Origin of the sequence: Oceanimonas baumannii (assembly GCF_002245495.1) — a bacterium.
In the GTDB taxonomy this organism is placed as follows: domain Bacteria; phylum Pseudomonadota; class Gammaproteobacteria; order Enterobacterales; family Aeromonadaceae; genus Oceanimonas; species Oceanimonas baumannii.
This window is the reverse complement of record NZ_NQJF01000006.1, coordinates 1-57,671: the sequence shown is the minus strand read 5'-3', so window position 1 is coordinate 57,671 and position 57,671 is coordinate 1. Positions and strand designations below refer to the sequence as shown.

Below are 57,671 nucleotides of genomic sequence, written 5' to 3'. Positions count from 1 at the left end.
CGCCACCATGGGGGCCGATCGCACCGTCGAGCTGGGAGTATTCCGCGACGGTAAAGAGAAAACCATGGAAGTGACCCTTGATAAAGCCAGCGAGCAGAAAGTCGCCGCCAATACCCTGCATCAGGCACTTGAAGGGGCATCCCTTGCCAATAGCGAGCGCAACGCCAGTGTGCGTGGCGTCACCGTGACCGAAGTCACTCCTCGCTCTCCTGCCGCCATGGCTGGTCTGGAAGAAGGTGACATTATCATTGGCGTTAACCGTAAAAGGATCAAAGAGCTGGGTGAGCTGCGCAAAATTATCGAGGCCAAACCCGATGTACTGGCCCTGAACATTCAGCGCGGTAACTCCTCCATTTACCTCGTCCTGCGGTAAGCTACTGAACATAAAGGGAGTCTGCCCGCGGCAGCACTCCCTTCCCGCTTCTTTTATGTTATGCTTGGCGGATTCTGCAGCCACCGGCTTATTCCATGCGGCCAGCCACTATTCTCAAGTACTGTCTTCAGGGCACCCTTTATGGAGTGCTGCTAGCTGCATTGCTGTTACTGCTGTTTCCCCAATTACGCACCCAGTCCCTTGAACACTGGTGGCGCAGTCCTCAGGCCGGTATCACCAGTTTTTCTTATGCAGCCGCTCAGGCCGGGCCTGCCGTGGTCAATATTTATACCCGCAGTTTTCAGCACAGCAGCACTAATCCGGGCCTGGCCGCCTCTGGACTGGGCTCCGGCGTGATCATGTCTGCCGCCGGCTTTGTGCTGACCAACTATCATGTCATTGCCGAGGCAGATCAGGTCATCGTGGCCTTGCAGGACGGACGCATTATCGCCGGCAAGGTCATCGGCTTTGATGTGCCTACCGATCTGGCGGTACTTAAAATTGATGCCGATCGGTTACCGGAAATACCCCAGAGCGAAGATCTGAATCCACAGGTAGGTGATATTGTACTGGCCATCGGCAACCCCTATAACGTGGGCCAGACCATCACGCAGGGCATTATCAGCGCCACCGGTCGCTCCGGCTTATCAAGCATGGGTCCGGACAGTAACGGCCGTCAGGATCTGCTGCAGACTGATGCCGCCATTAACTCCGGTAACTCCGGCGGTGCCCTGGTAAATGTCTATGGTGAGCTGGTGGGCATTAACACCGCCTCTTTTCAGAGTGTGGCGCATCAGGAAAGCTACGGTATCAGCTTTGCCATTCCCTACGCACTGGCCACCCGGATTATGCAGGAGCTTATCACCAACGGCCGGGTCATTCGCGGCTATCTTGGTATCGGCGGAGCCGATATTCCGCCGGTCATGGCCCGTTTGCTAAATATGGAAGAACGTGCCGGCATTTACGTCGACAGTGTCAGCGCCGGAGCACCGGCCGATAAGGCAGGCATTGTCAGCGGTGATGTGATCCTGGCGCTGAACGGTGAAGAAATTCTCAATACCCGTCAGGCCATGGATAAAGTGGCAGAGACCCGTCCGGGCACCGAGATTCGCGTGACCCTGCTGCGCGAAGGAAAAATGCTGACTGTGCCAGTAAAAATCGAGGAAGATCGCCGCTTTCAGTGACTGCTCTGAGGCCGGAATAAACCTGGCTTGATAGCAAAAAAGGGAAGACACCTGGTGTCTTCCCTTTTCATGGTGGTTTCAGCCGGTTAGCATGATTGATCACTTCCGGCTGATGACCTTGAACATCAGTTTTCCTTGATCCGCTCTATTTTTCCGCCCAGGGCGGAAAGCTTGTCTTCAATCACTTCGTAACCGCGATCAATATGGTAGATACGATCCACAATGGTCGTGCCCTGAGCCACAAAGCCGGCCAGTACCAAGCTGGCCGAGGCGCGCAGATCGGTAGCCATCACGGTGGCTCCGGAGAGCTGCTCTGTATCGCCGCAAATGGCCATATTGCCATTTAGCTCAATACTGGCACCCATCCGGTTCAGCTCGGGGACATGCATAAAGCGGTTTTCGAAAATAGTCTCGGTCACCTGCCCTATCCCTTTGGCCACCGCATTCAGCACAGTAAACTGGGCTTGCATATCTGTGGGAAACGCCGGATAAGGTGCAGTCTTGATATCAACCGGTTTGAGGGTGCGGCCGGTCATATCGAGACGAATCCAGTCTTCACCGGTTTCCACAGAAGCACCGGCTTCCCGCAGTTTTACCAGTACCGCTTCCAGCAAGTGCGGATCGGTATTGCGGCAGGTGATGTCCCCGCCGGTCACAGCGGCTCCTACCAGAAAAGTACCGGTTTCTATCCGGTCGGGCTGTACGCTGTAGCTGCCACCATGCAGTGACTCAACGCCATCGATGATCAGGGTATCCTGGCCAATGCCCTGAATATTGGCACCCAGGCCATTCAGGAAGTTGGCCAGGTCCACCACCTCCGGTTCCCGGGCGGCATTCTCGATAATGGTACGACCTTCTGCCAGTACCGCCGCCATCAGTAGATTTTCGGTGCCGGTCACGCTCACGACATCCATCAGAATATGAGCACCCTTGAGGCGACCGTCGACCCGGGCCTTGATATAACCGTCTTCAACCCGGATCTTGGCTCCCATCTGCTCCAGGCCGTGAATATGCAGGTTGACCGGACGTGCTCCGATAGCACAGCCACCGGGCAAAGATACATCAGCCTTGCCAAACTTCGCCACCAAAGGCCCCAGCGCCAGAATGGAGGCGCGCATGGTACGCACCAGCTCATAAGGAGCAATGTGGCTGTTCACAGCACCGGCAAGCACGGTTACATCCCCGTTAACCTCAACATTAACCCCCATGGAAGCCAGCAATTTCAGCGTGGTGTCCACGTCTTTCAGCTGAGGCACATTGGAAAGATGGATGGCCTCATCACACAGCAGGGTACCGAAAAGGATGGGCAGTGCCGCATTTTTGGCACCAGAAATGGTCACCTCGCCGGCCAGCCGGCACGGCCCCTGAATACTGAACTTATCCATTCGCGCTCCTGTCAGGACGGCATCATAAATTTACGTTCCCGGGCCCACTGCTCGGGAGTAAAAGTTTTAACACTGAGGGCATGAATGGCATTCTGCGCGATCAGATCCATCAGGGGACCGTTAATGGCCTGCTGGCGCTTGACCCGGCTCATTTCGGCAAATACTTCAGAAACCGCGATAACCTGAAAGTGGTCACCTTCACTTTTCACATACAGCTCGTCAAGCTCAAGGGCTTCACGCAGCCGACGCTCTACTTCGTTATTCAGATCCATGTTGGCTCCGGGAGTCATTGTCAGGCAGGTCGAACAACGAACCTACCCCGTATAAATCGGCAAGGGGATAAAACCCCTCGGGTGGAGAACAGAGAACCAGCCGCTGCTCTCGGGATGCCAGATGCTGGCTCCACTGTACCAGCAAGGCCAGGCCTGTTGAGTCAATGCGTTCAACGCCGCTTAAATCTGCCTTGGCCACAGCAAACAGGGTATCACGTTCAGCCCACCAGGCAGGCAGTTGCTCGCGGGTAAGCGGGCGGCTCAGTTTCATTGAGCGGTTTCCAGCGGCGTAACCGGTTTGTTTGTCAGTTCCTGCAACTGACGGCTGACGGCATCAATCCCTTTCTGACGGATCAGGCCACTCAGCTCCGACTGCTTGGCAGACAACAGGCTGATTCCTTCCGCGATCATGTCAAACACTTTCCATTCGCCGGTCCGGCTGTTTTTACGCAGTTTAAACTCGAGCTTGATTTCCGGCTTGTTCGGCTCAAACACAGTCACTGGCACCGTGGCCAGTTTATCTTCTGCTGTCACACTGCCAGTACCAATTTTCACCGTCTGCTCCTTATAGGCAGCCAGCGCATCAGCATAAGTGACCACAAGGTAGTCACTGAATGCCTTCACAAATTCTTCCCGCTGCTCTGCGGTGGTTTTATTCAGCTGGTTACCAATCACCCGGAAAGCGGAAAAGCGTACATCCACCGCCGGTAACATTTCTTCCCGCACCAAAATACGCAGATGTTCGGGATTGGAGGAGATTTCACCCTGCTCCTGCTTAAGCCGATCAAAGGTTCGCTGAGCCACCTGATCCACCAGCTGATAAGGGTCTTCTGCCGCCATGGCCGGCAGTGCAAACAGGCCGCTGAATACCAACAGCCAGGACATCAATACTTTTTTCATGTCTCATTCCTCAAACAATGCGTCAGTTCAGTCTTTACCGATGGAATAAATAAACTTACCAATCAGCTCTTCGAGTACCAGAGCCGACTGCGTGTCACTGATGGTGTCACCATCGGCCAGCATGCCAATCCCCATGTCTTCATCGGCAAAGCCCGGCGTAATACCAAGGTATTGCTCACCCAGCAGGCCCGAAGTAAGAATGGCGGCGGTACTGCTCTCGGAGAAGGTTCCCGCCTCCTTATTGATAGCCAGGGTTACAACAGGAACCTGGCTGTCGGCATCAAGCCGGATAGCAGCCACGCGGCCTACTACCACGCCGCCAACCTTAATGGGAGAGCGTACTTTCAGGCCGCCAATATTGTCAAAATGAGCATAAAGCGTATACGTTTCACTCTGGCCGTTAACGCTAACCCCCGCCACCTTGAACGCCAGCAGCAGCAAGGCACCGATGCCAGCCAGCATAAAGCAGCCGACGCTGAATTCCAGTTTGCTGTATTTCATTATGAGTTATCCGAACATGATGGCGGTCAGCACGAAATCGAGCCCCAATACCGCCAGAGATGAATGAACCACGGTACGAGTGGTCGCCTGACTGATCCCCGCCGCCGTAGGCTTGGCATCAAAGCCGTTAAACAGAGCAATCCAGGTGACCACCAGGGCAAACACCAGGCTTTTGATAAAGCCCTGCATAATATCTTCCTGCCAGTCGACCGTTGCCTGCATGGTAGACCAGAAGCCCCCTTCATCCACACCCAGCCAGTCAACTCCCACCAGCTTGGCGCCCCAGATACCGACGATATTAAACAGAAATGCCAGCAGCGGCATGCTGATAAAACCAGCCCAGAAACGGGGGGCCACTACCCGCCGCAACGGATCCACCCCCATCATTTCCAGGCTGGATAATTGCTCGGTCGCTTTCATCAGCCCCAGCTCGGCAGTCAGTGCCGAGCCGGCTCGCCCGGCAAACAGCAAAGCGGTCACTACCGGCCCCAGCTCCCGCAGCAATGATAGCGACACCAGCTGACCTAAGCTGCCTTCGGCACCAAAGTCCACCAGCACGTTATACCCTTGCAAAGCCAGCACCATGCCGATAAACAAGCCGGATACCAGGATGATCAGCACCGACTGCACACCCACAACATGCAGCTGCTGAACCAGCAGTGGAAAATGCTTCTTCGGCTCGGGCTTGCCCAGCAAGGCATGTACCAGCATTACACCGCTGCGCCCAAGTGAAGTCAGCGCCGACACGCCGTTACGGCCCAGCCGGCCGATAATATCAGTCAACATAGGACAGTGACTCCCTGTAGTCCGGGGCCGGATAATGGAATGCCACCGGGCCGTCTGCCTCTCCCTGCAGAAACTGAATAACCTGCGGGTCCTGATGGGCTCTGAGCTGTTCTGGGGTACCGGCCGCAATCACCTTTTTATTGGCAATAATGTAGGCGTAGTCGGCAATGGTCATCACTTCATCCACATCGTGCGTCACCACAATGGAAGTCAGCTGCTGCGCCCGGTTCAGCGTCGAGATAAGACGCACCAATACCCCCATACTAATGGGATCCTGTCCGGCAAAGGGCTCGTCGTACATGATCAGTTCGGGATCCAGGGCGATACTGCGGGCCAGCGCCGCCCGTCGAGCCATGCCCCCGGATAACTCCGACGGCAACAGCTGAGCCGCACCGCGCAGCCCTACCGCTTCCAGCTTCATCATCACCAGGGTATGAATAATGGCTTCCGGCAGGCCACTGTGCTCGCGCAACGGAAAGGCCACATTGTCAAACACCGACATGCCGGTAAATAACGCGCCACTCTGAAACAGCATTCCCATACGCCGGCGAACATCATAGAGCCGCTTACGTCCCAGGGAAGGTATCGACTCACCATCAAACAGCACATCACCGCTGTCAGGCTTTATCTGACCACCGATCAGGCGTAGCAAGGTGGTCTTGCCGATGCCACTGGGTCCCATAATGGCAGTGATTTTTCCGCGCGGAATCTGCATGCTGATGCCCTCATAAAGAGTGCGCTCACCATGGCTGAAGCAAAGATCCCTTATTTCAACAAGGCTTTGGCTCACACTGTGCTCCCGCAAAAAGGAAGGATTGTATGGGTTCACTCCCATATCGGCAACTGCAGGGCAACGATTTGCGCCATTCCCTGACCAGCATTCCTTAGAGGCAAATACATTATCCCGGTCGCTTCTCAGGCCCGGCTTTTCTATAATGGCCCCGCCTTAGTGTGGAGAAAACCATGTCAGCAGAATTTGATTATCGCACCACCGCCCAACGCGTTCTCGATATTGAAAAGGCAGCCCTAGAGGGCCTTTCTCAATATCTGGATGAGTCTTTTAACAAGGCCTGCCGGTTAATGTTTGAATGCCATGGCAAGGTGATTGTAACCGGCATGGGAAAATCCGGTCATATCGCCAACAAAATTGCCGCCACGCTGGCCAGCACCGGTACCCCTGCATTTTATGTCCACCCGGGTGAAGCCAGCCATGGAGACCTGGGCATGATCGACGGCAAGGACGTCGTACTGGCGTTGTCCAACTCCGGAGAAAGCGAAGAAATCATTTCCCTGCTGCCGGTATTGCGCCGCCGCGGTCTGAAACTGATTTGCATGACCGGCAAGCCCGAGTCCACCATGGCCCGAGAAGCCGATGTACATCTGTGCACCCGGGTGGAGCAGGAAGCCTGCCCGCTTGGCCTGGCACCAACGGCCAGCACCACTGCCACTCTGGCCATGGGAGATGCTCTGGCCGTTGCGCTGCTGGAAGCCCGCGGATTTACTGCCGATGATTTTGCCCTCAGCCATCCCGGCGGAGCCCTGGGCAAACGCTTGTTACTACGGGTAGCGGATATTATGCACAAGGAAGAGAAGGTTCCCAGAGTGGGGCTGAATACCCTGATTATTGAAGCTCTGATGGAAATCGGCCGCAGCGGCATGGGGTTTACTGCCGTCGTCGATGACGAGGGCCGCCTGGCAGGTATCTATACTGATGGAGATCTGCGTCGTACTCTGGATCAAAAAATTGATGTGCATAACACCACGATTGCTCAGGTGATGACCCGGGGCTGCACCACGGTAGCCGCCGGCATGCTGGCCGCAGAAGCAGTCAAGCTGATGGAAGAAAAGAAAATCAGCGGCCTGCTGGTACTGGACGACAAGCAGCGTCCTGTCGGGGCCTTCAATATGCACGACTTACTACGCGCGGGAGTGATCTGATGACAGTACAGACCCTGTACGGTGCCGTCAGCAAAGAGGTCTGGCACCGGCTGAAAAATATTCGTTTGCTGATTTGCGATGTGGACGGCGTGCTGTCCGATGGCATGATCTACCTCGGCAACGAAGGCGAAGAATACAAGAGCTTTTCCACCCGGGACGGGTTTGGCATCAGGGCCCTGCTCAATGCCGGCATTGAGGTCGCGGTGATCACCGGCCGTAGTTCACGCATCGTCAGTGATCGCATGAGCGCACTGGGTGTACGCCATATTTACCAGGGGCAAAGCAATAAGCTGCATAGCTACGGTGAGCTGCTCGCAAACCTTGACCTGACTCCCGCCCAGGTGGCCTATATCGGCGATGATGTGGTGGATTTACCGGTCATGCAAGACTGTGGTCTGGGGGTTGCAGTGGCGGATGCCCATCCGCTGGTACTGCAGCGGGCACGGTATACCACCCGCACCCCCGGTGGGCGGGGCGCAGTACGTGAGTTATGTGATCTGCTGCTGGATGCCGAAGGTGTACTGGAACAAGCCGAGGGCATGAGTATATGACTCGCCAGACCTGGCTGTTTGGCGGGCTGTTTGTTGTCGGACTGATCACCTGGCAGTGGTTTCGCAATGATGAGCTCGTCGGGGTGAATGAGCAGGACTTTCAGCCCGATTTTGTGGCGACCAACCTCTCCAGTGTGCAGTATAACCGGCAGGGTCTGCCCTATCGGGGCATGAATGCGCAGCATGCCGAGTACTACGATTCCCTCTCCATGACCCTGATGAAAAAACCTGTTATCTTGCTCTACTCTCCCGATGGCCAGCCCCAGTGGCGGCTGAGCGGCGATAACGGCACAATTAATACCGGCGATAATGCCGTGCTTACCGGTAACGTGGTGGGCAGAGGGCTGCAACCGGATGCCCTGGTGGAAACCCTGACCACCGAATATCTGGAAATGGACTTTATTCACAACAAGCTGCAGTCCAACCAGAAGGTGACACTGCAAAGTCCGCAATACCAGGCAGAAGGCATTGGCCTGCGAGGCGGGCTGGATCAACAAACGGTGGAATTACTGAATGAAACCCGGGCAACTTATTTTAACCCTTAGTCTTGGCGGCCTGCTCGGCCTGGGTCAGGCACAGGCCAAAGACAGTGATTTTCGCCAGCCGGTCACCATCGATGCCGGTCGGCAACTGGTTGAGCTGGCTGAAAACAAGGTCACCTTTATCGATAATGTCGTGGTCAAACAAGGCAGCATTGATGTACGTGCCAGCGAGCTGGTCGTAATCCGTAATGAACGGGGACTGCAGTCCATGACCGCCAAAGGCAGCCCGGCCACTTATAAACAAACCCTTAACAATGGCAAACCGGTACAGGCCAAGGCCCGGGAAATCCACTACGACATGGGAGCGCGCACCATTACGCTTATCCGTGATGCCGAGCTCAAGCAGGACGACAATATCGTCACCGGTTACCGCATTCGCTACTTTATCGACAAAGAACAGATGGAAGCCGAAAGTCAGGGCGGCAAAGACAGGGTCACCACCATCTTCTTGCCCGAGCAGGTACAGAATTTTGACAAACAGGATAATAACTGAGCATGGCCAGACTGAAAGCACGTGGTCTGCAAAAAAGCTATAAAGGCCGCAAGGTAGTGGCCGATGTCAGCCTGACCGTCAACACCGGCCAGATTGTGGGCCTGCTGGGCCCTAACGGTGCCGGCAAGACCACGTCGTTTTACATGATCGTAGGTCTGGTACAGCGTGATGCTGGCAGCATCACCATCGACGATAGAGACATCAGCCACGAGCCCATGCATGTGCGCGCCCGCGCCGGCATCGGCTACCTGCCTCAGGAAGCATCCATCTTTCGGCGCCTGAGCGTGGCCGACAACCTGATGGCTGTCTTACAGACCCGCAAGGAGCTGAGCACCGAGCAGCGCAACGAAAAAATGGAGCAGTTGCTGGAAGAGTTCAATATCACTCACATTCGGGACAGCCTGGGGATGAGCCTGTCCGGTGGCGAGCGCCGTCGGGTGGAGATCGCCCGGGCGTTGGCAGCGGACCCCCGCTTTATCTTGCTGGATGAGCCGTTTGCCGGCGTGGACCCGATTTCAGTGATAGATATTAAAAAGATTATTTTGCATTTACGGGATCGGGGCCTGGGTGTGCTGATTACCGATCATAACGTACGCGAGACCCTGGATGTGTGCGAGAAGGCCTATATTGTCAGTCATGGCCACCGCATCGCTGCCGGCACCCCGGCAGAAATTCTGGCCAATGAGCAGGTCAAAAAGGTCTATCTCGGCGAACAATTCAGCCTTTGACGGCACCGCCATAATGCGGTTTATCAGAAAGGACGTTGCAACGAATGAAGCCCTCTCTTCAGTTACGCCTCGGCCAGCAGCTGACCATGACCCCTCAGCTGCAGCAGGCTATTCGTCTGCTGCAGCTGTCCAGCATGGAGCTGCAGCAGGAAATTCAGCAGGCGCTCGACAGCAACCCGTTGCTTGAGCAGGAAGAGCCAGAGAGCATTCGGGTCGATGACAACCGTAACGAAGATCAAATAGCATCCGACACCGCCATGGAACGCAACCAGCTGTCGGAAGAGCTGCCCATGGACACCAGCTGGGAGGAAGTTTACACCGCTTCCCCGGTCAGTGGTGGTGCTGGCCTGCCGGAAGGTCTGGAAGATACCGTCTACCAGGGTGAAACCACCGAGACACTGCAGGATTACCTGATCTGGCAGATGAACCTGACTCCCTTCAGTGAAACCGATCAGGCCATTGCCATGGCCATTATCGATGCCGTTGACGATGCCGGTTACCTGACTGCTGATATCGATGATTTGCTGGCTGCGGTCTCTGCTGAAGAGCTGGGCATAGAAGCCGACGAAGTGGAAGCCGTGCTGAAACGTGTGCAGCATTTTGATCCCATTGGCGTAGCCGCCCGGAGTGTACAGGAATGCCTGTGCATTCAGCTGGAGCAGTTTCCGTCCGACACCCCCTGGCTAACCGAGGCACGTATGCTGCTGGAACAGCATATGGATCTGCTTGGTAATCGTGATTACCGCACACTGCAACGCAAGACCCGGCTCAGGGAAGAAGAGCTCCGGGAAGTCCTCTCCCTGATTCAGCAACTGGAGCCCCGTCCGGGCAGCCATATTCTTCAGGGCAGCTCCGAATACGTGATTCCGGACGTGGTCGTCACCAAACGCAGCGGTGTCTGGGTAGTTGAACTCAACCCGGAAGCCATGCCCAAAATACGCCTTAACCAGACCTACGCCGCCCTGGCCAGTAAACCCCGCAGCAATGAAGACGGGCAGTTTATTCGCAATCACCTGCAGGATGCGAAGTGGTTTATCAAAAGTCTGGACAGCCGAAATGAGACCCTGCTCAAGGTTGCCAATTGTATTGTTGAGCAACAACAGGCATTCTTTGAGTATGGAGAAGAGGCCATGAAGCCGATGGTGCTGAACCATGTGGCAGAAGCGGTGGAAATGCATGAATCAACCATCTCACGGGTGACCACGCAGAAGTTCATGCACTCTCCGAGAGGGGTGTTTGAGCTTAAGTATTTCTTCTCCAGCCATGTGGGGACCGATGATGGTGGAGAATGTTCGTCCACGGCAATTCGTGCTCTGATCAAAAAGCTGGTCGGAGCAGAAAGCCCGGCCAAACCGCTGAGCGACAGTAAAATCGCTCAGCTGCTGGCCGAACAGGGGATTAAGGTGGCCAGGCGAACTATCGCCAAGTACAGGGAGTCACTGGCCATCCCTCCCTCCAATCAGCGCAAACGCCTGGTTTAAAGGCAACGACAAAAGGAAGACGTTATGCAAATTAATCTGACCGGACACCATGTGGAAATCACCGATGCACTGCGTGATTATGTAAACAGCAAGTTCACCCGGCTGGAACGCCATTTCGATCACATCACCAATGCGCACGTCATCCTCAATGTGGAAAAAATGCAGCAGATTGCTGAAGCCAAGCTGCATGTCAGCGGCGGAGAACTGTTTGCCAATTCTCAGCATGAAAATATGTATGCGGCCATTGATGGCCTTATCGACAAACTGGATCGCCAGATCATCAAACATAAAGAGAAGCTCAAGCAAAAATAACCATGGAAGTCGCCGACATACTAAGCAGGGACTGCACGCGCAGTGCAGTCCCCTGCACGAGCAAGAAGCGTGCACTGGAAATTATCAGCGAGCTGGCTGCCGGACATCTCAACATCGGCAGCCAGCCGCTTTTTGACTGTTTGCTGGCCCGGGAAAAAATGGGCACCACCGGTATTGGCAACGGCATTGCCATTCCTCACGGACGTATCGGCAACGACAATAAGGCAACGGCCGTTTTGCTGACCTTTGCCGAACCGGTGGAGTTCGATGCCATCGATAACCAGCCGGTTGGCCTGGTATTCGCCCTGCTGGTGCCGGAGCAAGAATGTAAACAACACCTTAAAACCCTGTCACTGATCGCCGAGAAGCTAAGCAACAAACAGGTCTGCCGGCAATTGCGCCAGGCTGGCAGTGATGAAGAGCTCTATCAAATCATGATTTCTGCCTGAGGGAGTCAATATGCAGCTGGTGATTGTCAGTGGCCGTTCCGGCTCAGGTAAAACTGTAGCCCTTCGGGTACTCGAAGACCTGGGTCACTACTGCGTTGATAATTTGCCGGTCGAGTTACTACCGGAACTGGTAAAACTTCGCCGGCACAAACCCGGGGCGGTGGCGGTAAGCATAGATGTGCGCAACCTGCCCGACAGCCCCGCTCAGCTTGAAGCCTTTCTTGCTGAAGTAAGATCGATGAATGATGTGCAGCTGGCCAGCTTCTTTATTGATGCTGACAATGAAGTGCTGATCCGCCGCTTCAGTGATACCCGCCGGCTTCACCCTCTGTCCCGGCACAGCCTGACCCTGGATGAAGCCATTCGTGAAGAAACCCATCTGCTGGCTCCACTATCATCAGACGCAGATTTGCGCATCGACACCTCCACGCTCAGCATCCATGATCTGAGTGAGCTCATCCGCGAGCGCATTCTCGGTAAAAAGGAAAAAGAGCTTAACTGGGTGTTTGAATCCTTCGGCTACAAATATGGTGTTTCCAAGGATGCCGACTTTGTATTTGATGCCCGCTTTTTGCCCAACCCCCACTGGATTGCCGAACTCAGGCCCTATACCGGCCAGGATCAACCCGTCGTCGACTACCTCGGCAGCCAGCCGGAAGTCATGAAATACCTGTGGCAGCTGGAAAACCTGCTGATCACCTGGATGCCTCACCTGGAGCGTAATAACCGCAGCTATGTCACCGTTGCAGTGGGCTGTACCGGTGGCCAGCACAGATCCGTGTTTATTGCAGAGCAACTGGCACGGGTATTTGACCAGCTGGGCAAGAGCGTACAGTTACGCCATCGCACTCTGGAAAAACGTCATGCCGAAAATTGAACGGGATCTTAAAATTGTAAATAAGCTCGGGCTACACGCCCGGGCTGCCATTCAGCTGGTGCAGCTGACACAACAGTTCGATGCCGAGGTCACCGTCTGTAATCAGCACAAGCAGGCACCGGCCAACAGCGTAATGGGCCTGCTAATGCTGGAAACCGCCCAGGGTCATGCCATTCGGGTCATGGCCGAAGGCCCCGACGCCGAAGCCGCCCTGAACGCGGTTGAACAGCTGGTGGCAGACCGCTTTAATGAGTCAGAATAACCCGGCAGCAGCATGACAGATCACACAGAACAAAGCAGTACCCCTGATCATCTGGAGGCCATTACCCAGGCGCTGAACAGCGGCATGTTTGTGCATGTACGCCGCATGCTGCAGCAAATGCGGCCGGGCGATGTTGCCTGGCTGCTGGAATCCTCTCCCGCCCCCAGCCGTAAAGTATTCTGGCAACTGATTGATCCCGACGATTACGGCGAAATCCTGGAAGAGCTGTCGGAAGAAGTCCGCGATGGCATCATCCGCCTGATGGACCCGGAAAAACTGGCAGTGGCACTGGAGGACATGGAGTCGGACGATCTGGCCTACGTGCTGCGGGATCTGCCCGAACAGCTGTTCAACCAGGTGCTCACCGAAATGGATGAGCAAGACCGGCACCGCGCCGAACTGGCCCTGTCCTATCCCGAAGACACCGCCGGTTCGTTGATGAACACCGAGTTCATCACCCTGCGCCCGGATGTGACCATCGACGTGGTACTGCGCTATCTGCGGCTGCATAGCGAGTTGCCGGAAGGCACCGACACCCTTTACGTGGTGGATCAGAATAACCGGCTGCTGGGAGATATTTCCCTGGCCAGCCTGGTAGTACAGTCCCCGACGACCACAGTGGCAGAAGCCATGGATACGTCGGTGGAGGCCATTCCGCTGACCATGACCGACACCGATGTTGCCAACCTGTTTGAACGACACGACTGGCTCTCGGCTCCGGTGGTGGACGACAGCAACCAGCTGCTGGGCCGGATCACCATCGATGATGTGGTCGATATTATTCGTGAAGAAGGCGAACACTCCATGATGGGGATGGCCAAAATGGATGATGATGAGGACACCTTTGCCCCCGTGCTCACCAGTGCCCGCCGTCGTTCCTTCTGGCTGACCATCAACCTGGGCTCGGCACTGGTTGCCGCCAGCGTGTCCAACATGTTTGAAGCAACCCTCTCCCAGCTGGCCACCCTCGCCATCCTGATGACCATAGTACCGTCGATGGGTGGTATTGCCGGTAACCAGACACTGGCGCTGGTGATCAGGGGGATGGCGGTCGGCCATATCGGCGACAGCAACGCCCGCTGGCTGCTCACCAAGGAAGCTCTGGTGGGCCTGCTGAACGGCATGTTGTGGGCCCTGGCCATTTCGGTGGTGGTCGGACTGTGGAAAGACAGCTGGGAAATCGGTCTGGTCATCGCTGCTGCCATGTTCATCAACCTGTCGGTAGCCGGCCTGGCCGGTGCCAGCATCCCTCTGATCATGAAACGCTTTAATATCGATCCGGCACTGGCCGGCTCCATGGCATTAACCACCATTACCGACACCGTTGGTCTGCTGTCCTTCCTCGGGCTGGCAACGCTGATATTACTGCACTGAAACTGATACCAGCAGCTACCACACCCCAGAAATAAAAGGGCCGCACTTGCGGCCCTTGTTACAGCTTACAGCTGTGTTTATTGTCCTGCTATCTTCATATTGTCGATAAGGATCGAGCCGGTGTGCAGACTGGAGCGGGTCTCCACATCGGTACCGATGGCCTGAATACCAGAAAACATGGTTTTCAGGTTGCCGGCAATGGTGATTTCTTCCACCGGATAGACGATTTCACCGTTTTCCACCCAGAAGCCGGCAGCACCCCGTGAGTAATCACCGGTAACAATGTTCACTCCCTGTCCCATCATTTCAGTCACCAGCAGGCCTGTGCCCATTTCCTTCAGCAGCTCATCACGGCTCTGGCCACTGCTGGAAACGGTCCAGTTATGAATGCCACCGGCGTGTCCGGTCACCGGCAGGCCCAACTTGCGGGCGGAATAACTGGTGAGCAAATAGGTCTGCAGCACACCATTTTCGATGACATTACGTTCAACGGTGCGCACTCCTTCGTTATCAAAGGGCGAGCTGGCCAATCCCTTGTCAAGGTGGGGCTGTTCGTGAATGGTAAGCCAGTCGGGAAAAATCTGTTTGCCACAGCTGTCCAGCAGAAACGATGACTTGCGATACAGATTACCGCCGCTGATACCCATTACCAGATGACCAAACAGACCTGCCGCCACATCCGGATGAAACAGTACCGGTGCCTGAGTAGTGCCGATTTTGCGTGCGCCCAGGCGACCAAGGGTCCGGCTCACCGCTTCGTCGGCCACCTTTTCAGGTGCCCACAGATCATCGAAACTGCGCGCCGAGGTGAAGCCGTACTCCCGCTGCATATCACCGTTCTGCTCACCGATAAGCACACAGCTGATACCATAGCGGGAACCTGCATAACCCTTGATAAAACCGTGACTGTTACCGTAAACCCGAATGCCGACATTGGCAGAGAAACTGGCTCCGTCCGACTGCTTGATACGCTCGTCCCTGCCCAGCGCCGAGCGCTCGCATTGCAGCGCCAGCTCAATGCCCTCGGCCGGCTCCATTGCCCGGGGGAAGCACAGCTCCAGATTGGGGGATACCCATGCCAGCTGATCGGCATCGGCCAGGCCCGCATGGGGATCGGCCGTGGTATAACGGGAAATATCCAGCGCCGCCGCCACGGTACGGGCTATGGCGTCGGGACGCAGATCCGAGGTAGAGGCCGAGCCCTTACGGCCGTCCCGGTATACGGCAATGCCAAGGGCACCGTCTTTATTGAACTCGATATTTTCCAGCTCGGCATTGCGGGTATTGACTGACAAGCCGGTTTGCTTGCTGATGGAGACTTCAGCCGCATCGGCACCGAGCCGCTTGGCACTTTCCAGCGCCTGCTCTACCGCCAGCTCAAGCTGACGTTGTTCGTTTTGGATCTCTTCGGGAGTCATAATCAATTCGCTGGTTCTGTTTGCTGCTAGCATAACAGACCCCTGCGCCCCTTGGGAGAAGCTGATAGAATAATCACAATCAGTCAATTTTTTAACGATTCCCGAGAGAAATGCCATGCGCCATCACGACGAGCACCCCGACCACGACGACGAAATAGAGTGGGTCAGTAAAAGCGAAATGAAACGGGAGAGTCAGGCGCTGCAGCAGCTTGGCACGGATCTGGTCAGGCTCAATCCCAACGAGCTGGCCAAGGTCCCGTTGGATGATGAGCTGAAAGAGGCCATTGCTCTGGCCCATAAGCTGGCCAACAAACGTGAAGCACAGCGCCGTCATCTGCAGTTTATCGGCAAGCTGATGCGCAGCCGTGACATCACCGCTATTCGCGATGCCCTGAATGCCTTTGATCAGAAAAGCGCCGCAGCCAACGCCCATTTTCACAAACTGGAACAATGGCGGGATCGTCTGATTAAGGAAGGCGATAAAGCCGTTAACGATCTGGTCGCCCAGTACCGCCAGCTCGACCGTCAGAAACTGCGCCAGCTGGCCCGCACCGGTCGTAAGGAACTGGCCGCTGGCCTGCCGCCCAAAGCCTACCGGGAGCTGTTCCAATACCTGAAACAAAACCTGGAGCCGTGAACTTCATCAGCCGCGCCAAGGCCTATCGGCCAGAGGGCGCGGCTTCACTTAGAGCTGATAAAATAAAAACGCCGGCATTTTGCCGGCGTTTTTTTACTTTTAAGGTGTGGTTTACTGAGTACCACCGACCGTCATCCGGTCCAGCTTCAGCGTGGGCTGACCCACGCCCACCGGCACACTCTGACCTTCCTTTCCGCACACACCCACACCGGCATCCAGACTTAAATCATTACCGACCATGGACACCTGACTCATGGCCTCGGGGCCATTACCAATCAGGGTGGCTCCCTTAATCGGCGCGGTCAGTTTGCCGTTTTCAATGAGGTAAGCTTCCGATGCCGAGAAAACAAACCGGCCCGAAGTGATATCCACCTGACCACCACCGAAATTAGGTGCGTAAATTCCTTTTTTCACACTGCGGATAATCTCTTCCGGCGGCGTCTGACCGGCCAGCATATAGGTGTTGGTCATACGGGGCATGGGCAGGTGGGCATAAGACTCACGCCGGCCGTTACCGGTAGGCGCCATTCCCATCAGCCGGGCATTGAGCTTGTCCTGCATATAGCCCTTGAGCACGCCGTTTTCGATCAGCACATTATAACCACTGGCGGTACCTTCATCGTCGATGGTCAGCGAGCCCCGACGGTTGGCCAGGGTACCGTCATCCACGATGGTGCACAGCTCAGACGCCACCTTGTCACCAATGCGGCCGGCATAGGCCGAAGAGCCTTTGCGGTTAAAATCACCTTCCAGACCATGCCCCACAGCCTCATGCAGCAACACACCGGGCCAGCCAGCTCCCAGCACCACCGGCATGGTGCCAGCCGGCGCATCGACGGCTTCCAGGTTCACCATGGCCTGGCGCACGGCTTCCTTAACATAGCTCATGGCCCTGGGCTGGCCGTCAATGTCTTCCAGAAAATAGTCGTAACCAAAACGGCCGCCACCGCCACTGCTGCCCCGCTCTCGCCGGCCATTGCGCTCCGCCAGTACCGAACAATTGAGCCGCACCAGGGGCCGCAGATCCGTAGCCAGAGTGCCATCGGTGGCCACCACCAGCACTTCTTCATAAACACCGGAGACTGAAGCTATCACCTGCGTCACCGCCGGATCCAGGCTGCGGGCAAAGGCATCCATTTGCTGCAGCAATGAAATTTTTTGTTCCCGGGGCAGGCTGTTCAGCGGGTTGACAGCGGTATAACGCGCCGTGACCGGCTGCTGCTGCCCTACTTTAAAACGTCCGTCACCACCGTGCGCGGCAATGCCCCGGGCAGCGCTGACCGCCTGATCCAGGGCGGTTGCGTTCAGCTCATCGGAATAGGCGAAACCGGTTTTTTCACCGCTCACCGCCCGCACACCCACGCCCTGCTCAATGTTATAACTACCATCCTTAACGATACCGTCTTCCAGCACCCAGGATTCATGTACACTGTTCTGGAAATACAGATCGGCAAAATCTATCTGGTGACGGCTAAGCCGTGCCAGCTGGGCGTCAAGCAAAGCCATGTCCAGTTCATTGGGTACCAGCAGGTTTTGATTTATCTGTTCAATACTCATTCTTTATCTCTCCACACCGCTCGCAGGCGGGCATGTTGGGCTACTGGCATTTGCCGGCGCACACTGTCGAGGCGATGCTGATCAAGCGAAGCCGATATCAGGCCTTCGCCATCGGGCAGACACGCGCATATTTCCCCCCAGGGATCCAGGATCAGAGAATGTCCCCAGGTCTGACGACCGCCAGCGTGTTCCCCGACCTGTGCCGCGGCCAGCACGTAACACTGGTTTTCTATGGCTCTGGCCTGCAGTAAGGGCAACCAGTGTGCTTTGCCGGTGACCCGGGTAAAAGCCGCCGGTACCATCAGTATGTCGGCCCCTTGATCACGCAGCGCACGATATAACTCCGGAAAGCGCAGATCATAACAGATCGACAACCCAAGACGACCAAAGGGACTGTCCACGACACACAGCTCATTGCCAGGCATAAACGTCGCGGATTCACGATAACGACCGTGACCGTCTGCCACATCCACATCAAACAAATGCAGTTTGTGATAACAGGCAACCCGTTCACCCTGCTCATTGAATACCAGACAGCTGGCATGCAGTTTGTCACTGTGTTCAATCCGGGTCGGCATGGAGCCGACCACCAGCCAGATGCCGAGTTGTTTCGCCCATTGTGCCAGACAGTCCTGTACCGGCCCATCTCCCAGCGGCTCGGCCACCTCTTGCACCGCCTCCCGGTTGCCAAAAACGACAGCATTTTCCGGCAACTGCACCAGTAATGGCCGGCGGGGGGGCAACCGTTCCAGCAATGCGGTAATGCGATCCTGATTAGCCGGCCAGCTGGCACCGGCATTGAGTTGCAGAGCGACCAGTTCCATTTATTGCTCCTTGTCGATATCGGACAATTTAATTTTATCTCGTTCCCGCCCCAGCTCACTCACCTCGGGGCTGGTCAGCGGACCGCTGACGCGATAACGAATGCGGGTAAAAACATCCACCACCGGGCCAAATAACTTGGAGGCAGCCAGCACATAAAGGCCGGTCACCGGTGTAACGGCAAAGGCGGCCAGCACCGGAAGATTACCGGTCAGATCGGGCGTAAACTCAAACCGGTAATCCAGCCGTTCCGCAGCCAGATCGATCTGCCCGTGTCCGGTCAGATCACCCGCGGCCCCTTTCAGCAAAAAGTCGTCGTTCTGCAGCACACCATTACGAAACTCACCGGTGGCATGAATGCTGTCAAAGTAAAAGCCACCTTCAAATACATCGCGAAAATCCAGCCTCAGGCGGCGCATCATTGAATCCATGCTCAGCAGTGATAACAGACCGGCTCCCTTGTCACTGACCCCGGACAGCACGCCGGCACCGGCCTCCACACTGACAGTGCCGTTCAGGGTGGAGAGCACAGGCTGCCAGGGCACGCCGAGCCAGTTCAGCCGCGCTTCCAGCAGAGCCTGAGTGTCCCTGAATGGTGATGGTTCTCCCAACGCCTGCCAGATATCCTGCAGCGACCGGGCACCACCCTGCCACTGAATACGGGTGATATCGGTCTTGTTTTGCTGCAGCCAGTGGCCCTGAGCCCGCCCCTGTAACTGGGGACCGTCAAGCCACAGGTCATCCAGCTGTATGCCTTTCCCTTCCTTGAAGGAAGTCAGCTGAAAACCAGCCTTGCCCAGCGCCAGATCCCGCCAGCGACAGTCATCACAACGGAACACCAGTGCCGGTATTTGTGCCGGTGTCAGCTTCAATGCCTCCGGGCCGGCATCACTTTTTTCCGGATTCAGCCACAAACGCTCAAAACGGGCAGTGACCGGCTCGTTATTTCCCCAGGCCAGCTCCCCTTTGATTTGCTGCGCACTGACTGTCAGCCGCTGTCGCTGCGCTTCTCCGGGCACCAGTGTCAGCCGCAGATCACTGAGCGGTTGCTCCCAGAGCGTGCCGCTGTCGGCCCGAACCGCCACCCGGTAACGCTCAGGCCAGTTCAGCGACAGACCAGACTGTTCAGCCCTGTTCTGCTCATCTGTCAGCACCAGCCAGTCGTTCAGCTTAACGTCTGCCAGGTGAGCCGCAATATCCACCGGTGCCCTGGGGTTTTGGGCGGTAGCGCCACCGGCATTCACCCAGAGGCGGTTAATGTCAGCGCCATCACCGGTAAAGGTCAGAACCGCTTCGGCATTCAGATCCGGCGCGATATCAAGTTGCGCCTGAGCCCGGGAGGTGTCACCGGAAAGCGTCAGTTGCAACGGACGCGTCCACTCTTCACTCTTGCCCAGTGGCGCAGGCAGACGACTACCCAGACCGGCCAGCTCGGAACTGAGCTCGGCCCGGTAGCTTACCGTCCCCTGCTGCAGGCTCAGATCTATCTCACCTTGCCAGCCGGTTTCACCATGCAGCCCTGCCAGCCGGGGCTGCATCTTACCGAGCGTTTCACCCCGTAGGCTGCCAGCCAGATTAATCTTCGCCTGATACCCGGCATCCATCACCTCTCCCTGATAATCGACCGTCAGCGGCTGCCCCAGCCAGCGGCTTTCCATTCCCTTCAGGCTGGTCTTGTCTTCGTCAAACACCAGTATGCCGTTGACAGCGGTCAGCGGCATAGACAAGGGGGCAATCAGCACCTGGTTATCAGCAAAGCGCACTTCGCCATCCACTGCCACGGTCTCGCCGTTCAAGGGAATATTCAGTGCCAGTCTGCCGTTAACGGGACCGGATATCTTTACCTGCTGCAAAGCGGCTCCCACCGAGTCGGCCAGCGGAGAACGGGTCAGATAGCCGGTAACCGCGCTCCCCTGGCCTTTCACATCGGCGCTGAGTTCAAGGTGGGCGTCAGGATCCAACGGTGCAATACGGGCCTCGATATTTCTGGCCTGCGCCCTGCCCAGCCGGCCGTTTCCTTCACGCATATACAGGTTATCGTTTTCAAACAGCAGCTCCAGACTCAGATCCTGCAGCGGTAGCCAGTGAGGATCAAAGCGAAACTCCGCTTTGTTCAGCGGTACTCTGGCCTGAAAAATACCCGAGCCGTCCCGATAGGGAAAATCACCGAGCCGGCCATACCAGAGCACCTTGGCGTGACTGGCCCTGCCGTCACGAATGGATCCCTCCAGGTAATCCACCAGCTCAGTGCCCATCACCGGCTCGGGAAGATAGCCGCCTGCTGCGCCGGCACGATAGAGTTCAACATTGGCAGACGCACTGAGCAGAGGGGACTGAGCCGGCGGTAATTCCAGACTAAAGTGGGCATTCACATCAAGATCATCGCCGGCCATACTCAGGGTGTTGCTCCACAGCCACCAGCTATCGCCGCGCTTTTGCCATTGCAGTTCGGCATGCAGACGCTGTACTGGCCAGGAATGACGAAAGGCCTTGTCCCACTGCCAGCCGGTCGCCGCTTCCTGATGCACCATCAGCCGGCCATGATCTGCGGACAGTATAAAACGGCCTGCAAGCCCCTTAATCTGAGGCATCCATTCAAATGCCTCAGTGCTGACATTGGCATATTCACCGGTCAGCTGCCAGTCGCCGGCGTCAATACTGGCCTGCTCTGTGACACTTCCGGCAACGCCTGCATCGAAATACAATTTTGCCAGATGCCCTTTGGGGGCAATGCCGGTCAGCTGTCGCGCGGTTGCTGGCCAGTAATGTTCCCCCCACTGCGCCAGCAACGCCAGATCGGTAAAACTGAGCCGGTCCAGGTAGCCACTGAGCCTGTCGCCATGGCGATCCAGCTGCATCTTCCAGCTGGGCCAGCTTTCACCGTCCACACTAATGTCGATTCCACTGCTGGCCAGCTGCCATCCATCCGCTGTCGGTTGCCACTGAATACGACCGCCACTTACCGCCACCCGGTGATCCTTGCCCCAGCCGGCACTGCTGTCTCCCAGGGTCAGCAGTACTGCCTGCAGCTCTCCCTGCTGCCATTCCATCCAGGTCTCAAAAGACAGCTCGGCAGACACATTTTTGTCATCGGGTCGCACCCGGGTAAGTACACTACCGGCATCCACACCATCCGCCTGCAGGTAAATACCGCCACTCAGCCGGTCAATATCCCCTTCCAGGCGGCCCTTAAACACAAACTGCTGATCGATACCGGTGCCAAAGCCAAGACGGCCTTCCCCCTGATGCAAACCGGGCCGGTTGTGCCAGCGAAGAGAGGGAATATACAGTTCCAGCAAGGGGGTTCCGGGACTGGCGAGCACCAGCCGGGAGTTGAGCAGCGTAAAGCGTTTGACTCCCTGCAAGGCCAGGGTCCGCAGTTCTTCCAGATCGGTGCGTCCCTCAGGCTCCTGTGTGGCCGCTGCCAGCGGCAGATGCAGGCCGTCGAGCGTAATTTCATTCAGCACCGGCCGCCACTGGCGCAGACTTTGCCACAGCTGAACATCAATCAGCGCACGCTGCAGAGTCAGATCCGCTTGTTGCGGCCGCTGCAGACGCACTTTCTCCAGCACCAGAACAGGGCCGTAATCATGCCAGTCCAGCCCCAGGCCCCCGATATTCAGTACCAGATTGTGCTCACTCAGCAACTTGCCTAGCCATTGCTGCTGCAGGCCAGCCAGCCAGGGCGGAGCAAAGCGCAGCAGGGTAACCAGCAGGGCTACCACCACGGCAACACCGGCAAGACCAAACCAGGCCCAGCTCAGACTGCGTTTCAGCACTACATCATCACCACATCAAACTGCTCCTGATTGTACAGGGGCTCATTATTCACCCTCACCTGCTTGCCGATGAACACTTCCAGCTCAGCCAACATATGAGACTCATCTCCCTGCAGGACCTCGGCCACGGCAGTAGAGGCGTATACGACAAACTTGTCGGCGTCGTAGGCTTTATTGACGCGCAGGATCTCCCGCAAAATCTCGTAACTGACGGTTTCCACTGTTTTAACCCGGGCTCTGCCATGACATTCCGGACAGGCATCGCACAACACATGTTCTAGGCTCTCACGGGTTCGCTTGCGGGTCATTTCCACCAGTCCCAGCTGTGAAAAGCCATTCACATTGGTCTTGGCTCTGTCCCGCGACAGTGCCAGCTCCAGGCTATGCAGTACTCTCCGTTTGTGATCCTCATCATACATATCTATAAAGTCGATAATGATGATCCCCCCCAAATTGCGCAGCCGCAACTGACGGGCAATGGCCTGAGTAGCTTCAATGTTGGTATTGAATATGGTTTCTTCGAGATTGCGGTGACCGACAAACGCACCGGTGTTGATGTCTACCGTAGTCATCGCTTCCGTCTGATCGATGATCAGATAGCCACCGGACTTCAGCTCTACCTTACGATCCAGCGCTCGCTGAATTTCATTTTCCACATCGTAGAGATCAAAAATGGGCGAGTTACCATGATAGTACTCAATACGCCCGCAAAGCTCCGGCACAAACTCTTCTACAAAAGTACGCAGGCTGTCGCAGGTCTCCCGGGAATCGACACGGATCCGATCCAGCTCCGCACCGACGAAGTCGCGAACAATACGGAAGGCCAGCCGGAGATCTTCATATAACATGGCACAGGAAGGATATTTGCTGCGGCGCTCCTGAATTTTACGCCACAGACGCTTGAGAAAGGCAGCATCCTGAGCCAGCTCCTGCGCACCGATACCTTCGGCCGCGGTGCGGATAATAAACCCTCCCTGCTCATCGACATGCTCGGCGGCCAGCGCCTTGAGGCGCTCGCGTTCCTGCTCGGAATCAATACGCTGAGACACGCCCACATAAGCACTACCGGGCATGAACACCAGATAACGTGAGGGAAGTGTAATGTCGGTCGTCAGGCGGGCCCCTTTGGTGCCAAGCGGATCTTTCACCACCTGCACCATAATATCCTGCCCCTGACGCACCAGCTCGGCAATATTGCCGGCCTGGAAGTGCGCCTGCTCGCGGGTGTCCACACATTCGGTATGTGGCACTATGTCGGACGCATGCAGGAAAGCGGCCCGTTCACCACCGATATCGACAAAAGCTGCCTGCATGCCGGGCAGCACCCGGCTGACCTTTCCCTTGTAGATATTGCCGACGATGCCACGCCGAGCCTGGCGCTCAATGTGCACTTCCTGCAGGATACCGTTTTCCACCAGGGCCACCCGGGTCTCGGCCGGAGTCATATTGATAATCAGTTCTGCAGACATACAGGCTCCGCCAGTCTGAATAGAGAATGCCCTAAACTAACATAGATTGACGTTGTTCCAGAGCCTGATTCAGGCAGTGACCACACCACTCCGTTGCAGCAGCGCTTCCGTTTCTACCAGCGGCAGGCCGACAACAGCACTGTAACTGCCGTTGATGCGTGACACAAAGCGGCCACCCAGCCCCTGAATGCCATAGCCGCCGGCTTTATCAGCCGGTTCACCGCTTTGCCAGTAACGTGCGATATCATCTTCACTTAAACAGCGGAAGGTAACCTCAGTGGTGACCAGCACCCCCTGACAGCCGGTGGGGGTCACCAGCGCCATGGCAGTCATGACCCTGTGGGTAGACCCCGAGAGCCGGCGCAGCATGGCCTTGCCATGCGCTTCGCTCCGGGGTTTTTCCAACACCTCGTCATTCTGTACCACTATGGTATCGCCGCCCAGTACCGGCAATGGCAGCGGAGCCATGACAGCACCGGCCTGTGCCTTGCTGTACGCCAGGCGCTGTACATAGTCGGCCGCCGTTTCCCCCGGCTGCTGACATTCTTCGATGTCAGGAAGAACCAGCTCGAAACTGACCCCCAACTGGGCCAGCAGCTCACGCCGGCGAGGTGAGGCGGAAGCAAGATAAAGGACAGGAGACATGGAAAATCCTCAGCTCAGGGAAAACCGGCGGCGACACTTGCGCAGCAGCAGAAAAATCCAGGGCCAGAACACCATGCTGCTGACGATGGACCAGAAGTAGTGGTAGTCCACCTGCGTATCGCTGTGCAGATAAGCCGTCCAGAAGATAAGCAGTTTATTGAGCATGACCAGGCCACCGACCACAAACGCCTGTTGCCATACCGAATAATTACGCATGCGCTGGAACTGTGAAGCGGCCAGATAGATTGGGATCACCAGTGCAAGAGCACGTACTCCCAGCACCGAGCCCAATAGCAAATCAAGCAGCAACCCGGCCACAAACGCCGTTCCCACATTGGCTCGGTGTGGTAGCGCAATGGCCCAGTAAATAAGAATAATCAGCAGCCAGTCGGGCCGGAAGGGAGCGATCAGCTCCGGCAAAGGCAAAATCGACAGCATCAACGCCAGCAGCAGACTAAACATAATCGCCAGCCGGCTGCGCACAGGATACGTACTCATAATGCTGCTCCGTCGGGCTGTTCGGGTTCCGGCTCACTCACCCTGGGTTCCGGCCAGAGCAGCAACAGATAGCGCACCCGGTCAAGAGCCGCAAAAGGGGTCACTCGAATATCAGCAAAGGGCTGACCTTCTTCATAGCCCACGTAAGTGACTTTCCCCACCGGATATCCCTCGGGAAAGCGCCCGGCCAGACCAGAGCTGAACAACACATCCCCTTGCCGTATATCGGTATTGCGAGTGATATTGTCCAGCACCAGACGATCCAGACGGCCACTGCCACTGGCGATGGCGCGAATGTCGTTACGCTCTATCCGCACCGGGATCCCGTGACTGATATCGGTAATCAACAGCACCCGGCTGGTGGTCTTGCCCACCGAAATCACCTGCCCCACAACACCCTGCTCATTCAGCACCGGCTGTCCTTCAAACACCCCCTGCAGAGTGCCTTTGTCGATCACTACCTGATGAGAAAACGGATCCGTATCCACCGCCATGATTTCCGCCACCATACGCCGGGTATCCCGTTGGACCGGCGAGCCCAGCAGCTCACGCAAGCGCTGATTTTCCTGCTCCAGATGGCGCAGCCGTAACAGATTATCACGCAACAGAAACAGCTCCCGCTCCATGCGCTCGGCCTGATTCAGAAGCGTCTGACGCGATACTAACTGGGTGGAGGCGGTATCAAGCAATAGTCGGGGGCTGTTGGCCATATATTGCAGTGGACTGACCAGCGAGTTCAGATAAAGCTTGATATCGGTAAAGGACTGGTAACGACTGTCGGCCACCATCAGTGCAAGACTGGCCAGCACCGCCAAAGTAAGGCGAATGGGCAAAGAGGGTCCGCGACCGAAAATAAGTTTCATGAAAAAAGAGCGAGCCGGTCACCCGGCCCGATTCATCAGTCGTAGTGGAACAGATCGCCGCCATGCATATCGATCATCTCCAGTGCCTTGCCACCCCCGCGGGCAACACAGGTCATGGGATCATCGGCTACCACTACGGGAATACCGGTTTCTTCCATCAGCAATCTGTCCAGATCGCGCAGCAAAGCACCACCGCCGGTCAGTACCATACCGCGCTCAGAGATATCCGAGGCCAGTTCGGGAGGGGATTGCTCCAGTGCCACCATCACTGCACTGACAATACCGGTCAACGGTTCCTGCAACGCTTCCAGAATTTCATTGGAGTTGAGGGTAAAGCTGCGCGGCACCCCTTCAGCCAGGTTGCGGCCACGTACTTCAATTTCCAGCACTTCATCACCCGGGTAGGCAGAGCCAACCTCATGCTTGATACGCTCAGCAGTCGCTTCGCCAATCAGTGAGCCGTAGTTGCGGCGCACATAATTGATAATGGCCTCGTCAAAGCGGTCACCGCCAACCCGGACCGACTGAGAATAAACCACGCCGTTCAGGGAAATAATGGCCACTTCGGTAGTACCACCACCAATATCCACCACCATGGAGCCGGTAGCTTCGGATACCGGCAAACCGGCTCCGATGGCCGCGGCCATGGGTTCATCAATCAGGTAAACTTCGCGGGCACCGGCACCTAACGCAGATTCTTTAATTGCCCGGCGTTCTACCTGGGTGGAGCCACAGGGCACACACACCAGTACACGGGGGCTGGGGCGGAAAAAGTTGTTGTCATGCACCTGCTTGATAAAGTGCTGCAACATTTTCTCGGTAACGTAAAAATCGGCGATCACACCATCCTTCATCGGCCGGATTGCGGCGATGTTGCCGGGAGTACGTCCCAGCATCTGTTTGGCGGCATGACCAACGGCGGCAACGCTCTGGGCCGAACCTGCTCGTTCCTGGCGAATGGCCACGACGGAGGGCTCGTTCAGAACTATGCCCTGATCTTTAACATAGATTAGGGTGTTGGCCGTTCCCAAATCGATAGACAAATCGTTGGAAAACATGCCTCTGAGCTTCTTGAACATATGCTGAAGGGGATCCTGGGTTGATTACCGGAAAAATTCGGCTAACTTTACCAACGCAACCAACCCCTAGCAAGGCAGAACCCGGCCTGGCCGGTTGCAAACATAGCTGCAAACGAATACGAGTTTCAATAAATCAATAAGTTCCCTACACTAACACTATTCCAATTCCTTTCTGTTTATTTTCACGTGTCGTCACTGCAATGCTGGCAACAGCTCTTTGGTCAGAGTCTGTCGCCCCTGACTCCGGTTCACCATCCTGCATTACAAAAGCATCATCTGAGTCTTTCCATTAAACGGGATGATCTGTTGCATCCTTCTATTTCCGGCAATAAATGGCGAAAACTTAAATATGTTCTGCGCCAGGCAGTGTCGGACCGGGCTACCGGCCTGCTCAGCTTCGGAGGAGCCTGGTCTAACCATCTGCATGCACTGGCGGCGGCCGGCCATGCCCTTGGCCTGCCTACCATCGGCATGGTGAGAGGCGAGCCTGAATATGCCACCAATCCGACGCTCTCCGATGCCCGGGCCTGGGGCATGACACTTGAATTTGTCGACCGGCAAACGTACCGCCGCCGCCACGACAGCGATTTTCTGGCAGACATTGCCCGCCGGCACCCCGGCTTCTATCTGATCCCCGAAGGCGGCAGCTGCCCGCTGGCCCTGCCCGGCATGGCTGAACTGTGGCAAACGTTGCCACCCTGCGATGAACTGCTGGTGCCGGTGGCCAGCGGAGGCACGCTGGCAGGGCTGCTGTCAGCACGCCCTGCCGGAACCCGGATTACCGGCTACGCCGTGCTCAAGGGCAAGGAGTGGCTGTCCGGCACCATATGTGATCTGTTTGCCCCTGCCGCCACCGATAATGGCTGGCAACTACGGCTTGAGCATCACGGCGGCGGTTATGCCAAATGCTCTGCTACGGACAGACAAGCCATTGCCGGACTGAGCAGCACCCTAGGTGTCCCCCTCGAGCCAGTCTACAGTGGCAAAGCCATGCTCGGCCTGTTCCGCGACATTGAAGCAGGCTTCTATCCGCCCGGCAGCCGGCTCGTTTTTGTGCATACCGGCGGCCTGCAAGGGGCCAGAGCTCAGATCAGTGCAAAGCGCTCAGGGCAGGCAAAGTAATACCCCTGACCGGCATGAACCCCCAGTTGCTGCAGACACTCCCATTCCGCTTCGGTTTCCACTCCCACCGCAATCACCCGGGTATGATTACCCATACAGTTTCCCAGCAGGCTGCGAACGGCCATCTGGTTCACTGACTTTTTATCAATGTCCCTGACCAGGCTAGGGTGTAACTTGAGATAATTGAGGTCATATTCCTTGATGTACTGCGTACTGACCACATCCTGCCCGGCATGATCCACTGCCAGCCGGCAACCCAGCGCCTTGAGTGCCCTCAGCGGTTTGATCAGTTCCAGAAAATGGCGGCCGACACCGGCTTCCGACAGTTCAATGACCAGATCATTCAGCAGACTTTTAGGCAGCTGTATCAGTTCAAACACCAGCCAACGATGAAAACTGCGGTTCAGCAGGCTGGCCACCGATAAATTGACCGCCAGGGTGGCGCGGCGGTCGGTTTCCTGCAGTACCGTCAGGCATCGCAGCATAATGCACCGATCCAGATCCTGTAACAAACCGCACTTTTCCGCCATCGGCAGGAAGTGGCCGGCAGCCAGTTCCCGGCCCTGTTCATCATGGATCCGCGCCAGCAGCTCCTGGCTTTCAGGCTCCGCCCCTTTTGAGGCATAGATCCCCTGACGATCCAACAAAATAGCATCCTGATCGATAAGGCGGCCCAGCAGCGTACGCCAGCGTACCGTGCCTTTACCGCTGCTTTCTTCCGTCAGGCCTTTGTAATACATGAAGTAGCCATCACCACCCTGCAGGGTGGCGCTGCGCAAGGCCAGCTCTGCTTCTTCCTGCACCTGATGCAACTGCTCCCCACAACGGAAACAAACGCCCCCGATATACAAAGACGGCTCTCTCACTACATCGGGCCAGTGCAGGCGATGCAGTAATTTCAACACTTGTCTGGCCGCCTCCAGTGCTTCACTTTCCACCATATTTGGAAACAGCAAGGCAAAAGTATTTCCGGTATATCGGGCCTGCAATGCCCCGGGATAGCGCTTTATAAGATGGCTGAGATAAACAGAGGCGGAGCCCAGCAGCTCATCTCCCCGATCGTGGCCCAGCTTATAATTGATGTGCTCCAGATCCTGCAGCTCCACCAGCAGCAAGGCCCCGGAATGACTAGCAGAGTCGTTCAGTGCCGCTTCCAGACGGTTATCGAAAAACACCCGGTTACCAATACCGATTTTGCGGTCCACAAATACATTGGCGCGGATAAAGGTATCAAAGCGGCTGCGCTCCTTGCGCGCCTCCCGCAGATCCGCCATTAATTTGTCCAGTGCCCGGCTGGCGGCCTGAGGCCACTCTTCCCGGGGCTGGTGCTGCAGCATGCTGAGCTTTCCCTCGAGGATCAGCCGGCCTCTCTGCTCAAGCAGCTCGGCACCACGCAGTTGCCGGCGAAACCAGCGCAGACTGAGCAACAGACCGGCAAATACCAGCATAATGGCACCGGTCAGGCCCGACACCGCTGCAAGGGAGTGGTCGATGTAATAAAAGGGAGGTCGCAAAATAAGGGTAACCGACAGGTTACGGTCACTGTTCAGATTACGGTGGTACTCTTCACGGATTTCATCTTCGGCAAGCGGCCGGCCAAGATCGTAACGGTAATATTCCTGCCCGTTGTTATGTACCGAAAACTCGATAATATCGTTAACATCCAGCAGTGCCGGCAGCCAGCGGTCTATGGCCGGCCGGGCCTCCGCCCCGGGTTGCCAGGCCTCGTCCACCATACGCACCACGGCGTCTACCTGACGCTGCTGATAAGCGATACCTATGCGGTAAAAGCTGAGAGCGGCACCAACCAGCACCATCAACACAGCAGCCAGCACACACAGAGTGATGGTAGTAATAAACTGATTGGTAAACTTCATTCGCTGTCCTTGCTGCCGGCTCCGGCCGGTTGTTTCCTTGTTTTCAACAGAGTCATGTGAACCCTGCCTTTATTACTTCAGTATCGTGCACTTTTCCGTGTACGCCAACAAAAGACCCCGCCGAAGCGGGGTCCAGGAAACGGCATACTCAGAACGGAATATCGTCATCGAAATCCATGGGTGGCTCATTGTATACCGGCTGACTCTGCGGTTTTTGCTGCGGCTGGCTTTGCTGCTGGCTCTGCGGCTGCGGGGAGGTACTGCCGCCACCGTACTGGGACTGACCACCCTGCTGTCCATACTGGCCGCCACCCTGTTGCTGACCCCAGTTGCCCTGCTGCTGACCACCGCTCTGCTGGCCCTGGCTCCAGCCACCCTGACCGCCGCCCTGAGGACGTCCGCCCAGCATCTGCATGGTACCACCCATGTCGACCACCACCTCGGTGGTATAGCGGTCCTGGCCGCCCTGATCCTGCCACTTGCGGGTCTGCAAACGGCCTTCCACATATACCTGAGAGCCCTTACGCAAATATTCACCGGCAATTTCAGCCAGCTTCCCGAAAAAGACTACCCGGTGCCATTCAGTACGCTCACGTTGCTCACCGTTCTGCTTGTCACGCCAGGTTTCACTGGTGGCCAGCGTGATATTAGCAACGGCATTGCCGTTAGGCATATAGCGCACTTCGGGGTCCTGACCCAGATGACCGATCAGAATGACTTTGTTGATGCCTCTATTGGCCATAACTTGCTCCGTACTCACAGGTTGATCAGGCGCTTCGCCTGATCCAGTTCAAAAATGTTGCCATCTACCTTAAGGTAGGCAGCGCCTTCATCCGGAATGATCAGCGCCTCATGTACCCCCGGCAGCGCCATCAGCCGCTGCAGCAGCTGGCTGCGGGCAGACTCTGTCTCTATCTTAACACCGATAGGAAGAATATGAGACCGGACCCGACTGACGTTCGCCATGCCGGTGGACAGCCAGAACCAGAACACCATGGTCAGCGCCACCAGCAAAAACACACCCGCCCCGCCCAATTGCTGATAAAGCGCCCCACCTGCCACACCGCCTACAAAGGCCCCGATAAACTGGCTGGTCGAATAGATGCCCATGGCGGTCCCTTTACCGCCCGCGGGTGCCAGCATCGACAGAAACGCCGGTAATGAGGCTTCCATAAAATTAAACGCCGTAAAATATAACACCATGGCCACGACCAGCAGCCATAGCTGGCTGCCGGCTACCGCCATCAGCACCAGGGCGACCATCATGACCAGAATGGAGGCCTGAAACAGCACCTTGTTCATATTGCGCCGGGCCCCGAGGATCAAAAAAGGCACAATCAGCACAAAAGACATCAGCAATGTCGGAAAATACAGCCACCAGTGCTGCTCTCGCACCAGGCCGGCATCCACCAGCGACAGCGGGAAAGCCACAAACACGGCAGTCAGGCTCAAATGCAGTAGCATTATGCCGAAATCGAGGCGTAACAATTGCTTATCTTTCAGCAACCGGCCAAACAGTTCGGGCGCTGCAGTAACATCCCGTATCTGCCCTTTACTGGCGTAATCCGGCAACAGAAAACGCACCATAACAATACCAATCAGCGCCAGCAAGGCCGTAGCCCAGAATACCCCGGACAAGCCAAAGTGAGCCGCCAGCAGCGGGCCCGCGACCATGGCCACGGCAAAGGAGATCCCGATGCACACCCCGATAATTGCCATAGCTTTGGTACGGTGCTCTTCCCGGGTAATGTCCGCGGCCAGGGCAAGAATCGCACCGGCAATGGCACCGCTGCCCTGCAACACCCGGCCGGCGACCACGCCATAAACCGAATCAGACACCGCAGCCAACACAGAGCCGGCAGCGAACAAGGCCAGACCGCCATAAATCACCGGCTTACGACCAATGCGATCCGACAGCCAGCCGGCGGGAATCTGTAATATCGCCTGGGTCAGACCATAAGCCCCAATAGCAATACCAACCCACAAGGGCGAAAAACCGCTCAGGCTGTCACCATACAGGGCAAAAACCGGCATGATCATGAACAGGCCCAGCATGCGCATGCCAAAAATGCTGGCCAGAGTAAAGGACGCCCGCCGTTCCTGCGGGCTGAAGCCTTGCTGTTCGCTCATGAATTCTGTTCCGCTGTCATTGTTCGCAAAGAGCAGCAGTTTAGCACGGAGCGCAACCCAAGATTAATCCCCTTAATGCGCCCTTGGCTGGCTATTCATACAGTGCCATACTAGCCGGTCTGGTGTAAAACTTGGTCATGTTGCAGATGGATAAAATCGACGTTCGCGGAGCACGCACCCACAATCTGAAAAATATCAGCCTGGAACTGCCCCGGGACAAACTTATCGTGATCACCGGCTTGTCCGGTTCCGGCAAGTCGTCCCTGGCCTTTGATACCCTCTACGCCGAAGGTCAGCGCCGCTACGTGGAGTCGCTGTCGGCCTATGCCCGTCAGTTCCTCTCACTGATGGAAAAGCCCGACGTCGATCATATTGAGGGGCTGTCGCCGGCCATTTCCATCGAGCAGAAGTCCACCTCTCACAACCCCCGTTCTACCGTGGGCACCATTACCGAGATTCACGATTACCTGAGATTGCTGTTTGCCCGGGTGGGCGAACCCCGCTGCCCCGTCCACCATCTGCCATTGGCAGCCCAGACCATCAGCCAGATGGTAGACAAGGTACTGGAGCAGCCCGAAGGAAAACGGCTGATGTTGCTGGCACCGGTGATCCGCAACCGCAAGGGCGAGCACAGTAAACTGCTGGATAATCTGTCAGCACAGGGCTTTATCCGTGCCCGCATCGACGGCGAGGTTTGTGATCTGTCGGATCCGCCGGCACTGGAGCTGCAGAAAAAGCACACCATTGAAGTGGTCGTGGACCGCTTTAAGGTCCGGGATGACCTGCAGTTACGGCTGGCCGAATCCTTTGAAGCGGCGCTGGAGCTGTCTGGCGGCATCGCTTCCGTGGTCAGCATGGATGATGCCAACGAAGACCCGCTGGTATTCTCCGCCAACTTCGCGTGTCCCGAATGCGGCCACTCCATTGCCGAGCTGGAGCCACGTATTTTTTCCTTCAACAACCCGGCCGGGGCCTGTGAACAGTGCGACGGTCTGGGTGCCCAGCAAATTGTTGATCCCGACAAGGTGGTATCCAACCCGGAACTGAGTCTGTCAGGCGGCGCCATTCGAGGCTGGGACAAGCGCAGTTATTACTACTATCAGATGCTGAAGTCATTGGCGGAGCACTACGATTTCGATCTGGAAACTCCCTTTGAGCAGCTCTCCAGACCCATTCAGAAAGCGGTGCTGTACGGCTCCGGCCGTGTCAGTATCGAGTTCCGCTATATGAACGACCGGGGCGATGTGCTGGTACGCAAGCATCCCTTTGAAGGCATAGTACATAATATGGAGCGCCGTTACCGGGAGACCGAGTCCAGCTCGGTGCGTGAAGAACTGGCCAAATACCAGAGTAACCGCGCCTGCCCCGGCTGTGGCGGTACCCGCCTGAAAGAAGCCGCCCGTCACGTCTTTGTGGCAGATCACAACCTGCCCCAGGTGTCCGATATGGCCATTGGTGAGGCCCATACCTTTTTTACCGACCTTTGTCTGTCCGGGCAAAAAGCACAGATTGCCGACAAGATCCTCAAGGAAATCACCGAACGGCTGGGCTTTCTGGTCAATGTCGGACTCAACTACCTTACTCTGTCCCGCAGTGCCGAAACCCTTTCCGGTGGCGAGGCTCAGCGTATCCGTCTGGCCAGCCAGATAGGGGCCGGCCTGGTGGGGGTCATGTATGTGCTGGACGAGCCCAGCATCGGCCTGCATCAGCGCGACAACGAACGGCTGCTGGCCACCCTGACTCACCTGCGTGATCTGGGCAATACCGTGATTGTGGTAGAACACGATGAAGATGCTATTCGTGCAGCCGATCATGTGCTCGATATTGGCCCCGGTGCCGGTGTACACGGCGGCCAGATTGTCGCTCAGGGGACCCCTGAAGAAGTAATGGCCAACCCGGAATCACTGACTGGTGCCTATCTGTCGGGGCGGGAGTGCATTGCCGTACCGGCCCAACGCACACCGGCCGGCGAGCACTGGCTGAAACTGGAAGGCGCCAGCGGAAATAACCTCCGACAGGTGGATCTGGAGCTGCCCCTGGGGCTGATGACCTGTGTCACCGGCGTATCCGGCTCGGGTAAATCAACCCTGATTAACGACACTCTGTTTCCTCTGGCTCACCGGGAGCTGAACAAAGCCACCGTGAGCCAGCCGGCACCCTACCGGGATATTCATGGTTTAGACAAGCTGGACAAGGTGGTGGACATTGATCAGAGCCCCATCGGCCGCACGCCCCGCTCCAACCCGGCTACCTACACCGGTATTTTCACCCCCATTCGCGAGCTGTTTTCCGGCACCCAGGAAGCCCGCTCCCGAGGCTACAAGCCGGGCCGCTTCTCCTTCAACGTCAAGGGCGGTCGCTGTGAGGCCTGCCAGGGCGATGGTGTCATCAAAGTAGAAATGCACTTTCTGCCCGATGTCTACGTTCCCTGCGATGTGTGCAAAGGCAAGCGCTATAACCGGGAAACACTGGAGATAAAATACAAGGGCAAGAGCATTCACGAAGTGCTGGAGATGACGGTGGAAGAAGCCTGCGATTTCTTTGCCCCAGTCCCGGCCATTGCCCGCAAGCTGCAAACTCTGATGGATGTGGGCCTTTCTTATATTCGCCTGGGCCAGTCTGCAACCACCTTGTCGGGAGGTGAGGCTCAGCGGGTCAAACTGGCCCGGGAACTGTCAAAACGCGACACCGGCCAGACCCTGTATATCCTGGACGAGCCCACTACCGGGCTGCATTTTCACGATATTCAGCTGTTACTGACCGTACTGCACCGGTTACGGGACCACGGTAATACCGTGGTGATTATTGAACACAACCTGGACGTGATAAAAACCGCAGACTGGCTTGTGGATCTGGGGCCTGAAGGGGGCAGTGGTGGCGGACAAATCCTGGTAACCGGGACCCCGGAGCAGGTAGCACAGCATGAAATGTCGCATACCGCCCGCTTTTTACGTCCTATGCTGAAGGGGTAACTAGCAGAACAAGGACTCATGGATGAGCCGGCTTTCCCTGCCTTACCTTTTTTTCTGGTGTTTCGCCGCCTGGACACTGGGCGGCATGCATTTTTTTATGCATAACCCCGGTGGTTCCGGCCTGTATCTGCCTTTCAACATGACCGGCTGGATCCTGATATCACTGATGACCGGCCTGGGGTTGTGGCAAATGACGCTCAACCGGGTGGTGGTATACAGCCGTTTTCATCTTTGCTGCTGGCTGGCTGGCTTACTGATGCTGGTGCCACTGCTCTACCCGGGTGCGGAATTCGCGGATCGGGCTTTGCCCCGGCTGGCCGGACTGGCAGGCGGCCTGCTGTTCTGGTTTGCCCTGCTGCAGTGTCGCTTTAATGAACAGCAACGCTGGCGGCTGCTCTATCTTCTGCTGGCGGCGGTCAGCCTTGAAATCACACTGGGACTGGTACAGTACTACCTGCTGGAACCCGGTAATGCGATCGGATACAACACCAAAGCCAACCGGCCCTATGGCATTTTTCAGCAGCCCAATGTGATGGCCAGTTTTATGGCCACGGGCCTGTTGCTGGCCTGGTACCTGTGGCTGGCAGACCGGCGGACATTGCCGGCAATACGCCGGGTGTGGCTGGGAGCCGTGTTACTCACAACGGCGCTGCTCCTGATCGTCCTGCAATCCCGGGCTGGTCTGCTGGGCGGACTGGCTGGCATACTGCTCATGCTACCGTTCAGCTGGCAGCGCAGCCGGCGCGAGACGCTGATCTTGCTCGGACTGGTCACGTTGGGAGCCGGACTGGCCGTTATCTCTATGTCACTGGTAGACAGCGTACAGAGAAACAGCGGGATCTACAGCACCCCCGGCATACGCCAGTATTACTGGCAGCAGAGTCTGACATTAATAAGCCAGCATCTCTGGACTGGCGTTGGCTACGGCGAGTTTGAACGCCAGTTTATGGAGTTTTATACCCGCCAGAGAGAGGTGATTGACGGCCTGCCCCCGATGGAGCCCAACCTCAACCACCCTCATAACGAGCTGCTGCTCTGGGGCGTCGAAGGCGGCCTGCTTCCGGTACTGGCAATGGCCAGCGTGGCCCTGATGTTTGTATGGCAATTAAGGAAGGTGCCATGGCGGCACGCCCTGGCCATGGCTGCGCTAATATGGCCCATCGCACTGCACAGTCAGACCGAATATCCTTTTTATCATTCTCTCACCCACTGGATAACTCTGCTGGTTTTGCTCTATTGGATCGATCTGCAGCTTCAGCCCGGGCAGCAAACGCCTTATCGCCCTCGCCTGCTGGCTCGTTTTAGCGCATTGCTGCTCCCGCTGCTGGTTGTTTCCTTTATGCTCACCGGCCTGCAAACGGCCCGCGTGGTGACCTTGTATGAAAGGGGCGGAAGTCGGGACCCGGCATTATTGCAATCCGCACTGAATCCACTGGCCTGGCTGGGCCGGATGGAATTTAATGCCATGTCGCTGCGACTGCAGGCTGGGACCGCCAAGCAGGATGAACAGGCGTTACAGGACTATCTGGACTGGGGGCAGGAGTATGTGCGCCATACCCCCAGAGCCAGTGTCTACCGTAATATGGTACTGGCCTTATACTCTCTGCACCGCCCGGAAGAGGCACAACAGTTATTACTGCTCGCGCGTCATTACTATCCCGGGGAGCAAAAGTTGTCTCACGCTCACATTCAGCGGGCCTTGAGTGCCGCCGTTGCTTCTCCGGCCGCGTCAGTACCGGAAACCTGAACAAAGCGAACCTTAAACAGCCGGGACCACCATTTTCCTGTCAGGTAAAACTCACCGGTATCAGGACGATAAGCAATGCCGTTTAATACCGCTTCCGGGTGCCTTTTGCGGCCACTTAGCGGCAGCAGTGATGAGGCATCAATCACCGCATCTACCCTGCCACTGTCCTTCTGAATGCGCAGAATGTATGTTTCTTTCCAGACATTGGCGTAAATATGCTCACCCACGCAGGCCAGGGCATTTAGCCGGTGCTGGGGTTGTCCGTGCAAACGCACCGTCAATCGTTGCTGCAACACGAAGTCCGTTTTACTCCGCTGTTGCAGATGGGCCGAACCATCACTCATCCACAACTGTCTGCCGTCATAACATAAACCCCACCCTTCTCCCTGATAGGTAAAGCCGGTTTCCATTTTCAAACCAGGCAGCCGCCACACCAGCGCCCGTCCCTCTTTCCAGGTCAGCTGCACCAGCTGGTTGTCCACCCGGGCCAGGCCTTCGCCAAACAGGGTGGCGGACAGAGGAAGGTGCCGCTCAGCCTCGCCATTATACGCCTTCAGTTGCCGCAACCCGGACTGGCCATAAAGTCCGGTACTTTCATACAACCGGCCGTCATGCCACTCCAGTCCCTGCGTAAAGGCATTAACATCATGGGGAAGGGTTTCCATAACCTCGACCGCCAGTTGCTCCACAGCGCGGACCTGAGCAGCGAGCAGCAGCAGCAGCAGCCCCCATAGCATACCGCCGGCCGGTTTCATCCGGCCGCGCTCCGGCTCACCAACCAGTCACTCAGCCCGGCGGCCAGCTCACTGCCCGCCTGGCCGAGGGCGCTGACCACTGCATCGGCATTCAGGGAGTTCACCGCCACCCGCTGCTCAAACCGCCGGCTGGCCAGAATACGTCGGTCTTGGGTACGCAACAGCTGAGCATCAAACCGAATCACTACCTGCTGTCGCCCGTCACTCAGATCAACCTCCAGCGCGCGTAATGTGCCGGCCAGCTCCCACTCTGCCTGCATGCCATTTTCTTCCCGGCTTAACGCCGCAAACCGGCCATCCCGCCACAATGCGTCCAGCAGCCAGTCCTGCCAAAGCTCCGGTAAGGGGGCTTCCCAGCGGGCATCACCATACGCCTGATAGGACTGAGTCTGAGTCAGCACCAGCAAACGGTTGCCCTGATGCACACCGGTCGCCTGAGGCCGGGCCAGCCGCAGCCCGGTCAACTGCTCATTCTGTTCCCCGACCCCCGATGCCGCCGGAGGCAACCGGTATTGACTCACCGGTGTCGCCGGCGGCAACACGGTGCAACCGGCCAGACCAGCCAGGAGCACCACTATCATGGCTGTTTTCTTCATGGCTGAAAGACCTCCATTTGTTCCCGTTCCAGTAAGGTACCGGCAGGATCCTGCTGCAGCTGCCGGGTAACATCACCCAGCGATCTCAGGGTATGGCGCAATTCCCGTAACGTCGGTTCCAGCCCGGCCAGGCCCTGCACTCCCGCTTCCAGTGCCGGTTGCTGCCGGGCCAGTAACTGTTCCAGCCGCGCACTTAACCGTTGCAGACTGGCGGCGGTAGCTGCGGTATCCGCCAGCAAGGGTTCACTGTGCCGGGCAAACTGCCGATCCAGCCGGGCAATCATGGTGTCCAGACGCACAGCCGCCTCCGACAGTGAGCTGACCCCTTCATTCAAAGCGCCTTGCTGCTGGGCCAGACCGGAAGTAACCGTGTCCAGGTTGGCCAGAATGTGGCTCACATGAGCTGCATTTTCCGGCGTCAGCAAATGGTTGGCACTATCAAGCAGGTTGTTCAGCCCCACCATCAGCTCTTCGCTGTTTACCCTGAGCCGGGTAAACGGTGACGGTTCGGCCTGAATAACCGGAATATCGTCTTTGTTCTGTGCCAGCAAGGGACTGTCCGGTGAACCATGACTAAGCGCAATATTGGCGGCCCCGGTAATATTGGCCAGCGCCAGCCGGGCCCGGGTATCGGTTTTGACCGGCGCATCGGCAGCAATGCGCACCCGGGCCCGCACCTGCCGAGGATCATCCGGATTCAGTGTCAGATTTTCCACCTCGCCCACCCGAATACCGCTGTACTGTACCGCACTGCCCACCGACAGCCCGGATACCGGCTCGGTAAACACAATATCCAGCCGGCGTACTTCGCTGTCGTCACCCACCTTGCCCAGCCAAAGCGTAAACAGCAAGGCACCCGCTGCCGTCAGCAGGGTAAACAGCCCCACCAGCACATGATGCGCACGGGTTTCCATAAATGACTCCTTAATTGTCGGCTTGCGCCATACATTGTTCGTTGCCGAGTGCAGCATACTGTGCCGCTCTGCCCCTCGGGCCATGAAAATAGTCCTGGATCCAGGGATCCTGCGTGGCTGCGACTTCGGCCAGCAAGCCTATCGCCTGTACCCGCTTTTGCCCCAGCACCGCAACCCGGTCACAACAGGTGTAAAGAGTATCGAGATCGTGCGTCACCAGCACGACGGTCAGCCCCAAAGCATCACGCAATGTCAGCAACAGGTGATCAAACGCCGCCGCCGATACCGGATCCAGCCCGGCAGTCGGCTCATCCAGAAACAACACCTGCGGATCCAGTGCCAGCGCACGGGCCAGTGCCACTCGCTTGACCATCCCACCTGAAAGGTTGGACGGATAACGGCCGCCGGCCAACGCCGGCAATCCGGCCAGGGCCAGCTTGATATCTGCCAGCCTTGCAGCCTGCTGCCGGTTCAGACCGGCATGTTCCACCAGTGGCAAGGCAATGTTTTCCAGTACTGTCAGCGAAGAAAACAGAGCCCCATTCTGAAACAGCACCCCCATGCGCCGTTCCAGCTCAATGCGCTGTGCTGCTGGCAAGGTCAGCAAATCCTGCTGCCACAAGCGCACTTCGCCGGCATCGGGCCGGTGCAGGCCGATGATGGAACGCAGCAGCACCGACTTGCCACTGCCTGAGCCCCCCACAATACCGAGGATCTCTCCCTGCATAACATCCAGATTAAGCTGATCATGCACCACCTGAGTGCCAAAACAATTGCGCAGCCCATGCACACGAATAATGGTCCCCGTCACCACCCCATCTCCATTAAAAACAAGGCGGCAATGGCATCCAGCAGAATCACCACAAAGATCGACTGCACCACACTCGAGGTGGTGTGTTCCCCTACCGACTGCGCACTGCCCGACACCTTAAAACCCTCCAGACAACCGATAAGGGCAATCAGCACGGCAAATACCGGTGCCTTGCCCAGTCCGACCAGCAGATGATTCAGTGGTACCTCCCGGACAATGGTCAGATAGTGCGCAGGGGAAATATCCAGCGACATCACGCCTACCAGAGCGCCACCAAGCAGTCCGCTGAGTACCGCGATAAAAGTCAGCAGCGGCAAGGTCAGCAGCAGTGCCAGCAGCCGAGGCAGCACCAACAGTGCAATCGGGTCCAGCCCCTGGGCCCGCAGGGCATCCAGTTCCTGATTGACCTTCATTGATCCCAGCTGGGCAGTAAAGGCGCTGGCCGTGCGACCCGCGAGCAAAATGGCGGTAAGCAGCACACCGAATTCGCGCATAAAGCTGTAAGCCACTAGATCCACGGTGTAAATGGTCGCTCCGAAATTGGCCAGTACGGTGGCCCCCAGAAAGGCCACTACGGCTCCCACCAGAAACGTCAGCAGCGCCACGATCGGCACGGCATTAAGGCCGCACTGATGCATTTGTGCCACCAGAGCGGTCATGCGCCATTGCGCGGGACGAAACGCCACCTTCACGGCCGTGGTCAGGGTCAGACCGGTAAAGCCCAGTAGCATTTTTCCCTGCACCCAGCCGGTATGCACCCGCTCCCCCAGCCGTGCCAGCGTATCTCCCCGGCGCGCTGGCACGACGGGCACAGGCTCGCGCCCGCTCATTGCACCGGTAACCGCCAGCAACAATGAGCGCTGCCCTTCTTGCATTCCCTCTGCCTGCCGTGCAAGTGCCGGCAAGGCTGGCCCCAGCTGCTGCCACAGCAGGCCGGCAGCGGCGGTATCCAGGCGGGCCAGATTCCTGCCATCCAGTTCTGTCACCCCGTCGGCAGGCAATGACACCAAGGCCTCATGCAGGTGCTGATAATGGGGAAGTGTCCAGTCACCGTGCAGACTCAGGCATCCTTTGTTCAATTGCCAGCCGGGCTTGTCGCCATTCAATACAGACCTCCTTCTTCGGTCAGCATGCGTACCAGCCTGCTGCGGGTCACCAGGCCCCGGCCGCGCCTCACCGGCACCAGAAAACCGGCACCGGCGTCTCCTTGCAGGCTGCGCAATGCTTCCAGTAACGACATGTCCCGCTCCAGTACCTGCAAGCGACACGCCGGGGTTAACAGTGTTTCCAGCTGTTCAGTGGTGATTCCTTCGTGCAGTTGCGAGGCTGTCAGCAGGTAATAATCTTGCTCATGTTTCAGTATCAATGCGGCCGCCTGAGTATTTGGCAGCGCACTCTTGCCGTCCCATTCCACCAGGCTCATATCTGCCAGTTCCGATAAATAGCGCTGTGCCAGTGCGGTGCGTACCGGGTGTGTCTGTAATTCCTGACCACGGACTCTGAGCTGGGTGATCACCAGTGATGGCAGGTGAAATCCGTGCTGGCACAACAAATTGGCACCCAGTACCACAACCATGGCCGGCAGCATGGCTTCGGCACTGAGCGACAGCTCCAGCACGGTGGCAATGGCGGCCAACGGGGCATGCAACACGGCGCTCATCATCGCGGCCATGCCCAGCAAGGCATATAAAGCCGGATCCGAGGTGCCGGGGATCAGTGCCCCGGCCACACCGCCGGCACACACTCCCAACATCAAGGTGGGGGCTATCTGGCCACCGGGCACACCCAGTCCGATGGCTGCCGCCGTAGCCAGTAACTTGGCCACCAGAATGCTCAGTAACAATAACCAGGGCAGTCCGTTACTCAAGGTGAGATTAATGGTGTCATAACCTGAGCCGAGGATCTGGGGCACTGCCAGCGCCAGCACACCGGTTATCGCACCGGCCAGCAGCAGCCGGGCCGCCCGTGACTTCACCGGCAGCCGAACAAACATCAATACCAGACGTTGAAATAACGCGGCCAGCAGTCCGATCCAAAGTCCGGTCACCAGCAAGCCGGGAATATCCTGATAGGATGCAAGCGATAAACTCACCGGTTCCAGAATGGCATGCTCTCCCAGTAAACCATGGGTCAGCGCAGAGGCGGTAATGGCAGCGGCAATAATGGGAGCAAAGCCCAGCAGGCTGTATTCCATCAGCACGACTTCCATGGCAAACAGCACACCCGCCAACGGAGTATTAAAAGCAGCCGAAATGGCCGCCGCCGTACCGCATCCCAGTAACAGTCTGAGCTGGCTGGGAGGCCGGCCTGCAAGCTGGCCCACCTGACTGGCAATGCCCGCTCCCAACAGCACGGTCGGCCCCTCCCGGCCGACACTGTGTCCCGAGCCAAGAGCAATCAGAGCCGCCACAAACTGAAAACCAATATTGGCTGCCGGAATACGTCCCTGACCAAACTGCAGCCGCTCCAGCACATAGGCCAGCCCCACCGTCTGGGACGCTGCCGGCGTCAGCCGGTAAAGCAAAATAAGCAGCAGGCTGCCCGCCAGCGGCAACCCCAGCTGCCAATACCAGGCCAGTGATTCAAAGTCCTCCAGGTTTTTACCGTTAAGACTTCCCAGCATCCCATTCAGCACAAACAAAAAGCTCATCATCACCAGGCTGGCTGCAACACCAGTCAGTACGCCCAGCATGACAAGGGGCAGCAGACCGGCGGAATGCCGGGCAAACAAACGCTGGATCAGGTTGTCTGTTTGAGGATTCATACGCTGCGTCCAAACATCTCAGGGCCTCCCATTATCCCCTTCAGGTATGGAATAAACCACTTTTAAAGCAATGATTTATGTTATATTTCATAGACATCAAGGTTTCATTCAGGCACCTGCCGGGTCGCCTCGCAGCGACCAGCTCCTGCCTGACACCATCATCCGATGAGGAGACGCCATGTACAAGCTGGTGTTTTTTGTCCCCGAGACACACGCCGATACGGTGAAACAGGCCGTCTTTGCCACCGGAGCCGGTAAAATAGGTGACTATGATCAATGCTGTTTTGAGACAAAGGGGACAGGTCAGTTCCGCCCTCTGGCCGGAGCCAGCCCTTTTATCGGCAAGCCCGGTGCACTGCAGCAGGTAAATGAATTGCGAATAGAGCTGGTGTGCGAAGATCATCTTATCCGTGAGGCCCTGAGTGCCCTGCGCGCCGCCCATCCCTACGAAGAGCCCGCCTACGACGTCTGGCCTCTGGCCAAGCTATGAGCCATTGGCTCCCCTAAGCGGCTGAAATAACCGGCAGATCCTGCGCGGAAAAATAACGCATCCTGCCAAGTCCCTGTGGCGCACTGCGCATTGACGCCACCCCAGAAGCCGTTACCGCTCGCCCCGCAGGTACGGTTTTCAACAGCAAGTATGGCAAGCATTGCTAATCATTCCCTGGGGAGAGCATCGCAGCTATGCCGATATCGCCGCCACTATCAGTAATCCTAGAGCAGTCAGGGCCGTAGGGGCTGCCAATGGCCGTAACCCTATCTCCATTGTGATCTCCTGCTACCGGGTAATTGGTGCCGATGGCAGCCTGACGAGCTCTGCCGACGGCTTGACGCTTAAACGCTGATTGCTGACACACCAAGCCCAAGCCTGACAATTGCCCCGGCAGTGTGTGCGAGATCTCTTAAGCTGCACACGGAAAATGCGTTTTCATCCAACGGCATTTTTGGCAACAGCCACTTTATTTCATATATATTTCATAAAGATGCCATTTTTCAGCCACACCTGACGCCTGAGTCAACTATAAATACCGGCTTGAGAGAAAGGCCCCCTGAGTTATTATCTCTCCCGCAAGGAAGCAGTGAGGCCCTTCGGGATGACGGGCTTGCCAAGAACGGCAAACGGACACCGCCATGATGGCGCCAAGGACACCTTCAAGGTTGAAGATGTGAAGCAGGTCAGGACGACTTGCCGTTAGGAATGACCAGGACACCCCGACGGATCGGGAAGAGGAACATTTCACGGAGTGAAATACAGTCAGGGATATGGCAGGGAGCCATCTGGTTCACGGATTCGAGCCGTCAGGACGACCGAAAAAGGGCAACAGCAATGTTGCCCTTTTTTCGTATTACTTCGTTCGGACTGGTAACCGACACTAAAGCCGGACTACCAGACAATCCATGCCCTGGCGGGATAAGCGCTGACAAGCATTCTGTGCCTGTTGTTTCTCAAATCCCACCAGACGGGCACGGAACAAGGTCCGATTACTGATCTCCACCTCAGTGACTGCAGCCCTGGCCTGTGCCAGCTCTCCCAGTCGCCGTGCCGCATCAGAAGCTCTGTCCCGGGCCTGCTCAGGCATACGGAATGAACCAATTTGTACAGCCCAGCCAGACGCCTCTGCCACCGGCGGGACGGGTGTACGGCTTGGTTCCTGACGCACGGTACGGGTACTCACCACTAAACGCTCAGCCGGTGCTACTCCCTGGGGAGTCATTTTAGCAATACGGGTGGCACGGCCAATACTGCGATCGATCAGTGATGCCATCTGTTCATCCCTCGACTGAGAGGTTTTACCGCCCATCACCACCCCCACCACCCGACGATCATCTCGCAGCGCCGATGTGGCTACATTAAACCCAGAGGCCCGGATATAGCCGGTCTTCATGCCATCAACACCGGGTGAATTCTGCACCATGCGATTATGGCTGTGATAGGTTCGCCCCTTGTAGGTAAAAGTGGCAACAGAGAAGTAATGGTAATACGCCGGGTAATCTTTCATCAGCCGCAGTGATAACCTTGCCAGATCCCGGGCGGTGGAGATTTGCCGGCTGTCAGGCAGGCCCGAGGCATTACGAAAGGTGGTATTGTACATTTTCATTTCCCGGGCTTTGGCTGTCATGCGCTTGGCAAACGCTGCTTCACTGCCTCCCAGCGCCTCGGCCACCACCACAGCCACATCATTGGCCGAGCGCACGATCAGTGCCGGTATGGCATCTTTTACCCGTAACTTATCCCCTTTTTTCAGCTGAATATTGGTCTGGGGCATAGATGCAGCATGTGCCGACACCGGCATGGCCGTATTCAGGGTCATGCGTCCCTGCTCCATGGCTTCAAACAGCAGATAAAGGGTCATCATCTTGGTCAGTGACGCCGGATAACGGCTGGCATCAGCGTTGGCCGCATGCAAGACGGCACCGTTTTCCGCATCAATAACAATGGCTGCATAACGCGGGTTTGCCTGCGCCATCCCGGCCAGGCAAAACAGCAGAAATAAACCTGAAATATGTATGAGTGTTTTTCCCGGACGGGAGACAGCAAACATGGGAACCTCCTCCCACTTTAATGAAAGCCGCCAGAAATTACGCCAAGGTGCGGGGAGTGTCCAGCACCGCTTTCAGCACGTTGCAACAACCTGACGCACCAGCGTACCGGCATAGCTTTCGACAGTAATAAATCCGTTTACAATAACAAGCATACACGCCGGAAGAGCGACACAGGCCAAACAGGAAAAATTTTTATAAAAAAGGCACCGAAGTGCCTTTTTTCATTAATCGTTCAGGTTCGGGGCCAGCCACTTTTCGGCTTCTCCCTTCGTCATGCCCTTGCGTCGGGCATAATCCAGCAACTGATCTTCCTGAATCCGGGCTACCGCAAAGTAGCGGGTATCCGGATAAGAGAAATAGAACCCCGATACCGCCGCCCCCGGCCACATGGCATAGGACTCGGTCAGCTTCATGCCGATGCGCTTTTCCACGTCCAGCCACTGCCACAGAGTTCCTTTCTCAGTGTGTTCGGGGCAGGCCGGATAGCCCGGTGCCGGGCGGATCCCCTGATATTTCTCGCGAATCAGCGCTTCGTTGTCGAGATCCTCGTCCGGGGCATAGCCCCAGTATTCCCGGCGCACTTTCAGGTGCATGTATTCGGCAAAGGCCTCGGCCAGGCGATCAGCCACGGCACTGGCCATAATGGCGTTGTAGTCGTCGTGAGCATCCTTGTAACGCTTGACGATATCGTCCTCACCGATGCCGCCGGTGACCGCAAAACCGCCGATGTAGTCGGGCTTGCTGCCCTTCGGCGCCACGTAGTCAGCCAGACAGTAATTGGGGAAACCGTCCTTTTTCTCGGTCTGCTGGCGCAGAAAGCGCAGGGTATGCAGCACGGTTGAGCGGGACTCGTCGCTGTAAATTTCTACGTCGTCACCCACACTGTTGGCCGGGAACAGGCCAATCACGCCGGCACAGCTCAGCTTACCTTCCGCCTCCAGCTTGTCGAGCATGGCATTGGCATCGGCAAACAGGCGCTGGGCTTCCTCGCCCACCACTTCGTCTTCCAGAATGCGCGGATACTTGCCCGCCAGCGACCAGGTGAGGAAAAAGGGTGTCCAGTCGATGTATTCCCGCAGTACCGAAATGGGTACATCGTGAAACTCGTGAATGCCCGGCTTGGCTGGCACCGGCGGCGTGTAGACATTCCAGTCAATGGCGACCGGATTGGCCCGGGCCTCTGCCAGGGTTACCGGTTTGGTGCGCGGCTTCTTGCGGGCATGCTGCTCCCGCACTACCTCATATTCCTTGTTAAGCCGTTCCACAAAAGCCGGTTTATTGGTTGCACTCAGCAGGCTCTGCACCACCCCCACGGCCCGGGATGCATTGGACACATACACCACCGGTTCGTCGTAGTTCTGTTCAATCTTCACCGCGGTGTGCGCCTTGGAGGTGGTGGCTCCGCCAATCAGCAGCGGGATTGTGAAGCCCTGACGCTGCATTTCCTTGGCCATATGAACCATTTCATCCAGAGACGGCGTGATCAAACCCGAGAGGCCGATCATATCGGCGTTGGTTTCCTTGGCGGTCTTGAGAATGGTTTCACAGGGCACCATCACTCCCAGATCCACTACCTCGAAGTTATTGCATTGCAACACGACGCCCACAATGTTTTTGCCGATGTCGTGCACATCACCCTTGACCGTGGCCATCACGATTTTGCCGTTGCTCTGGCCCACGGCCTTGGTGGCCTCGATATAGGGGTTAAGATAAGCTACCGCCCGCTTCATCACCCGCGCCGACTTCACCACCTGGGGCAGGAACATCTTGCCTTCGCCAAATAGATCGCCGACCACGTTCATGCCGTCCATCAGCGGGCCTTCAATAACTTCGAGCGGACGGTCTGCCTGCAGGCGCGCCTCTTCGGTATCTTCCTCAATAAAGTCGGTCAGTCCTTTTACCAAGGCATGTTCGAGGCGCTTGTTCACCGGCCAGCTGCGCCATTCCAGATCCCGGGCATCGTTGGCGGCACCGCCGCTGTCGCGGTAGCGTTCAGCCAGCGCCAGCAGCGTTTCGGTGGCATCGTCATTCTGGTTGAGCACCACAGCTTCCACGCTGGCCTTGAGCTCGGGATCAATGTCTTCATAAATGGCGAGCTGACCGGCGTTAACGATCCCCATGTCCATGCCGTTGCGAATGGCGTGATACAGGAACACGGCATGAATCGCTTCCCGCACCGGCTCGTTGCCCCGGAATGAAAAGGATACGTTTGACACCCCACCGGAGATCATGGCATGGGGCAGGTTGTCCTTGATGTCCTTGACCGCTTCGATAAAGTCGACCGCATAGTTGTTGTGCTCGTCAATACCGGTGGCCACTGCAAAGATGTTGGGGTCAAAGATGATGTCTTCCGGCGGAAAGCCCACCTTGTCCACCAGCACCCGGTAGGCGCGCTGGCAGATCTCGAACTTGCGCTGGCGGGTGTCGGCCTGACCTACTTCGTCAAAGGCCATCACAATCACGGCAGCACCATAGCGACGTACCAGTTTGGCCTGCTCGATAAAGTTTTCTTCCCCCTCCTTCAGAGAGATGGAGTTAACGATGCCCTTACCCTGAATGCACTTGAGGCCGGCCTCGATCACCTCCCACTTGGACGAGTCAATCATGATCGGCACCCGGGAAATATCGGGCTCACCGGCGATCAGATTCAGGAAGCGGGTCATGCAGGCCTCGGCATCGAGCATGCCCTCATCCATGTTGATGTCGATGATCTGGGCACCGTTTTCCACTTGCTGCAGCGCCACTTCCAGCGCTTCGTCGTATTTCTCTTCCTTGATCAGCCGCTTGAATTTGGCCGAACCGGTGACGTTGGTACGCTCACCCACGTTAACAAACATGCTCTCGGGGGTAATCAGCACCGGCTCCAGTCCCGACAACCGGCAGGCTACCGGCAGTTCGGGCAGTTTACGCGGAGCAACTCCTTCCACTGCTTCAGCCATGGCGCGAATATGCTCCGGCGTCGAGCCACAACAGCCGCCCACCAGGTTAAGAAAGCCGCTTTCCGCCCACTCACGAATGTGACCGGCCATTTCATCCGGCTCAAGATCATATTCACCAAAGGCGTTGGGCAGACCGGCATTAGGGTGAGCAGAAACATAGGTCTCGCTGATGCGGGACAGCTCGGCCACGTACTGGCGCAGCTCATCCGGACCCAGGGCACAGTTAAGGCCAAAGGAAATGGGCTGGGCATGGCGCAGAGAGTGATAGAAAGCTTCGGTGGTCTGCCCGGTCAGGGTCCGGCCGGAGGCATCGGTAATGGTGCCGGAAATCATCACCGGCAGGCGCACACCTCGCTTGTCAAACACACCTTCAACCGCGAACACCGCTGCCTTGGCGTTAAGGGTGTCAAAAATGGTTTCGATCATCAGCAGATCGGCCCCGCCATCGATCAGCGCTTCGGTGGCTTCGGTATAAGCCTCGACCAGCTGATCAAAACTGATGTTACGGTAGCCGGGATCGTTGACATCCGGCGAGATGGAAGCGGTACGGTTGGTCGGCCCCAGTACCCCGGCCACAAAGCGCGGCTTGTGGGGCTCTTTCGTGGTCCATTCATCGGCCACCCGGCGTGCCAGTTTTGCAGCTTCCAGATTTATTTCCGCCGCCAGGCTTTCCATGGAATAGTCGGCCATGGCGATGGTGGTCGCGTTGAAGGTGTTGGTCTCGACAATGTCGGCACCGGCAGCGAAATAATCACTGTGGATTTCGGCAATGATCTCGGGCTGGGTCAGTACCAGCAAATCGTTGTTGCCCTTGAGATCACTGGGCCAGTCGGCAAAGCGCTCGCCCCGATAGGCGGCCTCGTCCAGCCGGTATGACTGGATCATGGTGCCCATGCCCCCGTCGATGATCAAAATGCGTTCGGCCAGAGCCTGTTCGAGCTGAGAAAACACGGGGGATCGGGACACTGCTGACTCCTGTTACAACCTGATTCCTGTATACGGCATTCATGCTAACACAATTTAGACAGTTGGAACTCTGGCCATCTGCATGGCCGATGTATCAAAGCGGTAAACGAGGTGTAAAAATGCTCAGGTTTGTTGCAATTTTGCTAGTGAAGCAGGTGCTGATAGGGCAAACTATGCACAGTCGAACAGATTCGGCCAACCTCGCTTGCAAATAATAAAATAACCTGTCGGAAGTGCCTTTAGATGAGCGTTTATTACACTCTTTGCTTTTTGGCGGCCATGGCAATCACCATTGCCTTCGTCAATCAGTACATCATGAAAATTCAGACCACCATTGCCATTACCTCCGGTGCCCTCGCCATTTCAGTATTTATGCTGATCCTGGGTAAAACAACCTGGCCTGGCTTGCAGGAACATGCAGTGGAAGTCATCAAAACCGTTGATTTCGGATCTTTCCTGCTGCAGGGCATCCTCGGATTTCTGCTGTTTGCCGGCGGTCTTGGTATTAATCTGCCAGCGCTGAAAAGCCAAAAATGGGAGATCTCGGTCCTGGTCATTTTTGGCGTCATTATTTCAACCCTGGTGGTTGCTGGTGGCCTCTGGCTGCTGGGTTATGTAGCAGCCATTCCCATTCCCTTTATCTATTGCCTGCTGTTTGGCACCCTTATCTCTCCCACCGATCCCATCGCGGTGCTGGCCATTGTTAAGAAACTGGGAGCACCGGAGCAAATCGCCATTCAGGTTGAAGGCGAGTCACTGTTTAACGACGGTATCGGTCTGGTCGCTTTCCTGACCATTTTTGCAGTGGCTTTCAACGGTAACGAAGCCAGTTTCGGCTCTGTGATGGCGTTGTTCACGCATGAAGCCGTGGGCGGCATTATCTTTGGTGCCTTACTGGGGCTGATGTGCCATATCATGATCAGTGCGACCGACGACGGCTCCATGGAGCTGCTGATGACCTTGTGCGTCCCCACCGCCGGTTTTGCCATGGCCAACGTGCTGGGCGTGTCCGGTGCCCTGGCCATGGTGGTGGCAGGTATTATTATCGGCAACTGGACTCGCTATACCGGCTTTTCAGAGCAAAGCCAGAAGTATCTGGACCACTTCTGGCACCTGCTGGACGAGTTCCTGAATGCCCTGCTATTCCTGCTGATCGGCCTGGCCATGTTACTGGTGCAGTTCCACTGGCAGGCCTGGATTCTGGTGCTGCTGTCAGTCCCGCTGGTACTGGCCGGCCGTTTTGTCAGTGTGGCGCTGCCTTACACCGGCTTCCGCCGGGTACGCAGCTACAATAAATATTCGATCCGGATCCTGACCTGGGGCGGCCTGCGCGGTGGCCTGTCACTGGCCATGGCACTGTCGATTCCGGCCGGTGTGAAGCTGGGCAGCGACGGTCAGGTAGATTTACGCGATTTGATATTGATGATGACCTACGCCATCGTGCTGTTCTCTATTATTGTGCAGGGCATGACCATCACTCCGATGATAAACAAAGCCAAAGCGGCAGAAAAGGCCGGCTTTCCCATCGAATAACACCGGCCGTTCATTCAAATCAAAAAGGGGCCTGCCGGCCCCTTTTCTTGTTCAGTCTTCCCAGTCTTTGGTCAGGGTATCTCCTGCTGCACTGAGCGTGTTCAGATCGTAGGGTGTCAGCTGGTAAACATGGTAGTTGAGCCAGTTGGAAAACAGCAGATGACCGTGGCTGCGCCAGGTTGCCCGGGGAGGCTTGTCGGGATTGTTATCCGGGTAGTAATTGGCCGGCATCATGGGTTCAATACCAGCCGCCAGATCCCGCATATATTCCTGATGCAGGGTATCCGGGTCATATTCCGGGTGCCCGGTAACAAATACCTGCCGCCGGTCCGGGCTGACCGCCAGATACATACCTACCTGTTCAGAGCCAGCCAGCACCTTAAGGTTGGTTTTTTCCTGAATCAGATCCAGCGGAAAGTCGGCATAACGGGAATGAGGAGCCAGAAACACATCATCAAACCCCCTCACCAGAGGCTCATATTGGCCCATATTCTGATGCTCATAGACACCGGAAAGTTTTTCCAGCCGGGTACGTTTATCAAGACCATAAAGAATCTTCATACCGGCCTGAGCCGCCCAGCATAAAAACAGGGTGGAGGTCACATGGCTTTTGGACCATTCCACAACCTGCTCAATTTTATCCCAGTACACCACATCGCAAAAATCGGTGAGTCCCAGCGGGGCACCTGTAATGATCAGCCCGTCGTAAAATTGATCCTTTATTTGATCAAAATCGAAATAAAAGTGTTCCAGATGAGACTGTGGAGTATTTTTTGATGGCCGGTTGTCGATGCGCAGCAGATCTACCCCTATCTGCAGTGGCGAGTTCGACAACATCCGCAACAACTGGTTTTCCGTTTCAATCTTTTTGGGCATCAGGTTGAGCAGCAGCACCCGCATCGGTCTTATATCCTGATTAACCGCGCGCGTCTCCGTCATCACGAAGATATTTTCCTGGCTCAGGACATTGGCCGCCGGCAGGCGATCCGGAATTCTGATGGGCATGTGCTTACTCCATGTACTGCATCGGTAAAAAAGTCTAGACATCTAGAAATCTACAATATGAACCACCGCTTGTCATCAGTAACCTGTGTTGCGGTCAAAAGATACGATAGAATTTGAGCGTTTTTCTTCAAGGATTTACATATGGACCCTGTGATTGAATTGATCAGCACCGGTGATGAAGTGCTTACCGGCCTGATAACCGATACCAATGCCGGCTGGCTCTCGCAGAGACTGCTGGAGCAGGGCTGGCAGGTGCGCCGGCGTTTTACAGTGGGCGATAACAAGGCCGATCTGGTGGCATTGTTTGAACAGCGCAGCCACTGCGCCGACATCGTGATCGTTAACGGTGGCCTGGGGCCGACTTCGGACGATATCAGTGCCGCAGCCATGGCCGAGACCGCTGCTGTGCCGCTGGTGCTGAATGAGTGGTGGCTAAAGGTCATGCGGGAGAAATACGCCGGCCGCAGCCGCACCATGCCAGAAAGCAATATCAAGCAGGCCATGCTGCCGGAAGGGGCAGAAGTGGTGGATAATCCCATAGGCACCGCCTGTGGCTTTTCAGTGCAATATAACCGGTCACTGTTTTTCTTTACCCCCGGTGTACCATCTGAACTGAAGAAAATGATGGATCAGGAAATTCTGCCCAGAATGCGCAACCGCCTGGGACAGCAGGGAAAAAGCCAGGTTCGCCGTTACTTTCTGTTCGGACTTTCAGAGTCAGGTCTGAGTGACCAGCTGGATTCCCTGTCCTGGCCAGCCGGTATTATCCTGGGTTACCGGGCCAACGCCCCCACCATAGAGCTGAAGCTGATTATCGACACCGATGATGCTGATGCCATCGCCGTGGCCGAAGCACAGTTACTGAAAGAGGTAGGCAACCATTTGGTCGCCCGGGATGAACTGCAATTCGCAGCGCTTTCATCTCTGCTGCACGATCGTGACCTGGTGATTTTTGAAGATGCCAGCGGCGGTCGACTGACCGATACCCTGCATACGCTGACTCCCGAGTTTGAAGGGCATTATCTCGCTGGCCTGCCGGATACCGCCGAGGACCTGGCGCAATGGCTGAAAGGCTCTGGCAGGGCAACCACACTGGCCATTGGGGCTGAAGGCCCACAGGGAGTCCCGATGGCACTGCTGACCCCGAACGGCTGCCAGGCCCAAACGCTGAAGGTGCACTTTCGCGATCCGCTGATGCGCCGCCGGTTGCTGGCCTTTGCCGCCTTTGACATGTTACGCCGGCAGCTGGAGGGATTACCTGTCATCATCGACTATGACATCCTTCCCCGCAGCGAGCAGATCAGCCTGCCGTAATTAACACCAAGGGCTGCTCTGCTGCTCTTGTATTCACTTTTGTGGCGGCCAGCGCCGCCATAACTTTTCAACCAGCTCTGCCAGTATGTCGGTCAGCCAATTCGCCAGCGGCGTATGGAACAGCCAGGCAGCTGTGAACAGTGCCAGTGGTACAGAGCCACAGATAAAATCGGTAAACCAGTGAGCCCCTGACATCAGTCGCGGCATAGCCAGAGCCAGCACCAGGGGCATCACAATATAGAGATAACGTCGCGGAAAGCGGTAGATGGCAAACAGCAGAAAAGTGGCAAAGCCAATACCGTGATCACTGGGGAAGGAATCCTCCGACGCATCCTTGGATGTCAACTCGGGAATCAGCTGAGTAACTCGTTCAGCCTGCTCATATACCAGGGTCGGACTGGGCCGCTCCACCGGTAGCGCCTTGCCTGCTGCCGCCTGTAACGAAAAACAACCCGCCATAATCAGCAGTAAGCAAACCGTTCGGATCCGCTCCCGTCCCGGCATCAGCCCGGCATGGCGGAATACAAACAACGCCATCAGCAAGGCTACGACACCGTCTATCCAGCGCTGATTCAAAAAAGCCACCAACTCAGCAAAGCCAGGGATGGTCACCAGTCGCCGGTTGAACCACCAGAAGATACCTTCATCCAGACTCAACCAGTATCCCTGCCACCAAGTGAAAAGGAGCACAGCGGCCAGCAGCTGCAGCCCGAGCCAGCCTTTAAAGTCCCACCGCATTTTGAAATCCACTTGGGAGAAAAGAAGAGGGTTATACCAAAAAGCGTTATGGGAGTCCGCTCAACAATGAAGAGACAAACAACAAAAAAGAGTGCCGAAGCACTCTTCTGGACTCTAGCGTAACTGTGCCGCCAGTTCTCGCTGCCGGGCTTTAAGCGCCTCAATATCGAGCCCTTCGATACAGCCATCAGCAACTCGCCAACGACCGGCTACCATTACCCTGTCGGCACGCTGAGCACCGCAGAGGATAAGAGCTGCCAGCGGATCACCTGCACCGGCAAATTGGATCTCGTTCAACCGGAAAAAAGCCAGATCCGCCTGTTTACCCACCGTAATTTCACCAATATCATCGCGCCCCAGACAGGCGGCTGAGCCTCGGGTTGCCCAGTCAATCACCTTCTGGTGCGTGATCCGGCTGGCACCATAGCGCAGACGCTGCAACAACAGGGCCTGACGCACCTCCATGATCATATTGGAGCCGTCATTGGAAGCCGAGCCGTCAACGCCTATACCTACCGGGCTGCCGGCCGCTTCCAGATCCAGAGTCGGACACTGACCCGATGCCAGCAGCATGTTGGAAGACGGGCAATGGGCAATACCCACTCCCGCCTTGCCCAGACGCAGGATCTCTTCATCATTGAAGTGGATACCGTGAGCCAGCCAGGTACGCTTGTTCAGCCAGCCGACAGACTCAAGATAATCAACCGGACGCTGACCGAACATCTTGAGACAAAACTCGGTCTCATCATGCGTTTCGGCAAGATGAGTGTGCAGTTGCACATCGTGCTGTTCGGCTAACTGTGCCGAGGACTTCATTAGGTCGGTACTGACCGAAAAAGGAGAACAGGGGGCCAGGGCAACCCTGACCATGGCACCATCGGCATGATCGTGATAACGATGAATAAGACGCTCGCTATCGGTAAGAATGGTGTCTTCACTCTGAACCGTGGACTGCGGTGGCAGTCCCCCTTGATCTTTACCCAGGCTCATGGAGCCACGGGTAAGATGAACACGCACACCCAGTTTGCGGGACTGTTCCACCTGAATATCAATGGCCTGCTCCAGCCCTCGCGGAAACAGGTAATGATGATCATTGGCAGTGGTACATCCCGACAACAGTAACTCAGACAACGCAATTTGAGTGGACACTTCCACCATCTCTGGCTGCAGTTTCGCCCATACCGGATACAGGGAGGTCAACCAGGAAAACAACTCTTTGTTCAGTGCCACCGGATGAGCGCGGGTCAGGGTCTGATAAAAATGATGATGAGCATTGATCAGACCTGGCAGCATCACATGCTGGCTGGCATCAAAGGTCTCGTCAATCTGACTGTTAGGCGTATTACCTTCGGCGACCAGTTCGACAATGGTATTTCCCCTGACGACTACTCCTCCGGCACAGGCAAGGTTCAGCGTAGCAAGAGGAGACTTAATCCAGAGAGTGTTATTGGGGTTTTGCATCAGACTTTCTACTCCATATAACAGGAAAGTTGGCATCCCCCGGATGTAGAAGCCCCTGACGTACAACCCGGGAAGGTACGCCAGGGGATTGAGCCGTATCAGGCACCAATATGAAAGTGAGTGTTAACCTACCTCACCTAATTTTTTTTTACCAGAAGCCGGAGCTTCTTCTTCAGCTTGCTCCTCGTCTTCCTGAGTGTGTCCCTCGGGCAAAATAAGGCTCAGAGAAATGGCAGCAATAGCGCCCATGGCAACCGGTGATTTCAGAATATTTTCTATCATGTCCGGCAGTGCCTGCAATACTTCGGGAACGGTCGATACTCCGATGCCCAGGCCGACGGAGATGGCCACAATCATCATATTACGACGATCCAATTGTGCCTGGGACAGTACACGGATACCGGCCACGGCCACAGTCCCAAACATGATCAGAGTAGCGCCACCCAGTACCGGCTTGGGCATGGTTTGCAGCACACCGCCGATAATAGGGAACAGGCCCATGATAAACAGGATAGCGGCAACATATATCCCCACATAACGGCTGGCCACACCAGTCAGAGCAATAACGCCATTATTCTGGCTGAACGTGGTTGACGGCATACTGTTGAACACGGCGGCAATCATGGAATTAACACCATCGGCCAAAACACCACCACGGATACGGTTGATGTAAACAGGGCCCTTCACCGGCTCACGGGAAATGGTCGAGTTGGCTGTCAGGTCACCGGTAGTTTCCATGGCACTCACGCAGAACAGGATGGCCAGCGGAATAAAGGCAGCCAGATCAAACTGAAAACCGAACTTGAAGGGAACCGGAATAGATACTAGCGGCAAATCGGCTACGTGGGAAAAGTCCAGACGCCCCATAAAGAATGCAGCCAGCATCCCCAGAACCAGACCAATCACCACGGCAGCCAGACGAATCATCGGGTTCTTGGAACGGTTCAGCAAAATAACGCTGACCAGCACGATACCTGCCAGCAGCAGGTTATCGAAGGAACCAAAGTTGTCGGTCTTCAGTGCTGAAAAACCACCCCCGATATCGGTCATGGCCACCTTGATCAGTGGAATACCAATAAGAATAATGATGGTGCCGGTTACTACGGGAGTGATTACTTTCTGCAGCTTGTGTACAAAACGGCTCAGGAATACTTCAATAAAAGCGGCACAGAAGCTGACGCCGAAAATGGTAGCCAGGATATCCTCTGGAGTTCCACCCCGGTTTTTAACGATAAAGCCAGCGGAAAGCACAGCGGTCAAAAAAGCAAAACTGGTGCCCTGCAGACACAGCATACCGGCACCGACCGGACCGATACGCCGGCACTGAATAAAAGTACCCACGCCGGAGACCATCAGCGCCATACTAATCAGATAAGGAATATGTTCACCAAGGCCGAGCACACCACCCACAATCAGGGTAGGGGTTATCACTCCAACCAGACTGGCCAGCACGTGCTGCAAAGCAGCAAAAGTTGACGGCCAGAAGCTGGGTTTGTCGTGTAATGAATAAAGCAGATCGTGATTTTTTACTTGTGTGGTTTTCGTATCCTGGGTCATAACAGATCCCTTGTATTAATCGTTGCCAATGAGCGACCTTTTGATCCGAGCCGCTATTTTATTATTGACCAACATCCTGTTGAGACGGTGGCACTACCCTCCAATTTCCACTTCAGGGCGGATGCCGAGTGTGGAGTCATTTAGATAATACCGTAAAAAAAACACCAGTGTTATATCAATGTGAATCAGTTGTACACAAAAATGGAACCAATGTGATCTATGTCCATCTTTTTCCGTAACACGTAACAAGCCACACAAAGGTAAAATTTAGATATAAATTGTATACACTAGAGACTAACCGGCACCCGACCTAGTGGTTCAGACAGCACACAGAAGCCATTTTTTTCAATAGATGGGTACAGAGCGAGTCGTGTTTAATAGTGATGTAGGTGCAATGGCAGTAGAACGAAGGGGTTAGAACAACGAAAAAAGCCCTTCACAGACGTGAAGGGCTTTTTAATTGGGTGCCTGGCAGTGACCTACTTTCACATGGCAGCTGCCACACTATCATCGGCGCGGTCGCGTTTCACTACTGAGTTCGGCATGGAATCAGGTGGTTCCACAACGCTATGGCCGCCAGGCATTAAACTTTAATTCGGAAAAAGCTGTTTGATGAATGCTGCTTGTAGTCTCGACCTGCAAGGCCTCACACTTCTTGGGTGTTGTATGGTTAAGCCGCACGGGTAATTAGTACAGGTTAGCTGCACGCCTCACAGCGCTTCCACACCCTGCCTATCAACGTCCTGGTCTC

The 57,671-nt window shown here is 56.3% G+C and carries 51 protein-coding genes, 2 rRNA genes and 1 pseudogene (1 of these 54 running past the window's edge); 21 read left to right on the top strand and 33 right to left on the bottom strand.

Annotation, left to right across the window (positions count from 1 at the left end):
- Positions 1-373, top strand: partial view of a DegQ family serine endoprotease gene (locus B6S09_RS08095; RefSeq protein ID WP_094278005.1) — the 3' portion only. 986 nt of this gene lie to the left of the window's left edge; only the last 373 of its 1,359 coding nucleotides appear in the window; the start codon falls outside the window, past its left edge; the stop codon is at positions 371-373.
- 95 nt (positions 374-468) lie between these two features.
- A complete protein-coding gene (gene degS / locus B6S09_RS08090) occupies positions 469-1,557 on the top strand; it encodes an outer membrane-stress sensor serine endopeptidase DegS (RefSeq protein WP_094278004.1) in 1,089 nt (362 codons plus the stop codon).
- 125 nt (positions 1,558-1,682) lie between these two features.
- Here the strand turns inward: degS and murA are convergent, their stop codons facing one another.
- From murA to mlaF, 7 genes are read right to left on the bottom strand one after another with little or no spacing between them, the layout of a single operon-like run.
- Complete coding sequence (gene murA, locus B6S09_RS08085) at positions 1,683-2,942, bottom strand: UDP-N-acetylglucosamine 1-carboxyvinyltransferase (RefSeq protein ID WP_094278003.1); 1,260 nt, start codon at positions 2,940-2,942, stop codon at positions 1,683-1,685.
- An 11-nt stretch (positions 2,943-2,953) separates the two neighbouring features.
- Complete coding sequence (locus B6S09_RS08080) at positions 2,954-3,214, bottom strand: BolA family protein (protein ID WP_094278002.1); 261 nt, start codon at positions 3,212-3,214, stop codon at positions 2,954-2,956.
- Positions 3,201-3,485, bottom strand: coding sequence for an STAS domain-containing protein (locus B6S09_RS08075; protein WP_094278001.1), 285 nt, complete (start codon positions 3,483-3,485; stop codon positions 3,201-3,203). Before B6S09_RS08075 ends, B6S09_RS08080 begins: the two co-directional genes overlap by 14 nt.
- Entirely contained in the window at positions 3,482-4,114 is a 633-nt protein-coding gene (gene mlaC / locus B6S09_RS08070; RefSeq protein WP_134113974.1) for a phospholipid-binding protein MlaC, read from the bottom strand. Before mlaC ends, B6S09_RS08075 begins: the two co-directional genes overlap by 4 nt.
- A gap of 27 nt (positions 4,115-4,141) precedes the next feature.
- Positions 4,142-4,615, bottom strand: coding sequence for an outer membrane lipid asymmetry maintenance protein MlaD (mlaD, locus tag B6S09_RS08065; RefSeq protein ID WP_094278000.1), 474 nt, complete (start codon positions 4,613-4,615; stop codon positions 4,142-4,144).
- Positions 4,616-4,621: 6 nt separating this feature from the next.
- Entirely contained in the window at positions 4,622-5,401 is a 780-nt protein-coding gene (mlaE, locus tag B6S09_RS08060; protein WP_094277999.1) for a lipid asymmetry maintenance ABC transporter permease subunit MlaE, read from the bottom strand.
- Positions 5,391-6,191 carry a phospholipid ABC transporter ATP-binding protein MlaF gene (mlaF, locus tag B6S09_RS08055; protein WP_166670292.1) on the bottom strand — a complete coding sequence of 267 codons (801 nt, stop codon included), beginning with the start codon at positions 6,189-6,191 and terminating at the stop codon, positions 5,391-5,393. Before mlaF ends, mlaE begins: the two co-directional genes overlap by 11 nt.
- Positions 6,192-6,364: 173 nt before the next feature.
- On the opposite strand from mlaF, the gene B6S09_RS08050 reads away from it, so the two are divergent.
- From B6S09_RS08050 to mgtE, 11 genes are read left to right on the top strand one after another with little or no spacing between them, the layout of a single operon-like run.
- The gene (locus B6S09_RS08050) at positions 6,365-7,339 is read left to right on the top strand and encodes a KpsF/GutQ family sugar-phosphate isomerase (RefSeq protein ID WP_094277997.1); all 975 of its coding nucleotides are present in this window, start codon (positions 6,365-6,367) and stop codon (positions 7,337-7,339) included.
- Positions 7,336-7,890: a 3-deoxy-manno-octulosonate-8-phosphatase KdsC gene (gene kdsC / locus B6S09_RS08045; protein ID WP_208321717.1), complete on the top strand. Its 555-nt coding sequence runs from the start codon at positions 7,336-7,338 to the stop codon at positions 7,888-7,890. Before B6S09_RS08050 ends, kdsC begins: the two co-directional genes overlap by 4 nt.
- On the top strand, positions 7,887-8,435 hold the full coding sequence (gene lptC, locus B6S09_RS08040) for an LPS export ABC transporter periplasmic protein LptC (protein ID WP_094277995.1): 549 nt from the start codon (positions 7,887-7,889) through the stop codon (positions 8,433-8,435). The genes kdsC and lptC overlap by 4 nt, the downstream gene beginning before the upstream one ends.
- Positions 8,404-8,925 (top strand): lipopolysaccharide transport periplasmic protein LptA, encoded by a 522-nt coding sequence (lptA, locus tag B6S09_RS08035; RefSeq protein WP_094277994.1) that lies wholly within the window; start codon positions 8,404-8,406, stop codon positions 8,923-8,925. Before lptC ends, lptA begins: the two co-directional genes overlap by 32 nt.
- 2 nt (positions 8,926-8,927) lie before the next feature.
- A complete protein-coding gene (gene lptB, locus B6S09_RS08030) occupies positions 8,928-9,653 on the top strand; it encodes an LPS export ABC transporter ATP-binding protein (RefSeq protein ID WP_094277993.1) in 726 nt (241 codons plus the stop codon).
- Positions 9,654-9,697: 44 nt separating this feature from the next.
- Entirely contained in the window at positions 9,698-11,134 is a 1,437-nt protein-coding gene (locus B6S09_RS08025) for an RNA polymerase factor sigma-54 (protein WP_094277992.1), read from the top strand.
- A gap of 24 nt (positions 11,135-11,158) precedes the next feature.
- On the top strand, positions 11,159-11,446 hold the full coding sequence (hpf, locus tag B6S09_RS08020; protein ID WP_094277991.1) for a ribosome hibernation promoting factor: 288 nt from the start codon (positions 11,159-11,161) through the stop codon (positions 11,444-11,446).
- 2 nt (positions 11,447-11,448) lie between these two features.
- A complete protein-coding gene (ptsN, locus tag B6S09_RS08015; protein ID WP_094277990.1) occupies positions 11,449-11,895 on the top strand; it encodes a PTS IIA-like nitrogen regulatory protein PtsN in 447 nt (148 codons plus the stop codon).
- A gap of 10 nt (positions 11,896-11,905) precedes the next feature.
- Positions 11,906-12,772: an RNase adapter RapZ gene (rapZ, locus tag B6S09_RS08010; protein WP_094277989.1), complete on the top strand. Its 867-nt coding sequence runs from the start codon at positions 11,906-11,908 to the stop codon at positions 12,770-12,772.
- On the top strand, positions 12,759-13,034 hold the full coding sequence (locus B6S09_RS08005) for an HPr family phosphocarrier protein (RefSeq protein ID WP_094277988.1): 276 nt from the start codon (positions 12,759-12,761) through the stop codon (positions 13,032-13,034). Before rapZ ends, B6S09_RS08005 begins: the two co-directional genes overlap by 14 nt.
- Before the next feature lie 12 nt (positions 13,035-13,046).
- Positions 13,047-14,408, top strand: coding sequence for a magnesium transporter (gene mgtE / locus B6S09_RS08000; protein WP_094277987.1), 1,362 nt, complete (start codon positions 13,047-13,049; stop codon positions 14,406-14,408).
- 77 nt (positions 14,409-14,485) lie between these two features.
- On the opposite strand, the gene pmbA is transcribed toward mgtE, so the two are convergent.
- A complete protein-coding gene (gene pmbA / locus B6S09_RS07995; protein WP_094278173.1) occupies positions 14,486-15,826 on the bottom strand; it encodes a metalloprotease PmbA in 1,341 nt (446 codons plus the stop codon).
- Between the two features lie 115 nt (positions 15,827-15,941).
- Between pmbA and yjgA the strand changes: the two genes are divergently transcribed.
- Complete coding sequence (yjgA, locus tag B6S09_RS07990) at positions 15,942-16,463, top strand: ribosome biogenesis factor YjgA (RefSeq protein ID WP_094277986.1); 522 nt, start codon at positions 15,942-15,944, stop codon at positions 16,461-16,463.
- Between the two features lie 111 nt (positions 16,464-16,574).
- On the opposite strand, the gene tldD is transcribed toward yjgA, so the two are convergent.
- The 8 genes from tldD to B6S09_RS07950 form a co-directional block, all read right to left on the bottom strand.
- A complete protein-coding gene (gene tldD, locus B6S09_RS07985; RefSeq protein WP_094277985.1) occupies positions 16,575-18,020 on the bottom strand; it encodes a metalloprotease TldD in 1,446 nt (481 codons plus the stop codon).
- Positions 18,017-18,844: a carbon-nitrogen hydrolase family protein gene (locus B6S09_RS07980; RefSeq protein ID WP_094277984.1), complete on the bottom strand. Its 828-nt coding sequence runs from the start codon at positions 18,842-18,844 to the stop codon at positions 18,017-18,019. The genes tldD and B6S09_RS07980 overlap by 4 nt, the downstream gene beginning before the upstream one ends.
- Positions 18,845-22,621, bottom strand: coding sequence for a YhdP family protein (locus tag B6S09_RS07975; RefSeq protein ID WP_094277983.1), 3,777 nt, complete (start codon positions 22,619-22,621; stop codon positions 18,845-18,847). It lies immediately after the preceding gene.
- A complete protein-coding gene (gene rng, locus B6S09_RS07970; protein WP_094277982.1) occupies positions 22,621-24,090 on the bottom strand; it encodes a ribonuclease G in 1,470 nt (489 codons plus the stop codon). The genes B6S09_RS07975 and rng overlap by 1 nt, the downstream gene beginning before the upstream one ends.
- Before the next feature lie 69 nt (positions 24,091-24,159).
- Complete coding sequence (locus B6S09_RS07965; RefSeq protein WP_094277981.1) at positions 24,160-24,735, bottom strand: Maf family protein; 576 nt, start codon at positions 24,733-24,735, stop codon at positions 24,160-24,162.
- A 9-nt stretch (positions 24,736-24,744) separates the two neighbouring features.
- On the bottom strand, positions 24,745-25,233 hold the full coding sequence (mreD, locus tag B6S09_RS07960; RefSeq protein ID WP_094277980.1) for a rod shape-determining protein MreD: 489 nt from the start codon (positions 25,231-25,233) through the stop codon (positions 24,745-24,747).
- Positions 25,230-26,096, bottom strand: a complete 867-nt coding sequence (gene mreC / locus B6S09_RS07955; protein ID WP_094277979.1) for a rod shape-determining protein MreC — start codon at positions 26,094-26,096, stop codon at positions 25,230-25,232. The genes mreD and mreC overlap by 4 nt, the downstream gene beginning before the upstream one ends.
- A 35-nt stretch (positions 26,097-26,131) precedes the next feature.
- A complete protein-coding gene (locus tag B6S09_RS07950) occupies positions 26,132-27,175 on the bottom strand; it encodes a rod shape-determining protein (protein WP_094277978.1) in 1,044 nt (347 codons plus the stop codon).
- A 186-nt stretch (positions 27,176-27,361) separates the two neighbouring features.
- Here B6S09_RS07950 and B6S09_RS07945 point away from each other — a divergent pair, with 186 nt between their 5' ends.
- On the top strand, positions 27,362-28,297 hold the full coding sequence (locus B6S09_RS07945) for a 1-aminocyclopropane-1-carboxylate deaminase/D-cysteine desulfhydrase (RefSeq protein ID WP_243832812.1): 936 nt from the start codon (positions 27,362-27,364) through the stop codon (positions 28,295-28,297).
- Here B6S09_RS07945 and B6S09_RS07940 read toward each other — a convergent pair.
- The 3 genes from B6S09_RS07940 to B6S09_RS07930 all read right to left on the bottom strand — a co-directional run bounded on the left by B6S09_RS07940 (position 28,261) and on the right by B6S09_RS07930 (position 32,304).
- Positions 28,261-30,174, bottom strand: a complete 1,914-nt coding sequence (locus tag B6S09_RS07940; RefSeq protein WP_094277977.1) for an EAL domain-containing protein — start codon at positions 30,172-30,174, stop codon at positions 28,261-28,263. The two genes, B6S09_RS07945 and B6S09_RS07940, sit on opposite strands and share 37 nt — an antisense overlap.
- Positions 30,175-30,322: 148 nt before the next feature.
- On the bottom strand, positions 30,323-30,916 hold the full coding sequence (locus tag B6S09_RS07935) for a single-stranded DNA-binding protein (RefSeq protein ID WP_094277976.1): 594 nt from the start codon (positions 30,914-30,916) through the stop codon (positions 30,323-30,325).
- Positions 30,917-30,930: 14 nt separating this feature from the next.
- Entirely contained in the window at positions 30,931-32,304 is a 1,374-nt protein-coding gene (locus B6S09_RS07930) for an MFS transporter (protein WP_094277975.1), read from the bottom strand.
- 146 nt (positions 32,305-32,450) lie between these two features.
- Here B6S09_RS07930 and uvrA point away from each other — a divergent pair, with 146 nt between their 5' ends.
- Together uvrA and B6S09_RS07920 are read left to right on the top strand one after the other, a co-directional pair.
- Positions 32,451-35,276: an excinuclease ABC subunit UvrA gene (gene uvrA, locus B6S09_RS07925; protein ID WP_094278171.1), complete on the top strand. Its 2,826-nt coding sequence runs from the start codon at positions 32,451-32,453 to the stop codon at positions 35,274-35,276.
- Between the two features lie 22 nt (positions 35,277-35,298).
- On the top strand, positions 35,299-37,023 hold the full coding sequence (locus tag B6S09_RS07920; protein ID WP_094277974.1) for a PglL family O-oligosaccharyltransferase: 1,725 nt from the start codon (positions 35,299-35,301) through the stop codon (positions 37,021-37,023).
- Here B6S09_RS07920 and B6S09_RS07915 read toward each other — a convergent pair.
- From B6S09_RS07915 to B6S09_RS07890, 6 genes are read right to left on the bottom strand one after another with little or no spacing between them, the layout of a single operon-like run.
- Positions 36,966-37,778, bottom strand: coding sequence for a glutaminyl-peptide cyclotransferase (locus B6S09_RS07915; RefSeq protein WP_094277973.1), 813 nt, complete (start codon positions 37,776-37,778; stop codon positions 36,966-36,968). The two genes, B6S09_RS07920 and B6S09_RS07915, sit on opposite strands and share 58 nt — an antisense overlap.
- Positions 37,775-38,374, bottom strand: coding sequence for an ABC-type transport auxiliary lipoprotein family protein (locus B6S09_RS07910; protein ID WP_094277972.1), 600 nt, complete (start codon positions 38,372-38,374; stop codon positions 37,775-37,777). Before B6S09_RS07910 ends, B6S09_RS07915 begins: the two co-directional genes overlap by 4 nt.
- Positions 38,371-39,288: an MlaD family protein gene (locus B6S09_RS07905; protein WP_094277971.1), complete on the bottom strand. Its 918-nt coding sequence runs from the start codon at positions 39,286-39,288 to the stop codon at positions 38,371-38,373. Before B6S09_RS07905 ends, B6S09_RS07910 begins: the two co-directional genes overlap by 4 nt.
- Before the next feature lie 10 nt (positions 39,289-39,298).
- Positions 39,299-40,099: an ABC transporter ATP-binding protein gene (locus tag B6S09_RS07900; protein WP_094278170.1), complete on the bottom strand. Its 801-nt coding sequence runs from the start codon at positions 40,097-40,099 to the stop codon at positions 39,299-39,301.
- The gene (locus tag B6S09_RS07895; RefSeq protein ID WP_094277970.1) at positions 40,096-41,205 is read right to left on the bottom strand and encodes an MlaE family ABC transporter permease; all 1,110 of its coding nucleotides are present in this window, start codon (positions 41,203-41,205) and stop codon (positions 40,096-40,098) included. The genes B6S09_RS07900 and B6S09_RS07895 overlap by 4 nt, the downstream gene beginning before the upstream one ends.
- Entirely contained in the window at positions 41,202-42,863 is a 1,662-nt protein-coding gene (locus B6S09_RS07890; RefSeq protein WP_094277969.1) for a chloride channel protein, read from the bottom strand. Before B6S09_RS07890 ends, B6S09_RS07895 begins: the two co-directional genes overlap by 4 nt.
- A gap of 178 nt (positions 42,864-43,041) precedes the next feature.
- Here B6S09_RS07890 and B6S09_RS07885 point away from each other — a divergent pair, with 178 nt between their 5' ends.
- A complete protein-coding gene (locus B6S09_RS07885) occupies positions 43,042-43,353 on the top strand; it encodes a YqfO family protein (RefSeq protein WP_094277968.1) in 312 nt (103 codons plus the stop codon).
- A gap of 118 nt (positions 43,354-43,471) precedes the next feature.
- A pseudogene (locus B6S09_RS07880) lies at positions 43,472-43,708 on the top strand (methylated-DNA--[protein]-cysteine S-methyltransferase); the annotation flags it as partial.
- 528 nt (positions 43,709-44,236) lie between these two features.
- Here B6S09_RS07880 and B6S09_RS07875 read toward each other — a convergent pair.
- On the bottom strand, positions 44,237-45,406 hold the full coding sequence (locus B6S09_RS07875; protein WP_094277966.1) for a D-alanyl-D-alanine carboxypeptidase: 1,170 nt from the start codon (positions 45,404-45,406) through the stop codon (positions 44,237-44,239).
- 225 nt (positions 45,407-45,631) lie between these two features.
- Positions 45,632-49,312 carry a methionine synthase gene (gene metH / locus B6S09_RS07870; protein ID WP_094277965.1) on the bottom strand — a complete coding sequence of 1,227 codons (3,681 nt, stop codon included), beginning with the start codon at positions 49,310-49,312 and terminating at the stop codon, positions 45,632-45,634.
- Positions 49,313-49,555: 243 nt separating this feature from the next.
- Here metH and B6S09_RS07865 point away from each other — a divergent pair, with 243 nt between their 5' ends.
- Positions 49,556-50,845 (top strand): cation:proton antiporter, encoded by a 1,290-nt coding sequence (locus B6S09_RS07865; RefSeq protein ID WP_094277964.1) that lies wholly within the window; start codon positions 49,556-49,558, stop codon positions 50,843-50,845.
- A 51-nt stretch (positions 50,846-50,896) separates the two neighbouring features.
- Here B6S09_RS07865 and metA read toward each other — a convergent pair whose 3' ends face one another.
- Entirely contained in the window at positions 50,897-51,850 is a 954-nt protein-coding gene (metA, locus tag B6S09_RS07860) for a homoserine O-acetyltransferase MetA (RefSeq protein WP_094277963.1), read from the bottom strand.
- 141 nt (positions 51,851-51,991) lie between these two features.
- Between metA and B6S09_RS07855 the strand changes: the two genes are divergently transcribed.
- On the top strand, positions 51,992-53,164 hold the full coding sequence (locus tag B6S09_RS07855; protein ID WP_094277962.1) for a CinA family nicotinamide mononucleotide deamidase-related protein: 1,173 nt from the start codon (positions 51,992-51,994) through the stop codon (positions 53,162-53,164).
- Positions 53,165-53,197: 33 nt separating this feature from the next.
- Here B6S09_RS07855 and B6S09_RS07850 read toward each other — a convergent pair whose 3' ends face one another.
- From B6S09_RS07850 to B6S09_RS07830, 5 genes are all read right to left on the bottom strand, one after another.
- The gene (locus B6S09_RS07850) at positions 53,198-53,902 is read right to left on the bottom strand and encodes a phosphatase PAP2 family protein (protein WP_094277961.1); all 705 of its coding nucleotides are present in this window, start codon (positions 53,900-53,902) and stop codon (positions 53,198-53,200) included.
- Positions 53,903-54,016: 114 nt separating this feature from the next.
- Positions 54,017-55,363, bottom strand: a complete 1,347-nt coding sequence (locus B6S09_RS07845; protein ID WP_094277960.1) for an 8-oxoguanine deaminase — start codon at positions 55,361-55,363, stop codon at positions 54,017-54,019.
- 123 nt (positions 55,364-55,486) lie between these two features.
- Positions 55,487-56,920, bottom strand: a complete 1,434-nt coding sequence (locus B6S09_RS07840) for a uracil-xanthine permease family protein (RefSeq protein ID WP_094277959.1) — start codon at positions 56,918-56,920, stop codon at positions 55,487-55,489.
- Between the two features lie 466 nt (positions 56,921-57,386).
- Positions 57,387-57,501: ribosomal RNA gene (gene rrf, locus B6S09_RS07835) — 5S ribosomal RNA — on the bottom strand.
- An 85-nt stretch (positions 57,502-57,586) separates the two neighbouring features.
- Positions 57,587-57,671, bottom strand: a 23S ribosomal RNA gene (locus B6S09_RS07830); the annotation flags it as partial.

What these genes read in the sequence shown, in the direction of transcription:
- B6S09_RS08050 (WP_094277997.1), top strand. Translation starts at nt 6,365, where the DNA reads ATGTCAGCAGAATTTGATTATCGCACCACCGCCCAACGCGTTCTCGAT.
- degS (WP_094278004.1), top strand. Translation starts at nt 469, where the DNA reads ATGCGGCCAGCCACTATTCTCAAGTACTGTCTTCAGGGCACCCTTTAT.
- B6S09_RS07980 (WP_094277984.1), bottom strand. Translation starts at nt 18,844, where the DNA reads ATGGAACTGGTCGCTCTGCAACTCAATGCCGGTGCCAGCTGGCCGGCT.
- B6S09_RS07890 (WP_094277969.1), bottom strand. Translation starts at nt 42,863, where the DNA reads ATGAATCCTCAAACAGACAACCTGATCCAGCGTTTGTTTGCCCGGCAT.
- pmbA (WP_094278173.1), bottom strand. Translation starts at nt 15,826, where the DNA reads ATGACTCCCGAAGAGATCCAAAACGAACAACGTCAGCTTGAGCTGGCG.
- B6S09_RS07905 (WP_094277971.1), bottom strand. Translation starts at nt 39,288, where the DNA reads ATGGAAACCCGTGCGCATCATGTGCTGGTGGGGCTGTTTACCCTGCTG.
- murA (WP_094278003.1), bottom strand. Translation starts at nt 2,942, where the DNA reads ATGGATAAGTTCAGTATTCAGGGGCCGTGCCGGCTGGCCGGCGAGGTG.
- metA (WP_094277963.1), bottom strand. Translation starts at nt 51,850, where the DNA reads ATGCCCATCAGAATTCCGGATCGCCTGCCGGCGGCCAATGTCCTGAGC.
- yjgA (WP_094277986.1), top strand. Translation starts at nt 15,942, where the DNA reads ATGCGCCATCACGACGAGCACCCCGACCACGACGACGAAATAGAGTGG.
- tldD (WP_094277985.1), bottom strand. Translation starts at nt 18,020, where the DNA reads ATGAGTATTGAACAGATAAATCAAAACCTGCTGGTACCCAATGAACTG.
- B6S09_RS07920 (WP_094277974.1), top strand. Translation starts at nt 35,299, where the DNA reads ATGAGCCGGCTTTCCCTGCCTTACCTTTTTTTCTGGTGTTTCGCCGCC.
- B6S09_RS07850 (WP_094277961.1), bottom strand. Translation starts at nt 53,902, where the DNA reads ATGCGGTGGGACTTTAAAGGCTGGCTCGGGCTGCAGCTGCTGGCCGCT.
- mlaE (WP_094277999.1), bottom strand. Translation starts at nt 5,401, where the DNA reads ATGTTGACTGATATTATCGGCCGGCTGGGCCGTAACGGCGTGTCGGCG.
- B6S09_RS07875 (WP_094277966.1), bottom strand. Translation starts at nt 45,406, where the DNA reads ATGTTTGCTGTCTCCCGTCCGGGAAAAACACTCATACATATTTCAGGT.
- B6S09_RS07965 (WP_094277981.1), bottom strand. Translation starts at nt 24,735, where the DNA reads ATGTCTCCTGTCCTTTATCTTGCTTCCGCCTCACCTCGCCGGCGTGAG.
- mreD (WP_094277980.1), bottom strand. Translation starts at nt 25,233, where the DNA reads ATGAGTACGTATCCTGTGCGCAGCCGGCTGGCGATTATGTTTAGTCTG.
- ptsN (WP_094277990.1), top strand. Translation starts at nt 11,449, where the DNA reads ATGGAAGTCGCCGACATACTAAGCAGGGACTGCACGCGCAGTGCAGTC.
- mlaD (WP_094278000.1), bottom strand. Translation starts at nt 4,615, where the DNA reads ATGAAATACAGCAAACTGGAATTCAGCGTCGGCTGCTTTATGCTGGCT.
- rng (WP_094277982.1), bottom strand. Translation starts at nt 24,090, where the DNA reads ATGTCTGCAGAACTGATTATCAATATGACTCCGGCCGAGACCCGGGTG.
- lptA (WP_094277994.1), top strand. Translation starts at nt 8,404, where the DNA reads ATGAAACCCGGGCAACTTATTTTAACCCTTAGTCTTGGCGGCCTGCTC.
- B6S09_RS07885 (WP_094277968.1), top strand. Translation starts at nt 43,042, where the DNA reads ATGTACAAGCTGGTGTTTTTTGTCCCCGAGACACACGCCGATACGGTG.
- lptB (WP_094277993.1), top strand. Translation starts at nt 8,928, where the DNA reads ATGGCCAGACTGAAAGCACGTGGTCTGCAAAAAAGCTATAAAGGCCGC.
- B6S09_RS07865 (WP_094277964.1), top strand. Translation starts at nt 49,556, where the DNA reads ATGAGCGTTTATTACACTCTTTGCTTTTTGGCGGCCATGGCAATCACC.
- B6S09_RS07935 (WP_094277976.1), bottom strand. Translation starts at nt 30,916, where the DNA reads ATGGCCAATAGAGGCATCAACAAAGTCATTCTGATCGGTCATCTGGGT.
- B6S09_RS08075 (WP_094278001.1), bottom strand. Translation starts at nt 3,485, where the DNA reads ATGAAACTGAGCCGCCCGCTTACCCGCGAGCAACTGCCTGCCTGGTGG.
- B6S09_RS07910 (WP_094277972.1), bottom strand. Translation starts at nt 38,374, where the DNA reads ATGAAGAAAACAGCCATGATAGTGGTGCTCCTGGCTGGTCTGGCCGGT.
- B6S09_RS08080 (WP_094278002.1), bottom strand. Translation starts at nt 3,214, where the DNA reads ATGGATCTGAATAACGAAGTAGAGCGTCGGCTGCGTGAAGCCCTTGAG.
- B6S09_RS08005 (WP_094277988.1), top strand. Translation starts at nt 12,759, where the DNA reads ATGCCGAAAATTGAACGGGATCTTAAAATTGTAAATAAGCTCGGGCTA.
- rapZ (WP_094277989.1), top strand. Translation starts at nt 11,906, where the DNA reads ATGCAGCTGGTGATTGTCAGTGGCCGTTCCGGCTCAGGTAAAACTGTA.
- B6S09_RS07940 (WP_094277977.1), bottom strand. Translation starts at nt 30,174, where the DNA reads ATGAAGTTTACCAATCAGTTTATTACTACCATCACTCTGTGTGTGCTG.
- B6S09_RS07915 (WP_094277973.1), bottom strand. Translation starts at nt 37,778, where the DNA reads ATGAAACCGGCCGGCGGTATGCTATGGGGGCTGCTGCTGCTGCTGCTC.
- B6S09_RS07845 (WP_094277960.1), bottom strand. Translation starts at nt 55,363, where the DNA reads ATGCAAAACCCCAATAACACTCTCTGGATTAAGTCTCCTCTTGCTACG.
- lptC (WP_094277995.1), top strand. Translation starts at nt 7,887, where the DNA reads ATGACTCGCCAGACCTGGCTGTTTGGCGGGCTGTTTGTTGTCGGACTG.
- mreC (WP_094277979.1), bottom strand. Translation starts at nt 26,096, where the DNA reads ATGAAACTTATTTTCGGTCGCGGACCCTCTTTGCCCATTCGCCTTACT.
- mgtE (WP_094277987.1), top strand. Translation starts at nt 13,047, where the DNA reads ATGACAGATCACACAGAACAAAGCAGTACCCCTGATCATCTGGAGGCC.
- B6S09_RS07840 (WP_094277959.1), bottom strand. Translation starts at nt 56,920, where the DNA reads ATGACCCAGGATACGAAAACCACACAAGTAAAAAATCACGATCTGCTT.
- B6S09_RS07930 (WP_094277975.1), bottom strand. Translation starts at nt 32,304, where the DNA reads ATGAGCGAACAGCAAGGCTTCAGCCCGCAGGAACGGCGGGCGTCCTTT.
- uvrA (WP_094278171.1), top strand. Translation starts at nt 32,451, where the DNA reads ATGGATAAAATCGACGTTCGCGGAGCACGCACCCACAATCTGAAAAAT.
- B6S09_RS07855 (WP_094277962.1), top strand. Translation starts at nt 51,992, where the DNA reads ATGGACCCTGTGATTGAATTGATCAGCACCGGTGATGAAGTGCTTACC.
- mlaC (WP_134113974.1), bottom strand. Translation starts at nt 4,114, where the DNA reads ATGAAAAAAGTATTGATGTCCTGGCTGTTGGTATTCAGCGGCCTGTTT.
- B6S09_RS07950 (WP_094277978.1), bottom strand. Translation starts at nt 27,175, where the DNA reads ATGTTCAAGAAGCTCAGAGGCATGTTTTCCAACGATTTGTCTATCGAT.
- B6S09_RS08025 (WP_094277992.1), top strand. Translation starts at nt 9,698, where the DNA reads ATGAAGCCCTCTCTTCAGTTACGCCTCGGCCAGCAGCTGACCATGACC.
- hpf (WP_094277991.1), top strand. Translation starts at nt 11,159, where the DNA reads ATGCAAATTAATCTGACCGGACACCATGTGGAAATCACCGATGCACTG.